At 70.7% G+C, this 56,279-nt stretch carries 51 protein-coding genes and 1 pseudogene (1 of these 52 running past the window's edge); 25 read left to right on the top strand and 27 right to left on the bottom strand.

Annotation, left to right across the window (positions count from 1 at the left end; genetic code table 11):
- From AB0G74_RS18570 to AB0G74_RS18545, 6 genes and pseudogenes are all read right to left on the bottom strand, one after another.
- On the bottom strand, positions 1 to 89 hold the beginning of the coding sequence (locus AB0G74_RS18570; protein WP_361147366.1) for a hypothetical protein. 493 nt of this gene lie to the left of the window's left edge; only the first 89 of its 582 coding nucleotides appear in the window; the start codon lies at positions 87 to 89; its stop codon lies off the left edge, out of view.
- A gap of 242 nt (positions 90 to 331) precedes the next feature.
- Positions 332 to 1,093, bottom strand: a complete 762-nt coding sequence (locus tag AB0G74_RS18565; RefSeq protein WP_361147364.1) for a succinate dehydrogenase iron-sulfur subunit — start codon at positions 1,091 to 1,093, stop codon at positions 332 to 334.
- Positions 1,093 to 2,847: a succinate dehydrogenase flavoprotein subunit gene (gene sdhA / locus AB0G74_RS18560; protein WP_361147362.1), complete on the bottom strand. Its 1,755-nt coding sequence runs from the start codon at positions 2,845 to 2,847 to the stop codon at positions 1,093 to 1,095. The genes AB0G74_RS18565 and sdhA overlap by 1 nt, the downstream gene beginning before the upstream one ends.
- A gap of 21 nt (positions 2,848 to 2,868) precedes the next feature.
- On the bottom strand, positions 2,869 to 3,345 hold the full coding sequence (locus AB0G74_RS18555; RefSeq protein ID WP_358823943.1) for a succinate dehydrogenase hydrophobic membrane anchor subunit: 477 nt from the start codon (positions 3,343 to 3,345) through the stop codon (positions 2,869 to 2,871).
- A 7-nt stretch (positions 3,346 to 3,352) separates the two neighbouring features.
- On the bottom strand, positions 3,353 to 3,733 hold the full coding sequence (sdhC, locus tag AB0G74_RS18550) for a succinate dehydrogenase, cytochrome b556 subunit (RefSeq protein ID WP_078902167.1): 381 nt from the start codon (positions 3,731 to 3,733) through the stop codon (positions 3,353 to 3,355).
- Between the two features lie 501 nt (positions 3,734 to 4,234).
- Positions 4,235 to 4,678: pseudogene (locus AB0G74_RS18545) on the bottom strand (2-oxo-4-hydroxy-4-carboxy-5-ureidoimidazoline decarboxylase); the annotation flags it as partial.
- A gap of 665 nt (positions 4,679 to 5,343) precedes the next feature.
- Between AB0G74_RS18545 and AB0G74_RS18540 the strand changes: the two are divergent.
- The 5 genes from AB0G74_RS18540 (at position 5,344) to AB0G74_RS18520 (ending at position 11,577) form a co-directional block, all read left to right on the top strand.
- The gene (locus tag AB0G74_RS18540) at positions 5,344 to 6,831 is read left to right on the top strand and encodes a glycoside hydrolase family 20 protein (RefSeq protein WP_361147480.1); all 1,488 of its coding nucleotides are present in this window, start codon (positions 5,344 to 5,346) and stop codon (positions 6,829 to 6,831) included.
- Positions 6,832 to 7,184: 353 nt separating this feature from the next.
- Positions 7,185 to 8,087 (top strand): DUF4328 domain-containing protein, encoded by a 903-nt coding sequence (locus AB0G74_RS18535; protein WP_361147358.1) that lies wholly within the window; start codon positions 7,185 to 7,187, stop codon positions 8,085 to 8,087.
- 305 nt (positions 8,088 to 8,392) lie between these two features.
- A complete protein-coding gene (locus tag AB0G74_RS18530; protein ID WP_361147355.1) occupies positions 8,393 to 8,998 on the top strand; it encodes a hypothetical protein in 606 nt (201 codons plus the stop codon).
- A gap of 396 nt (positions 8,999 to 9,394) precedes the next feature.
- Complete coding sequence (locus tag AB0G74_RS18525) at positions 9,395 to 10,144, top strand: RNA polymerase sigma factor (RefSeq protein ID WP_361147352.1); 750 nt, start codon at positions 9,395 to 9,397, stop codon at positions 10,142 to 10,144.
- A complete protein-coding gene (locus AB0G74_RS18520; RefSeq protein WP_361147349.1) occupies positions 10,144 to 11,577 on the top strand; it encodes a hypothetical protein in 1,434 nt (477 codons plus the stop codon). The genes AB0G74_RS18525 and AB0G74_RS18520 overlap by 1 nt, the downstream gene beginning before the upstream one ends.
- 206 nt (positions 11,578 to 11,783) lie before the next feature.
- On the opposite strand, the gene AB0G74_RS18515 is transcribed toward AB0G74_RS18520, so the two are convergent.
- The gene (locus AB0G74_RS18515) at positions 11,784 to 12,689 is read right to left on the bottom strand and encodes a L,D-transpeptidase family protein (protein ID WP_361147346.1); all 906 of its coding nucleotides are present in this window, start codon (positions 12,687 to 12,689) and stop codon (positions 11,784 to 11,786) included.
- 243 nt (positions 12,690 to 12,932) lie between these two features.
- Here AB0G74_RS18515 and AB0G74_RS18510 point away from each other — a divergent pair, with 243 nt between their 5' ends.
- Positions 12,933 to 14,537, top strand: a complete 1,605-nt coding sequence (locus AB0G74_RS18510; protein WP_361147343.1) for a methylmalonyl-CoA mutase family protein — start codon at positions 12,933 to 12,935, stop codon at positions 14,535 to 14,537.
- A 72-nt stretch (positions 14,538 to 14,609) separates the two neighbouring features.
- On the top strand, positions 14,610 to 15,266 hold the full coding sequence (gene leuE / locus AB0G74_RS18505) for a leucine efflux protein LeuE (protein ID WP_361147340.1): 657 nt from the start codon (positions 14,610 to 14,612) through the stop codon (positions 15,264 to 15,266).
- A 628-nt stretch (positions 15,267 to 15,894) separates the two neighbouring features.
- Here leuE and AB0G74_RS18500 read toward each other — a convergent pair.
- The 3 genes from AB0G74_RS18500 to AB0G74_RS18490 all read right to left on the bottom strand — a co-directional run bounded on the left by AB0G74_RS18500 (position 15,895) and on the right by AB0G74_RS18490 (position 18,692).
- On the bottom strand, positions 15,895 to 17,775 hold the full coding sequence (locus AB0G74_RS18500) for an Imm49 family immunity protein (protein WP_361147337.1): 1,881 nt from the start codon (positions 17,773 to 17,775) through the stop codon (positions 15,895 to 15,897).
- Positions 17,776 to 17,976: 201 nt separating this feature from the next.
- On the bottom strand, positions 17,977 to 18,444 hold the full coding sequence (locus AB0G74_RS18495) for a hypothetical protein (protein ID WP_361147335.1): 468 nt from the start codon (positions 18,442 to 18,444) through the stop codon (positions 17,977 to 17,979).
- Positions 18,441 to 18,692 carry a hypothetical protein gene (locus AB0G74_RS18490; RefSeq protein WP_361147332.1) on the bottom strand — a complete coding sequence of 84 codons (252 nt, stop codon included), beginning with the start codon at positions 18,690 to 18,692 and terminating at the stop codon, positions 18,441 to 18,443. The genes AB0G74_RS18495 and AB0G74_RS18490 overlap by 4 nt, the downstream gene beginning before the upstream one ends.
- A 324-nt stretch (positions 18,693 to 19,016) precedes the next feature.
- On the opposite strand from AB0G74_RS18490, the gene AB0G74_RS18485 reads away from it, so the two are divergent.
- The 3 genes from AB0G74_RS18485 to AB0G74_RS18475 all read left to right on the top strand — a co-directional run bounded on the left by AB0G74_RS18485 (position 19,017) and on the right by AB0G74_RS18475 (position 21,056).
- The gene (locus AB0G74_RS18485) at positions 19,017 to 19,817 is read left to right on the top strand and encodes a helix-turn-helix transcriptional regulator (protein WP_361147478.1); all 801 of its coding nucleotides are present in this window, start codon (positions 19,017 to 19,019) and stop codon (positions 19,815 to 19,817) included.
- Positions 19,807 to 20,109, top strand: a complete 303-nt coding sequence (locus AB0G74_RS18480) for a DUF397 domain-containing protein (protein ID WP_361147330.1) — start codon at positions 19,807 to 19,809, stop codon at positions 20,107 to 20,109. The genes AB0G74_RS18485 and AB0G74_RS18480 overlap by 11 nt, the downstream gene beginning before the upstream one ends.
- A gap of 200 nt (positions 20,110 to 20,309) precedes the next feature.
- On the top strand, positions 20,310 to 21,056 hold the full coding sequence (locus tag AB0G74_RS18475; protein ID WP_361147327.1) for a class I SAM-dependent methyltransferase: 747 nt from the start codon (positions 20,310 to 20,312) through the stop codon (positions 21,054 to 21,056).
- Positions 21,057 to 21,231: 175 nt separating this feature from the next.
- On the opposite strand, the gene AB0G74_RS18470 is transcribed toward AB0G74_RS18475, so the two are convergent.
- Entirely contained in the window at positions 21,232 to 22,197 is a 966-nt protein-coding gene (locus tag AB0G74_RS18470; RefSeq protein WP_361147475.1) for a pyridoxal-phosphate dependent enzyme, read from the bottom strand.
- A gap of 223 nt (positions 22,198 to 22,420) precedes the next feature.
- On the opposite strand from AB0G74_RS18470, the gene AB0G74_RS18465 reads away from it, so the two are divergent.
- Entirely contained in the window at positions 22,421 to 23,641 is a 1,221-nt protein-coding gene (locus tag AB0G74_RS18465) for an amidohydrolase (protein WP_361147473.1), read from the top strand.
- Positions 23,642 to 23,728: 87 nt separating this feature from the next.
- Here the strand turns inward: AB0G74_RS18465 and AB0G74_RS18460 are convergent, their stop codons facing one another.
- The 4 genes from AB0G74_RS18460 to AB0G74_RS18445 form a co-directional block, all read right to left on the bottom strand.
- Entirely contained in the window at positions 23,729 to 24,379 is a 651-nt protein-coding gene (locus AB0G74_RS18460) for a hypothetical protein (RefSeq protein ID WP_361147324.1), read from the bottom strand.
- Between the two features lie 24 nt (positions 24,380 to 24,403).
- Positions 24,404 to 24,706 carry a hypothetical protein gene (locus AB0G74_RS18455; protein WP_361147322.1) on the bottom strand — a complete coding sequence of 101 codons (303 nt, stop codon included), beginning with the start codon at positions 24,704 to 24,706 and terminating at the stop codon, positions 24,404 to 24,406.
- A 172-nt stretch (positions 24,707 to 24,878) separates the two neighbouring features.
- Positions 24,879 to 25,490 carry a hypothetical protein gene (locus AB0G74_RS18450; protein ID WP_361147320.1) on the bottom strand — a complete coding sequence of 204 codons (612 nt, stop codon included), beginning with the start codon at positions 25,488 to 25,490 and terminating at the stop codon, positions 24,879 to 24,881.
- 162 nt (positions 25,491 to 25,652) lie between these two features.
- Positions 25,653 to 26,093, bottom strand: a complete 441-nt coding sequence (locus AB0G74_RS18445) for a MarR family winged helix-turn-helix transcriptional regulator (RefSeq protein ID WP_361147317.1) — start codon at positions 26,091 to 26,093, stop codon at positions 25,653 to 25,655.
- Between the two features lie 67 nt (positions 26,094 to 26,160).
- Here AB0G74_RS18445 and AB0G74_RS18440 point away from each other — a divergent pair, with 67 nt between their 5' ends.
- Positions 26,161 to 26,535, top strand: a complete 375-nt coding sequence (locus AB0G74_RS18440; protein WP_361147314.1) for a cupin domain-containing protein — start codon at positions 26,161 to 26,163, stop codon at positions 26,533 to 26,535.
- Positions 26,536 to 26,726: 191 nt separating this feature from the next.
- Here AB0G74_RS18440 and AB0G74_RS18435 read toward each other — a convergent pair whose 3' ends face one another.
- Together AB0G74_RS18435 and AB0G74_RS18430 are read right to left on the bottom strand one after the other, a co-directional pair.
- A complete protein-coding gene (locus AB0G74_RS18435; RefSeq protein ID WP_361147311.1) occupies positions 26,727 to 27,785 on the bottom strand; it encodes a hypothetical protein in 1,059 nt (352 codons plus the stop codon).
- Between the two features lie 158 nt (positions 27,786 to 27,943).
- Positions 27,944 to 29,497 (bottom strand): alpha/beta fold hydrolase, encoded by a 1,554-nt coding sequence (locus AB0G74_RS18430; RefSeq protein ID WP_361147308.1) that lies wholly within the window; start codon positions 29,495 to 29,497, stop codon positions 27,944 to 27,946.
- A 252-nt stretch (positions 29,498 to 29,749) separates the two neighbouring features.
- Between AB0G74_RS18430 and AB0G74_RS18425 the strand changes: the two genes are divergently transcribed.
- Positions 29,750 to 30,409, top strand: coding sequence for a dihydrofolate reductase family protein (locus AB0G74_RS18425; RefSeq protein WP_361147304.1), 660 nt, complete (start codon positions 29,750 to 29,752; stop codon positions 30,407 to 30,409).
- Here the strand turns inward: AB0G74_RS18425 and AB0G74_RS18420 are convergent.
- On the bottom strand, positions 30,378 to 31,775 hold the full coding sequence (locus AB0G74_RS18420) for a HAMP domain-containing sensor histidine kinase (protein ID WP_361147301.1): 1,398 nt from the start codon (positions 31,773 to 31,775) through the stop codon (positions 30,378 to 30,380). The two genes, AB0G74_RS18425 and AB0G74_RS18420, sit on opposite strands and share 32 nt — an antisense overlap.
- A complete protein-coding gene (locus AB0G74_RS18415) occupies positions 31,772 to 32,434 on the bottom strand; it encodes a response regulator transcription factor (protein ID WP_361147298.1) in 663 nt (220 codons plus the stop codon). The genes AB0G74_RS18420 and AB0G74_RS18415 overlap by 4 nt, the downstream gene beginning before the upstream one ends.
- A gap of 211 nt (positions 32,435 to 32,645) precedes the next feature.
- On the opposite strand from AB0G74_RS18415, the gene AB0G74_RS18410 reads away from it, so the two are divergent.
- Together AB0G74_RS18410 and AB0G74_RS18405 are read left to right on the top strand one after the other, a co-directional pair.
- Complete coding sequence (locus AB0G74_RS18410) at positions 32,646 to 34,100, top strand: ABC transporter permease (protein WP_361147295.1); 1,455 nt, start codon at positions 32,646 to 32,648, stop codon at positions 34,098 to 34,100.
- Positions 34,101 to 34,103: 3 nt separating this feature from the next.
- Positions 34,104 to 34,793 carry an ABC transporter ATP-binding protein gene (locus tag AB0G74_RS18405; RefSeq protein ID WP_361147292.1) on the top strand — a complete coding sequence of 230 codons (690 nt, stop codon included), beginning with the start codon at positions 34,104 to 34,106 and terminating at the stop codon, positions 34,791 to 34,793.
- Positions 34,794 to 34,991: 198 nt separating this feature from the next.
- Here AB0G74_RS18405 and AB0G74_RS18400 read toward each other — a convergent pair whose 3' ends face one another.
- Entirely contained in the window at positions 34,992 to 35,327 is a 336-nt protein-coding gene (locus AB0G74_RS18400; RefSeq protein WP_361147289.1) for a hypothetical protein, read from the bottom strand.
- Positions 35,328 to 36,283: 956 nt separating this feature from the next.
- On the opposite strand from AB0G74_RS18400, the gene AB0G74_RS18395 reads away from it, so the two are divergent.
- The 7 genes from AB0G74_RS18395 to AB0G74_RS18365 all read left to right on the top strand — a co-directional run bounded on the left by AB0G74_RS18395 (position 36,284) and on the right by AB0G74_RS18365 (position 44,050).
- On the top strand, positions 36,284 to 37,342 hold the full coding sequence (locus AB0G74_RS18395) for a BMP family ABC transporter substrate-binding protein (RefSeq protein WP_361147286.1): 1,059 nt from the start codon (positions 36,284 to 36,286) through the stop codon (positions 37,340 to 37,342).
- 313 nt (positions 37,343 to 37,655) lie between these two features.
- Positions 37,656 to 39,272, top strand: a complete 1,617-nt coding sequence (locus AB0G74_RS18390; RefSeq protein WP_361147470.1) for an ABC transporter ATP-binding protein — start codon at positions 37,656 to 37,658, stop codon at positions 39,270 to 39,272.
- Entirely contained in the window at positions 39,269 to 40,411 is a 1,143-nt protein-coding gene (locus AB0G74_RS18385; protein ID WP_361147283.1) for an ABC transporter permease, read from the top strand. The genes AB0G74_RS18390 and AB0G74_RS18385 overlap by 4 nt, the downstream gene beginning before the upstream one ends.
- Positions 40,408 to 41,694 (top strand): ABC transporter permease, encoded by a 1,287-nt coding sequence (locus tag AB0G74_RS18380; RefSeq protein WP_361147280.1) that lies wholly within the window; start codon positions 40,408 to 40,410, stop codon positions 41,692 to 41,694. Before AB0G74_RS18385 ends, AB0G74_RS18380 begins: the two co-directional genes overlap by 4 nt.
- Positions 41,691 to 42,140: a cytidine deaminase gene (locus AB0G74_RS18375; RefSeq protein ID WP_361147278.1), complete on the top strand. Its 450-nt coding sequence runs from the start codon at positions 41,691 to 41,693 to the stop codon at positions 42,138 to 42,140. Before AB0G74_RS18380 ends, AB0G74_RS18375 begins: the two co-directional genes overlap by 4 nt.
- A gap of 143 nt (positions 42,141 to 42,283) precedes the next feature.
- Entirely contained in the window at positions 42,284 to 43,561 is a 1,278-nt protein-coding gene (locus AB0G74_RS18370) for a thymidine phosphorylase (protein ID WP_361147276.1), read from the top strand.
- Between the two features lie 153 nt (positions 43,562 to 43,714).
- Positions 43,715 to 44,050 (top strand): STAS domain-containing protein, encoded by a 336-nt coding sequence (locus AB0G74_RS18365; RefSeq protein ID WP_361147273.1) that lies wholly within the window; start codon positions 43,715 to 43,717, stop codon positions 44,048 to 44,050.
- Here AB0G74_RS18365 and AB0G74_RS18360 read toward each other — a convergent pair.
- From AB0G74_RS18360 to AB0G74_RS18350, 3 genes are all read right to left on the bottom strand, one after another.
- Positions 44,047 to 45,081 carry a sigma-70 family RNA polymerase sigma factor gene (locus tag AB0G74_RS18360; protein ID WP_361147270.1) on the bottom strand — a complete coding sequence of 345 codons (1,035 nt, stop codon included), beginning with the start codon at positions 45,079 to 45,081 and terminating at the stop codon, positions 44,047 to 44,049. The two genes, AB0G74_RS18365 and AB0G74_RS18360, sit on opposite strands and share 4 nt — an antisense overlap.
- Before the next feature lie 66 nt (positions 45,082 to 45,147).
- A complete protein-coding gene (locus tag AB0G74_RS18355; RefSeq protein WP_361147267.1) occupies positions 45,148 to 45,846 on the bottom strand; it encodes a L,D-transpeptidase in 699 nt (232 codons plus the stop codon).
- Positions 45,847 to 46,109: 263 nt separating this feature from the next.
- Entirely contained in the window at positions 46,110 to 47,408 is a 1,299-nt protein-coding gene (locus tag AB0G74_RS18350; protein WP_361147264.1) for an MFS transporter, read from the bottom strand.
- Positions 47,409 to 47,470: 62 nt separating this feature from the next.
- Between AB0G74_RS18350 and AB0G74_RS18345 the strand changes: the two genes are divergently transcribed.
- Positions 47,471 to 48,439, top strand: a complete 969-nt coding sequence (locus tag AB0G74_RS18345; RefSeq protein ID WP_361147261.1) for a LysR family transcriptional regulator — start codon at positions 47,471 to 47,473, stop codon at positions 48,437 to 48,439.
- A gap of 25 nt (positions 48,440 to 48,464) precedes the next feature.
- Here the strand turns inward: AB0G74_RS18345 and AB0G74_RS18340 are convergent, their stop codons facing one another.
- On the bottom strand, positions 48,465 to 51,380 hold the full coding sequence (locus tag AB0G74_RS18340; RefSeq protein WP_361147258.1) for an ABC transporter substrate-binding protein: 2,916 nt from the start codon (positions 51,378 to 51,380) through the stop codon (positions 48,465 to 48,467).
- Positions 51,381 to 52,073: 693 nt separating this feature from the next.
- Positions 52,074 to 52,865 (bottom strand): alpha/beta hydrolase, encoded by a 792-nt coding sequence (locus tag AB0G74_RS18335; protein ID WP_361147467.1) that lies wholly within the window; start codon positions 52,863 to 52,865, stop codon positions 52,074 to 52,076.
- Between the two features lie 210 nt (positions 52,866 to 53,075).
- Here AB0G74_RS18335 and AB0G74_RS18330 point away from each other — a divergent pair, with 210 nt between their 5' ends.
- Both AB0G74_RS18330 and AB0G74_RS18325 read left to right on the top strand, forming a co-directional pair.
- Positions 53,076 to 54,230, top strand: coding sequence for an adenosine deaminase (locus AB0G74_RS18330; protein WP_361147256.1), 1,155 nt, complete (start codon positions 53,076 to 53,078; stop codon positions 54,228 to 54,230).
- A 206-nt stretch (positions 54,231 to 54,436) separates the two neighbouring features.
- Positions 54,437 to 54,808, top strand: a complete 372-nt coding sequence (locus tag AB0G74_RS18325) for an ATP-binding protein (protein WP_361147253.1) — start codon at positions 54,437 to 54,439, stop codon at positions 54,806 to 54,808.
- Positions 54,809 to 55,015: 207 nt separating this feature from the next.
- On the opposite strand, the gene AB0G74_RS18320 is transcribed toward AB0G74_RS18325, so the two are convergent.
- Both AB0G74_RS18320 and AB0G74_RS18315 read right to left on the bottom strand, forming a co-directional pair.
- Positions 55,016 to 55,219 (bottom strand): PspC domain-containing protein, encoded by a 204-nt coding sequence (locus AB0G74_RS18320; protein ID WP_361147250.1) that lies wholly within the window; start codon positions 55,217 to 55,219, stop codon positions 55,016 to 55,018.
- 97 nt (positions 55,220 to 55,316) lie between these two features.
- Positions 55,317 to 55,886 (bottom strand): VanZ family protein, encoded by a 570-nt coding sequence (locus AB0G74_RS18315; protein WP_361147247.1) that lies wholly within the window; start codon positions 55,884 to 55,886, stop codon positions 55,317 to 55,319.
- Between the last annotated feature and the right edge of the window lie 393 nt (positions 55,887 to 56,279).

Raw genomic sequence — 56,279 nt, 5'->3', positions numbered from 1 at the left:
GGACCCCACTGGTACTCCGGCTGGCCAGGCGGCTGCCCGGGCGGCCCGGAGGGCTGGGGCGGCTGCTGGAACGGATCGGGCTGGGTCATCGTCGGGCTCCCCGCTTCCCACTGCTTCGACACGGCAAACACCTTGATCCTGCCAGCCGCCGCGCCCCGGGGTGAAGCCCATCCGCCGAACCACCGCCCGAACCCGGCCGGTTACCCGCCTCCGCCCGGAGCCCCCGGAGCCCCCGGACACGCAGAACGGGCCCCGCGCCCACCACAGTGGACGCGGGACCCGTCGTCGAGCCCGTCGTAAGGCCGCCGCCGTCACCGGCGGCGAGGCCGCGTCAGTAGCGGCGGGTGATCAGCGCCCGCTTCACTTCCTGGATCGCCTTGGTGACCTCGATGCCGCGCGGACAGGCGTCCGTGCAGTTGAAGGTCGTCCGGCAGCGCCAGACGCCGTCCTTGTCGTTGAGGATCTCAAGGCGCTGCTCCCCGGCCTCGTCACGCGAGTCGAAGATGAAGCGGTGGGCGTTGACGATCGCCGCCGGGCCGAAGTACTGCCCGTCGTTCCAGAACACCGGGCACGACGAGGTGCACGCCGCGCACAGGATGCACTTGGTGGTGTCGTCGAACCGCTCGCGGTCCTCGGCGGACTGCCGGCGCTCGCGGGTGGGCTCGTTCCCCTTGGTGATCAGGAACGGCATCACGTCGCGGTACGCCTGGAAGAACGGCTCCATGTCCACGACCAGGTCCTTGAGGACCGTCAGGCCCTTGATGGCCTCGACCGTGATGGGCTTCTCCGGGTTGATGTCCTTGATCAGCGTCTTGCAGGCGAGCCTGTTCTTGCCGTTGATCCGCATCGCGTCGGAGCCGCAGATGCCGTGGGCGCACGACCGCCGGAAGGTCAGCGTTCCGTCGAGGTCCCACTTGATCTTGTGGAGGCCGTCGAGGACCCGCTCCTTGGGGTCGATCTCGAACTCGAAGTCCTCCCAGACCGCATGCTCGGACAGCTCCGGGTTGAACCGGCGGATCCGGAACGTGACGGTGATCAGATGGGACGAGGCCGCCGCCTCCGCCTCCACCTTGTCCATGGTCGGGGTAGCCATCAGTACTTACGCTCCATCGGCTGGTAGCGGGTCTGGACGACCGGCTTGTAGTCGAGCCGGACGGTCTCGGAGCCGTCCTCGCCGACCTCGCGGTACGCCATGGTGTGGCGCATGAAGTTGACGTCGTCGCGGTTGGGGTAGTCCTCGCGGTAGTGACCGCCGCGGGACTCCTTGCGGGCCAGTGCGGAGACGGCCATGACCTCGGCCAGCTCCAGCAGGTTGCCCAGCTCGACGGCCTCCAGCAGATCCGTGTTGAAGCGCTTGCCCTTGTCCTGGACGGACACGTTCTTGTAGCGCTCGCGCAGCTCGGCGATCTTCTCGACGGCCGTCTTGATGGTCTGCTCGGTCCGGAACACCATCACATTGGCGTCCATGGTCTCCTGCAGCTCGCGGCGGATCTCCGCCACGCGCTCGTTGCCCGTGGAGTCCCGCAGCCCCTCGATCAGCTGCTCGACCAGGGATCCCGGGTTCTCCGGCAGCTCGACGTAGTCGGCGGTGGCGGAGTACTCGGCGGCGGCGATGCCCGCGCGGCGCCCGAAAACGTTGATGTCCAGCAGCGAGTTGGTGCCCAGCCGGTTGGCGCCGTGCACGGAGACACAGGCGACCTCACCGGCGGCGTAGAGGCCCGGGACGACGGTGGTGTTGTCGGCCAGCACCTCGCCCTCGACGTTGGTCGGGATGCCGCCCATGGCGTAGTGCGCGGTCGGCTGGATCGGGATCGGGTCCGTGTAGGGCTCGATCCCGAGATAGGTCCGGGCGAACTCGGTGATGTCGGGCAGCTTGGCGTCCAGCTGCTCCGGCGGCAGATGCGTCAGGTCGAGGTAGACGTGGTCGCCCTCGGGACCGCAGCCGCGGCCCTCGCGGATCTCCGTGTAGATGGAGCGGGAGACCACGTCGCGCGAGGCGAGGTCCTTCATGACGGGCGCGTACTTCTCCATGAAGCGCTCACCGTCCTTGTTGCGGAGGATGCCGCCCTCGCCGCGGGCGCCCTCGGTGAGCAGGATGCCCATCCGCCAGATGCCCGTCGGGTGGAACTGGAAGAACTCCATGTCCTCCAGCGGCAGACCGCGCCGGTAGCAGGCCGCCTGGCCGTCACCGGTGAGGGTGTGCGCGTTGGAGGTGACCTTGAAGAACTTGCCGTTGCCGCCGGAGGCGTAGATCACGGCCTTCGCCTGGAAGATGTGGATCTCACCGGTGGCCAGCTCGTACGCCACCACACCGGCGGAGTGCTTGACCCCGTCGACCTCGGTGATCAGCTGGTCCAGGACGTAGAACTCGTTGAAGAACTCCACGCCCTCCTTGACGCAGTTCTGGTACAGCGTCTGGAGGATCATATGACCGGTGCGGTCCGCGGCGTAGCAGGACCGGCGGACCGGGGCCTCGCCGTGGTTGCGCGAGTGGCCGCCGAAGCGGCGCTGGTCGATGGTGCCGTCCGGGGTCCGGTTGAACGGCAGACCCATCTTCTCCAGGTCGAGGACGGCGTCGATGGCCTCCTTCGCCAGGATCTCGGCGGCGTCCTGGTCGACCAGGTAGTCACCGCCCTTGACCGTGTCGAAGGTGTGCCACTCCCAGTTGTCCTCTTCCACGTTCGCCAGCGCGGCGGCCATGCCGCCCTGCGCGGCGCCCGTGTGGGAGCGGGTCGGGTAGAGCTTGGTCAGTACCGCCGTACGGCTGCGCTTGGTGGCCTCGATGGCCGCGCGCATGCCCGCGCCACCGGCGCCGACGATGACGGTGTCGTACTTGTGGATCTTCATGAGGTGTCGTCAGCCCCGGCTCTAGCGGATGTTCGGGTCGAAGGTGAAGATCACCAGCGTGCCCAGCAGGATGGTGAACACCGTGGCGGTGTACAGCAGGCCCTTGAGCCACAGCCGCGTGTTCGGGCGCTCGGCGTAGTCGTTGATCACGGTACGCAGGCCGTTGGCGCCGTGCAGCATGGCGAGCCAGAGCATCAGCAGGTCCCAGACCTGCCAGAACGGGGACGCCCAGCGGCCCGCGACGAACGCGAAGCCGATCTTGGAGACGCCGCCGTCCAGCACCAGCTGGATGATCAGGTGGCCGATGACCAGGACGACCAGCACCACACCCGAGAGCCGCATGAACAGCCAGGCGGCCATCTCGAAGTTGCCGCGGGTGGAGCGGGGGGTGCGGCCGGTCCGCTTGCGCGGGGGCTCGATCACCGGCGCCGGGTTGTCGACGTCGTACTGAGGACCGGTCTCGACGGGGCCGATCGCGGAAGAGGTGTCAGCGGACATAGCGGCGTCAGCCTCCGAAGACTTCGCGTGCGGCGTGGCCGAGGACGGGGTACAGGGCACCCGCCATCAGCACGATCCAGATGCCCATCACGGTCCAGAGCATCTGCTTCTGGTAGCGGGGTCCCTTGGACCAGAAGTCCACGGCGATGACCCGCAGGCCGTTCAGCGCGTGGAAGAGTACGGCCGCCACCAGGCCGTACTCGAGCAGGGCGACGATCGGCGTCTTGTAGACGGCCACGACCTTGTCGTAGTCCTCTGGGGAGACGCGGACGAGAGCGGTGTCCAGGACGTGGACGAACAGGAAGAAGAAGATGAGGACGCCGGTGACTCGATGAGCCACCCAGGACCACATTCCTTCCCGGCCGCGGTACAGCGTTCCAGCCGGCACGGAAGAACCCTCCGGGAGCGGGGACTGGGGCCTGCCGGCTTGGGTTGTCGGTCTGGCCCGGCCGGGTACGGTCCACCGGCCCCGGCCATCGTAGCGACGCTTTGTCGGTTCGTTCGCGCGGGGTCCTCCGGTGTGATCAAACCGGCAGTCGAAGAGCCACGGACGGGCTACCGGGGAACCGGGGGAAGGCCCGTCCGCCGGATCCTGCCCGATTCCGGTCCCGCCGGCCGCGAAACGCCGCCCGCCACCTGGGCGCGGCCGGTTCCGCCGGGGTGCGAGGCACGGCTGCGCCGGGGTGAGAATCCGGTTCGGCGGGGGTCAGCGGTCCGGTTCCGCCGGGTTCACAGGTGTCACAGGGGCCACAGGCGCCATCGCGCCCGCGGGTTCCGGCGCGCCCGCCGACCCGCCCGGCGGCGCGCCCGCCGACCCGCCCGGCGGCACGCCCGCCGACCCGCCCGGCGATCCGCCGGGCGGGGGATACGGCTCCGCCCGCCCCGCCGCGAGCTGCCGCAGCCTGCTCCGGGCCACGCCCCGCAGCTGCTCGGCCGCGACCTCCCGTTCGTGGTCGGGCTCATGGGCCAGCCGCAGCCGGATGTCCGACAGGATCTGGTCCAGCTGCTCGTCCGGCCGGTAGCCGTCGAGACAGATCACGAACGTATGACCGAACCGCTCCTCGTACGCGTCCTGGGCCGCCGCCAGCGCCATCAGCACATGCGGGCCGTGCGGTGCCTCCGGATGCGGCCCGGCCGGATACTCGTCGGCCAGCGCCTCCGCGACGTCCCGGGGCGTCAGGTCGTACGCCGCCTCGTCCGCCGCGGCCAGCAGGGCGGCCGTATCCGGGTAGGGGCGGTGCGCCGTCACCCGCTCGGCCCAGCGCGTGCTGCCGCAGCAGGCGAGCAGCGCGGCGACGGCTTCCTCCGGCGGCGCCTCGTTCAGCCGGGTCACACCCGGGGCGGTCCGCCGTACGGCCCCGCCCCGCTCCGGTGGCCGGGAGCCGCCCGCCGCCCCACCCTGGTGCCCGAGGGCGCGTCCGTCGTCCGAGGTCCGGGGACTGGCGGTGGCCTGCGCGGGTAGGACGAACCCGGCGGCGGGCGGACCGCGCAGGGCGTCCGGCAGGCCGGTCCCGGTCTCGGAATCGCTGAACAGCGTGGGCTCCTCGGGGCGGAGGACGTCGGGGACGACCGCGACGGCGGCGGAAAACTGGTGAGGGAGGGGCGAATGGGACACAACGCTATCCAGGTGTACGAGCAGACGTCCGACGGATGCGCGATTTTCACCCGGACGGGAGGGTTTCGGACCATGTGATGGACGGAAGATGGACAGATCTTGACGTTCCTGACCGGACGGGATGGAACGGATGCCCGACATCCGAGCGGACGAACGGCGACGGCTGAGTTTCCGGGCCCCCCGGACGCGACAACCGGGCCGGAGGAGGACGAGTGATATCGACCCGGGTCATACCCAACCCGGCCCCGGCTCCCCGGTCACGCCGCCGCGCCCGGCGCGTCGCGGCTCTCGCCCTGCTCACCGCCGTCACGGCCGCCGCCTGTTCCGGCGGCGGTACGAACTCCGGCACCGACCCCGGTACGGGCTCCCGGTCGGGTACCCCGGTGCCGTCGCCCGCGAAGACCCGGCTCCCCCCGCCGACCAGCGATCCGGACAGCACCCTCCCCCTCTCCACCGCGCCCGCGACCGTCCCCGCCGTCACCCGCCACACCCCCGCCCGGGGCCCCGGCTGGAAACCCGGCCCCGGCTCCCGGGTCGTCGTCGCCCCCGGCCGGGCCCGCCTCGCCGACGAGGCCCGGCTGCTCGCCCGGGAAATCGGCATCCCCTACGCGGGCGAGGACCCCGTCCGGCGCGGCGACATCGAACTCACCGACGGCACGGGCGCGCCCAGCGGACCGGAGTCGTACACCATCCGCACCGGCGGCGACCGGGTCCTGATCACCGGCCGCGACCCGGCGGGCGTCTTCTACGGCACCCGGACCGTGAAGCAGGCCCTCCGCTCCGGCGGCACCGTCCCGGAGGGCGAGATCACCGACGGGCCCGCCCGCCCCCAGCGCGGCCTGATGATCGACATCGCCCGTAAGCCGTTCGCGGCGGCCTGGATCGAGGACCGGCTGCGGGAGATGGCGGACCTCAAGCTGAACCAGCTCGGCCTGCACTTCTCCGACGACCAGGGCTTCCGGATCGAATCCACCCGCCACCCCGAGGTCGTCTCGGCCGACCGGCTGACCAAGGCGGAGGTCCGGCGGATCCTGGCCCTCGCCGAGTCCCTGCACATCACGGTGATCCCCGAGATCGACTCGCCAGGCCATCTCGGCGCGGTCCTGAAGCACCACCCCGAACTGCGGCTGAGGGATTCCGCCGGACGGGTGGTGCCGGGCGCGATCGACATCGGGAACCCGGGGTCGGCCCGGCTCGTCGACGAACTGCTGCGGGAGTACGCCGGACTCTTCCCGGGCCGCTACTGGCATCTGGGCGGCGACGAGTACCAGGCGCTGACCCGGCGTAACCCGGAGGCGTCCTTCCCGTCCCTGGCGGCGAAGGCCCGCGCGGCGTACGGCCCCGGGGGCCGGGTGAGCGACCTCGCGACCCGCTGGGTCAACGACCGGGCGGCGGTCGTCCGGGCCCTGGACCGGGTCCCCAAGGCGTGGAACGACGGCTACTTCCGGGGCGGCGAGGTCTCCGTCGCGAAGGACGTCGAGGTCGAGTACTGGACGGGCAAGGAGATCGGCGCGCGCCCGCCGGAGGAGTATCTGGCGGAGGGCCGCCGGGTGGTGAACCTCAACGACGAGTACCTCTACTACGTACTGGGCGAGCCCAACGACTTCACCTACCCCACCGGCCGCCGCATCTACGAGGAATGGACCCCCCTGACCCTGCGCGGCACGAAACCGGTCCCGAGCCGGTACGACTCCCGGATACTGGGCGCGCGCTTCGCGGTCTGGTGCGACCTGTCGAAGGCCCAGACCCCGGCACAGGTGGCGCAGGGCATCCGCCTCCCCCTGGCGGCCCTCTCCCAAAAGATCTGGAACGCGTCCCCACCGCCGCGGAACTGGCAGTCCTTCGAGTCCCTGGCCCGCCGACTGTCCTGACCCCGGGGCCTTGCCCGGTCCCAGCCCGGGGGGATTCCCGCCGCGACGCCGGGCCACTTTGTCAGGGCCCCGGCGGGGGAAGCATTTCAGGGGCGCTGGGGGTCCCCCCACGCCGCCAGGCGTAGGGGGCGGAACTGCGCGACAGGCCACGACGGGCGCGCGGCCCGAATCGCACGGTCATCGGCAGACGGGACCGGCTTTGGCGCGAGGTATCACCCGCGCACGAGGGGATCCCGTTGGACGGCGGCGCCTCCGGACGCGTACGGTCCGCAGACGCCCGTGGCGGGGACACGGCCGAGCCGCTCCGCACGGCCGTGCTGAATCCTTTTTCTCCGCGCCAGGGGGGCGTATCGATGACACCCTGTTCCATTTGCCGCCGGAACCCCGCGGCCACCGCGCAGGGCCTGTGCCAGCAGTGCGCCGCGAGCGCCACCGCCGTCGGCGCCCCGGGCCCGGTCCCCGGCCCGGGTCCCGTACCGCCGCCCGGCCCCGCGTCGCCGCCCGCACCCGGCTACGGCTACGCCCCGATGCCGCAGTACGCTTCGGCGCCCCGCGCGTACGGGGGCCCCACCCGGCAGGTCAAAGCCCCGGTTGGGCTCTCCTACGCGGTGATCGTGTTGCTCTGTCTGACGATCGTGGCCAAGCTGTTCGCCATCGGCGCGGCGATGAACGTGAGCAATGTCGCGAAGGACATCAAGGACGCGCCGCCGTTCGGGGTCACCCGGGACGAGGCCGACGACGCGGACAGGCTGATCGCCCTGTCCATCTCCTTCGAGATGACAGTGCTCTTGGTAACGGGTGTGCTGTTCATCATCTGGTTCGCCGTAGCCCGGGCCAACGCGTCCGCCTTCGCCCCCGACATCACCCGCTGGGGACGGGGCTGGGCGATCGGCGGCTGGCTCATACCGTTCGTCAATCTGGTGATCCCCAGGCTGGTCGCGGGAACCATCTGGGAGGCCAGTCGCTTCAACCCGTACGGCCCCAAGGACCAGCAGCCGCCGACGCTCCTTACGGCCTGGTGGACGGTGTGGGTCGTGAGCACAGTGGTGGAACTCGGTGCCAACCAGAACTACATCAAGGCGGAGACGCCTGATGAGTTGATCACGGCCGCGAACGCCATGATGTTCGGGAGCGTCACCGCGATCGCTGCCGCCGTGCTGGCGATCCTGGTCGTCCGCAGGGTCACCGTGATGCAGAAGGAGAAGGTGGCGGGGGGCGGCCAGCCGATTCTGCCGTCCTTGCCGGTGATGCGGTAACGCCTCTCGGCGTCCGGCGTTTGCCGACGGTACGGGCCCACCCGGGGGAGTGCGGGCCCGCACCGCGGCCCCGGAGGGCTCGGACGGGCGACCGCAAGGCCCCCGCAAGCCACTCTCCGGTTGGCCCGAATGTAACAGAAGCATGGCGTAAGTGTGTGCGATTCGGACTGAGTTGGTGGAGTAACGGACGACTCCCGCCGTTCCGGACTCCCTGAACCCATGGCGCGATACCCCCGAAGCGAGTAGTTTGCGCCACGAGTTCGCAGGTGGAGCGAGCGGCCCAGGGCCGCGAGGGGAGGCGTCCCGTGACGTCCGGTGGCCTGAGTGACCTGAGGGAATTGATCGAGCGGGCCGACGAGCGCGCGCTCGCGGCCGGTGGTGTGGCCTGTTTGGAACGGTGCCTTCCGCTCCTCGGCGACGACGCCGCCGACCCCGAGGCGCTGCGCCCCCTGTGGGCGGCGCTCGGCAACGGCCCCGCGCACTGGTCGGCGCGGCTCGCGGAGGCGCGGGAGTCCCTGAAGGGCCCGCCGGAGCGTGACCCGGGCGGCGACACCGGCGCGCCCGACGCCGCCGACGGTCTGGGTGCCGACGCCGTACGCGCCATGCTGGAGTCGGCCCCCGCCGAGTGGGCCACGGGCCCGCTGCGGACCTGGGCGGACGAGTGCTCCGCCGTATCGCTGGCCCTGCACCGCCGCTACGGCACCGGCGACGACGCCGCACCCGACGAAGCCGCTCCGGCCGACCCCCTCACGGCCGGTGAGCTGCGACGTCAGATCCGCATCCTGAACCTGCTGGCCGACGGCACCGGCACGGCCGGTCTGCGGCAGGCGCTCAACGCCGCGACGGAGGGCCGCCGGGTCCTGGCCGCGGCCGTCTCCCGTCGTGCCCGTGGCGGTGGACCCCGCACCTGAAGTGCTCGAAATGTGGCGTGCGTCACGCCGCCGCGTCGATGGGTGTGAAATCCGTACCGCCGGTGAGACGAGCGGTGGAGAGAAGACCGGGAGAGGGCCCGGGGAAGGCTCGAAGGAGGACGACCGGGGCCGCCACCCCCCACAGGAGAGGCCCCGGTCGCCGTCCGCAGGGTCCGCTGTACGGCCCCGTAACCCACTCTGCGCCGGGCGGTCGATTTCTGTCACTGTCCGTTCGGACGAGGTCGCTCGCGATTTTGTTGCAAGTTGTACAAGCCGTGGACGGGGCGCTGTACGACGACGTAGCGTGCAGGCTCGTACAAGGGCTGAGAGCAGAGCGGCGCAGCGCTGACCGGCTGCGAAACCGAACAGGCACAGACACGGGTACAGGTAGAGATTGTGCTGGGGGACGACGCGGAGCTGACAGCCGCGGTGCTCGCGGCACAGGGCGGGGACGAGTGCGCGTTCCGTTCTGTGTACCGCGCGGTGCACCCGCGGCTGCTCGGCTATGTGCGGACGCTCGTCGGGGAGCCCGACGCCGAGGACGTGACGTCCGAGGCATGGCTCCAGATAGCCCGCGACCTGGACAGGTTCAGCGGGGACGCGGACCGGTTCCGGGGCTGGGCGGCGCGCATAGCCCGTAATCGCGCGCTGGATCACATCCGGATGCGGGGGCGGCGTCCGGCGGTCGGCGGGGACGATTCGGAGCTGGCCGGGCGGGCCGCCGATTCGGATACCGCGGACGAGGCGATGGAGGCGCTGGCCACCGGGGACACCATGGCCCTGATCGCCCGGCTGCCCCAGGACCAGGCGGAGGCCGTGGTGCTGCGGGTGGTCGTGGGGCTGGACGCCAAGACCGCCGCCGAGACGCTGGGGAAACGGCCGGGGGCCGTGAGGACCGCCGCCCATCGGGGGCTGAAACGGCTGGCCGAACTGCTCGGCGGCGACGATCCGGAGGGCGTCAGTCCCGTCCCGCCGGAATCGGCGGGTGACAACCCCGGGACCGCGGACGATTCAGCCGGGGCCGGGGGGCGGCCGGAGCGGATCCGGGGGCTGGACGGCGTTCCGCCGCAGCGGGGCGGGAAGCGGGGGGAGAGGGAGTCCGCGGGTGTGACGCATTCCCGTTGGCGGACGCAGAAGGACATGTGATGGCCGATGACCGGAACGAGTGGCTCGACCAGGTGACGGCGGAGCTTCTGTTGCGCGGTGAACCGGTCGGGGACCTCGGAGACCTCGGCGAACCCGCGCATACGGAAGCCGTACGGCTGGCCGAGGCGCTGCGCGCCGCCGCCGAACCGGAGGCCGTTTCCGGCCGCGCCGACGAGGAGTTGCCGGGTGAGGACGCGGCCGTCGCGGCGTTCCGGGCGGCCGGCGCGGCCCGGGCCGTAGCGGCGGAACCGGGTACGCGGTCGGCCGTGGCCTTCGACGCCGTCGGGAGTGACGGCGATGGTGACGAAAAACCCGGCCTTGTCACCCTGGGTGCCGTCCGGACCGGGACCGCGAAGGGGTCCGGAACCGGAACCGGGACCCGGACCAGCGGGGACCGGTCGGCCTCCGGCAAGCGGCGCCGGGTGGCGCCGCTCAGGCTCGGATTCGTGGCCGCCGTGGCCGGATTCGCCATCGGCGGGGTCGCCGTCGCCTCCGGCGCGGACTTTCTGCCTTACCCGTTCGACGACACGAGTACGTCCGCGACCGGCAGGACCGTTCCCGGGGAGACCTCGGCGGGTCCGCTGGGCGAGGGGCGGGGCGAGGCGAACCGTACGCCCGGCGGCTCCGACCGCGAGGGCCCTTCGGGTCTGCCGTCCCGGCCGGTCAAGGGCACCGGGATCGGGCAGAGCGAGCGGACCGGGGGCGGGAAGTCGAGCCGGACCGCGAAGGCGTGCCGCGACTACCGTGCGGGTGCCGTGGCACCGGAGGCGCTTCGGATGCTGGCGCGGGAGGCCAAGGGCCGGGCCTGGATCGCCGCGTACTGCGATCGGGTCCTCGGCCGGTCCGACGGTACGCGACCGGGCGCGGGCAGCGGTGACGCCCGGGGCGGCCAGGGCGACGGGCCGAAGGCGGAGCACGGCCACGGCCACGGTCATGACCACGGGCCCGGCAACGGCAATGGCGGCGGCAACAGCGGCAAGGGCAAAGGCAACGGCAACGGCGGCCAGGGCAACGGCAACGGCAACGGCAACGACAACGGGAACGGGAACGGGAACGGGAACGGGAACGGCGGAGCAAACGGGAACGGCGGCGGTGGCGTCGGCGGCAACGGCCAGGGGCCCGGCAACGGCAATGCCAACGGGAACGGCGGCGGCAACGGCCAGGGCAACGGGAACGGCGGTGGCAACGGCTACGGGAACGCCAACGGGAACGCCAACGGCCAAGGCGGCGGCCAGAGCCAAGGCCAGGGCCAGGGCCAGGAGACCCGTCCCGGCCAGGCCGGTCCCCCCGGCCACGACCCCGACAGCGGCCCGCCGACCCGCTATCTCCAGCACGACCCGGACGCCGGGACCGAAACCGGTGCGGCACCGGGCGACGATGCCGCGGCCGACACCGGCCCGGCCGCGCTTCCGCCGTTCCACGTACTCGCCTGACCTGCGGTTTCGACCGTATTCCCAAGCCGGTGTGACATTTTCGCGAACGGTGGCGCTGTAGAGAGTGAGCCGACTGGTCATCGGCGAGCGCCATAGAGCCGGGGTTCCCCCCGTACCTACGGCTTGGCGCACCGGCGCGGGCGGGGCACGTTCCCCCGGTCCCGTCCGCGCCCCTTCTCCCTACCGACCTTCCTCGCGGACCTTCCTCACCAGTGGACGACGACTTTGTCGCCGATCCGTACCTGGTCGAAGATCGCGGCGAGCGCGCCCCGGTCGCGGACGTTCACACAGCCGTGGGACGCGCCGTTGTACCCCTGGGCGGCGAATTCGGCGGAGTAGTGGACGGCCTGGCCGCCGCTGAAGAAGAGACTGAGCGGCATCGGGGTGTCGTACAGATTGGAGACGTGGTCCCGTTCCTTCCGGAACACCGAGAACACGCCTTCCCTGGTCGGGGTCTCCTTGCCACCGAAGCGGACGTCCATCGCCGACCTGACCTTCCCGTCGACCACCCACGACAGGGTGCGGGACGTCTTGCTGACGCAGAGCACCCGGCCGTTGAGGCATTGCGGGTCCAGTGCGGCCTTCGGCTTCGTCTCGGCGGTCCTGCCGTCCAACTCGGCCCGGGTCGGTCGTTTTGTCATACCGCGCAGCCGTTCCCAGGTCACCGTGTCGACGGCGCCGGTGACGGCCAGGCCCCGTTTCTCCTGGAAGCCGCTCACGGCCGATGCCGTCACCCGGCCGTACGTGCCGGTGGGCCGCTCGCGGAACCAGTCGAGCTGGGCGAGCCTGGCCTGTAGCTCCCGGACCCGCTCGCCGCTGTCGCCCCGCTCCATCAGCACGGGACCGGGCGGTGGAGTGGACGGCTCCGGAGCCGACGGCGCCGACGAAGTCGCGGACGGGGACGGGTGCGCCGACGGGGAAGTCTCCGGTGCGGGCGACGGCACGGCCGGCCGAGTGGACTCGGGGCGCGTGACGGGCGAGGCCCCGCCGTCCGACTTCGCATCGACGCTGACGGACGGTTCCTCGGCCGCCCGTGCCGTACAGCTCACGGTGAGAGCGACGACCGCTGCCGCCGCCAGTGCCTTCTGTACGTATCCGATGTTCTCGGCCATCGCCGCGCCCCCTATACGTGTGTACCTGTATCGACCCGGTACCGCCTATGTCTGTGGTGTCCCCCGAGGATGCTCCCCCCGGCCTGCCGGGGCGTCCGTTGTTGAGCATCATGAGGAAGACGAGGAGAAAACGACACCCCGAGATCTCCGGGAAGCCGAAACAGGCCGGATCCGGTCGCCACCTGGCGACATCGATGAATTCCGGTCACCCCACCGACCCGTACGAAGGCGAGGCGAGACGCGATGCCGGACCCCCGCGAATCCGAGTCCGGACTGCCCGTCGAGCCGGTCTACGGGCCGGAGGCGCTGGCGGACTGGGACCCCGTACGAAAGCTGGGCGCCCCGGGGGCGTACCCCTTCACCCGGGGCGTCTACCCGACCATGTACACCGGCCGCCCCTGGACCATCCGGCAGTACGCGGGCTTCGGCACCGCCGCCGAGTCCAACGCCCGCTACCGCCGGCTGATCGCCGACGGCACCACCGGTCTCTCCGTCGCCTTCGACCTGCCCACCCAGATGGGGTACGACTCCGACGCGCCGCTCGCCCACGGCGAGGTCGGCCGGGTCGGGGTCGCCGTCGACTCCCTCGACGACATGCGGGAACTCTTCGCGGGCATCGCCCTCGACCAGGTCTCCACCTCGATGACCATCAACGCCCCGGCGGCCCCGCTGCTCCTGCTCCTCCAGCTCGTCGCCGCGGAGCGGGGTGTTCCGGCGCACCGGCTGAGCGGCACGATCCAGAACGACGTCCTCAAGGAGTACATCGCCCGGGGCACGTACATCTTCCCGCCGGGCCCGTCGCTGCGACTGGTCGCGGACACCTTCCGCTACTGCCGGGCCGAGCTGCCCCGCTGGAACCCGATCTCCGTCTCCGGCTACCACATGGCGGAAGCCGGGGCGTCCCCGGCGCAGGAGGTCGCCTTCACCCTCGCCAACGCCGTCGCCTACGTCCGTACGGCGCTCGCGGCCGGGCTCACCGCCGATGAACTCGGCCCCCGGCTGTCGTTCTTCTTCGTCGCCCGGACGACCCTCCTGGAGGAGATCGCCAAATTCCGGGCGGCGCGGCGGATCTGGGCCCGGGTGATGCGGGACGGATTCGGGGCCCGTGACCCCAAGGCGCAGACCCTGCGGTTCCACACCCAGACCGCCGGGGTGCAGCTCACGGCCCAGCAGCCCGAGGTCAATCTGGTCCGGGTGGCGCTCCAGGCGCTCGGCGCGGTCCTCGGCGGCACCCAGTCCCTGCACACCAACGCCTTCGACGAGGCGATCGCCCTGCCCACCGAGCGCTCGGCCCGGCTGGCGCTCCGGACCCAGCAGGTCATCGCCTACGAGACCGATGTCACCGCCACCGTCGACCCTTTCGCCGGGTCGTACGCCGTGGAGAGCCTGACCGACGCCCTGGAGACGGAGGCGGTCCGGCTGATGGACCGGATCGAGGAGCTGGGCGGGGCGGTCGAGGCGGTGGAGCTGGGCTTCCAGAAGGGGGAGATCGAACGGAACGCGTACCGGATCGCCCGGGAGACCGAGGACGGCGAGCGGGTCGTGGTCGGCGTCAACCGCTTCCGTACGGACCAGGCCGACGAGGCCGGGCGGCCGTACGAGCCGCTGCGCGTCGACCCTTCGATCGAGACCCGCCAGAAGGCGAGGCTGGCGGCGCTGCGGGCGGACCGGGACGGGGCGGCGGTCGGCTCGGCGCTGGCGGCCCTCCGGGCGGCGGCGGGCAGCTCCGCCGGGGAGAACGTGCTGTATCCGATGAAGGAGGCGCTGCGGGCGCGGGCGACGGTGGGGGAGGTCTGCGACACGCTCCGGGAGATCTGGGGTACGCACCGCCCACCTGCGGGTTTCTAAGAGACCCCGGGGTTGTTCACGGTTGTCCACAGGGCTGGACGGCGATCCGTACGGGTGTGCGACACTCGCGGCATGTTGGGTGTCATCGACCTTCCGACCTACTTGGCCGGACTCGTACTGATCATTCTGCTGCCGGGGCCGAACTCGCTCTACGTCCTCTCCGTCGCGGCCCGCCGAGGCGTGCGCTCCGGCTATCGCGCGGCGGCCGGTGTCTTCACCGGGGACGCGGTGCTGATGGTGCTCTCGGCGGCGGGTATCGCGTCGCTGCTCAAGACCAACGACCTGCTCTTCGGGATCGTGAAGTTCGCGGGCGCGGGCTATCTGACGTGGCTGGCGGTGGGCATGCTGCGGGCGGCGTGGGGCATGTGGCGCAGCCGGGGCGACGCGCTGATACCGCAGGCGCCCGATGCCGGGCAGACCGCCGAGACGGAGCGCCCGTTCCGGCGGGCGCTGGTGATCAGCCTGCTCAACCCCAAGGCGATCCTGTTCTTCATCGCCTTCTTCGTCCAGTTCGTGGACCCGGCGTACTCGTACCCGGCGCTGTCCTTCGCGGTCCTCGGCGGCCTGGCGCAGATAGCCAGCGCGCTCTATCTGTCACTGCTGATATTCGCGGGCACGCACCTCGCGGAGGCGTTCCGCCGCCGCAAGCGCCTCTCGGCGGGCGCGACATCGGCGGCGGGAGCGCTCTTCCTGGGCTTCGCGGTCAAACTCTCCCTCAGCAGCACGTAGCCCTGCGGGCGGCCCGCGCCACGAGACCCCCGTCTGCGCTCGGGGGCGGCCACCCGGACGCCACGATCCGGGCTGCGCCCAGCGACCCGAGCTTGTTCGCGGCCTGCGGACCGCATGTGGCTTGTCTCGCAGTTCCCCGAGCCCCTAAATGCCTCCCCGGCACCGCTCCTGGAAAGGTGCCCGTCTCTCTTCGAGGGCGGTCAGGAGGGCAACCCAGGGGCGCTGGGGGTCCCCCCATCGCCGAAGGCATAGGGGGCGGAACTGCGCGACCAGCCACCCACCGGGCCGCAGGCGCGAGTGAGACATCGCCCGGCAGGGCAGACGGCGTGGGCGATGCCCGGGAGGGCATTTAGGGGCGCGGGGAACTGCGCGAACAACCACGACGGTGGCGCGGTCCGCGAACTAACTGAGGGCGCCGGGCGCGGCCCGGATGGTGGGGCGATGCCCGGGAGAGCCAGGGCGCTGGGGGTCCCCCCATTGCCGAAGGCATAGGGGGCGGAACTGCGCGAACAACCACGCACGGGCCGCGCGTGAAACACAACCGTCCGGCCTACGGCGGGAGTCTTCAGGGGCACGGGGACCTGCGAGGACAGGCACAGACGGGCGCGGACAGGCGCAGACGGGTGCCTCAGGGTGCCGAGGGCAGGACGCCCTCGGGGAGGTACGGGGAGGAGACGGGGACATGCCAGCCCATACGACGCACATGGCAGACGAGCGCCAGCACATCCAAGTCCAGCACCGCGTGATGCGTCTCCGACAGCTCCCCGGTCGAATAGTGCTCCCGGTGCCGCTCCAACGTGTCCACCAGCGCCAACGCGAACCCTTCCCGGTCCCCTTCCACCACCTGTGAGAGGAGGACGACCGGCGGCGCGGGCCGGCGCGTGTGCTCGTACGCGGCGGCGACGGCCAGCGCCCGGTCCACCGCCGGTACGGGGTCCACGCCCCGGAGGTAGTCGTGCAGCGCCGCCCCGTACGCGGTGATGTCCGTCGGATGCGCCGCCGCCGCGAAGAACGACGGCTCGACGAGGACGCACGCCGCCAGCGACGCCCGGTCGCCGGTGATCAGCGCCAGGGCAATCGCGTCCTTCCAGAACCCGGGTTCGCCCGCGGGGCCCGGCCCGGCCGGAAGGTTGCGGGCGGTCCCGGCGATGCTCACCGGCAGCAGGGTGCCCTGCGGGGCGCGGGCCAGCCGGAGCGCCCCGGCCCCGGCTTCCGTCGCGGTTCGCAGCAGTTCGGGCAGTCCGGGGTCGCGGCCTTCGGGGTCGCCCGCGACCCGTTGGAGGAAGAGCCAGAGCCGTCCGCGCATCACCTGCTTCAGTCCTCGCGCCACCCGCCCCGGGTCGGTGTCGGGGTCGTTGAAGAGGGCCAGTTCACCGGCCACGTAGTTCGCGAAGGAGGAGATGTCCGCACCGTCGTCGGTGCCGTCGTCGGCAGAGTTCAGGGCGTACGGGTGCGCGGGCCGGTCGACCTCCAGGGGCCCGGCGGCCAGCGCCGCCACCGCGTCGGGCCTCTTGTCGTGCCCGTACGGCCCGACCCGCCCGCGCGGCGGCCGGAAACCGGAGACCGGCCCCCGGGGCAGATACCCGGATTCGATCGGCAGCGGCCATTCGTGCCAGCGGACGGCCATCGCCGCGAGGGCGATGGCGTCCATCGGGAGGAGCCCGCTCAGCGTCGGCCGGGCGTACGAGGACTCGACGGCCCGGTGCCGTTCGACCTGCGCGGCGAGGGCTTTGACGAATCCGTCCCGGTCTCCGGAGGCCAGCGCCCGCAGGCTGACGAGCGCGGCCCGGTACTGGTGGCCGAGGGTGGGGTCGGGGTCGACCCGGTCGCAGATGGCACCGATCAGCTCGGCCCGTACCGCCTCGGAGAGCGGCTCCACATCCGGGCCCATGCCGATACCCGGGTCCAGGTCCGGATCCAGCTCCGGAATCAGCCCGGGAAGCGAACCCAGGCCCGGACCCGGGCTCTGCCCCGGGTGCGGCTTGGGCTCCGGCCGGTTCTCCGCGTGCCCGTATACGTAGATCATCAGCGCGTGGATCAGTGCCACATCCGGCCGGGACTCCTGACCGGCGAGCGGCGGCGCGGTCTCCGCGAAGAGGACCCCGTGTTCGTCGGACGTCCCCGCAACGTACGCCAGCAGAAACGCTTCCAGCCAGATATGCGGCCGGATCGGGGCCGTCGAACCGGGTACGGGCGCGTCGTGTTCCACACCCGTACCCGTGTAGTCGATCCAGACCCGGCAGCTCCGGCCCGCCGCCAGCGCCACCGCGCCGACCGCCGCCGATGCCGCCGACTCGATGGCGATCCTGGCGTCGGCGTCGGTCAGTTCCGGATGCGTCACCGACCTCGCCGCCGCGTACTCCACCAGCGATTCGGCGATCAGCTGCCAGCCGCCCGCCGGGCGCTGGTCGTGGCCCATCATCCGGACGTCACCGGCGATCCGCCCGGCGAATCCCTCCAGCGCTTCCGCGATCGCCGTCCGCTCCACCTGATGACGCTCGATCCGCATGACCCGCCGCCCCTCTGCCCCTGGCCCTCGGCCCACCCGTGGTCACACACCTACGAGTCGATCTTGAACCATCGGGAGAGGAACGGCCACTGACATCGGAACTATCACGCGGAGTGACGACGGACCGTGCGAACGTACGCCGCCCCGGCCGGGGTTCGGCCGGGGTCCGGCCGACGGGCGGCCAGGGCTTCGGGCCGGGCGTCAGTCGGCGGTCGGCCGAAGGCCGGTGGGACCGCCGAACTGCTCGTCCAGCCGCAGATACTCCGGGCTCGTGAGCGTTGCCTCGTACTCCGGATCGGAGAATTCGAAACTGTGCCCGCCCGGATGTCCGGCAAAGAGCGTGCACGCGTCATTCTCCGCGCCGGGTGCTCCATTGTCGGCCGGGCAATCCCGCAGAATCCCCACGGCGGAAGGCGTTATTCCGGTGGTCCACCGAGCCCAAATAGCGCCCTCGTCCGCACTGTCGTGTTCCCGGATCAGATCGTAATGCGGACCCTCTGGATGGGATTCCAGCGCGCAGCGCAGACTTGTCATGATCCGAATCGGATGGACCGGCGGATCGGGTTGCAGCTCCTGGGTGAGAACGATGAGCTGGAGCGGTAGTCGCGCCTGTGCCGCACAGATCGTACGCCCGTCCCCGGCCACCGCCGGTCTTTCCGGCGCGCTCATTTCAGATCCTCCCGGCGGCTGGCCTCATTGGCCTCGGCGACGGCCTTCCGGATTCGATCCATGGGCTTCACCGGGGTCAGATCGGCCACGGCCGCGTCCCACTCCTGACCTCCGCCGACCGGCCTGAGCTGCACGAGTCGGCTGACCCTGTCCATCACCCGGCCCACCTTGTGGGTGGCCGAGTCGAGGACCACGTCCCCGACGGCGGGAATGTACGCGACCGGTGCCGCGTCCCCGTCGGCGGTCACCGGAGTTTCCTTCGGAGCCCGCTCGCGAGGGCTTTGAGGAGTTCCGGCGTGACGGGAGCATAGCCGGTCCTGGGAACCCACTTCGGCGCGAGATGCCAAATGCCCCCGGCTTTCAACAACTGATGCAGATCCGCCGATTCGAACAAATGGGCGGTGGGTGTGAGGTGCTTGGTCATGGCTCGTTGCCGTATCCCTTCGGTCACCGGTGAGTTTCTGTTTTCCGGGACAAGCTTCGAGGCAAGTCGGTAGCCTCCGAAAGGGGGTCAGCTGTGACTCCGGATAACGCACGCAGAGAGCAAGGAAGTTGCAGAGGAGTGTGTGACGATGACGAAGCCTTACGGAGAGTGGCTGCGGGAGCAGCGCATCAAGGCGTCCATGACACAGCAGCAGTTGGCGGACGCCGCGATCATGACGCGTACGCACATCGCCCATATCGAAGGGGGGCGGCGGACACCGTCGGAGGAGGACGCGAAGCGCTTGGACCGGGCGCTCAACACGGGTGATGTGCTGACGAACTTCAGGCCGGGGGCGGATGCGCATCCCGTGGCTGACCACTTCGCGGCGGCGCTTCAGTTCGAGGGCCAGGCTTCGGTCATTCGGGAGTTCGCCCTTACGTATGTCCCGGGCATCCTCCAGACCCCGGAGTACGCCCATGCTGTGATGCGAATCGCCTACCCGCCGGTCAGCATGGAGGAACGTGACAAGCGGGTCGCCACCCGCATAGAGCGTTCGAAGATTCTGGCCGATCCGGTGGACCCGATCATCTGGGTACTGCTCGACGAGAGCGTGCTGAGGCGCCCCATTGGGGGACCGAAGGTGATGGCCCGCCAACTCCACCACATCGCCGACCTGGTGGAGAAGGAGCGGATCCGGCTCCACATCATCCCGTACGGTGCCGGGGCCTACCCCTTGCTGGAAGGCATGGTCACCCTGATGTGGTTCGAGGACCAGCCGCCGATCGCCTACGTTGAAGGTGTCCAGACGGGCAAGGTGCACGACGTTCAGCCAATGGTGGAGATCATCCAGGGCAGCTATGACCACACCCTGGCCGAGGCGCTGCCGCTGACCGAGTCCCTGGCCCTCGTGAGAGCTATTGCGAAGGACTACGAAAGCGATGACAACTGAGCGGATACTCCTCGACGCATCCGTGCTGACGGGCTGGCGCAAGTCCAGCTACAGCGGTTCGTCCAACGGTAGCTGCGTCGAGGTCGCCGACGGCTATACGACAGCCTGGAGCGGCTGGCGCAAGTCCAGCTACAGCGGTTCTGACAACGGTAGCTGCGTCGAGGTCGCCGACGGCTATCCCGTCGTCCCCGTCCGGGACTCGAAGGACCCCTCCGGCCCGGCTCTGGTGTTCCCCGCCACCGCCTGGTCCGCCTTCGTCCACGGCCTGAAGGACGACGGCGTCACCTTGTGACACAACCCCGTCACCGGACGCCCGGCCCTCTCGTGGGCCGGGCGTTCGCGTGCCTATCCTCGGCGGACGCGCCCGTCCGGCCGGACGGGCGCGCGAGCGATGAAGGAGTCGCGGAATGTTGGTGACCGTCCCTGTGACCGGCTTCGGCCGGTCGGACTTCGTGCAGACCTTGATCTTCTCGGATGTAGGGACTTCCACGAATGGACCACCTGCGTTACTTCGTCATCCGTGAGGGCGGTCGCCGTCTTCACAACCCGCTGACCTCCGACCAACTCGCCGCCCTCGGCCGGACGCTCCGGCTGGAGAAAGGGGCGCGGGTACTCGATCTGGCCAGCGGCTCGGGCGAGCTGCTCTGCACCTGGGCGCGGGATCACGGGATCACGGGCACCGGAGTCGACATCTGTCCGGAGTTCACGGACCGGGCCGACGCCCGGGCCCTCGAACTCGGGGTCGACGGCCTGGTGCGGTTCGTCCACGGCGACGCGTCCGACTACGTCGCCGACGAGCCCGTCGACCTCGCGTGCTGTCTGGGCGCCAGTTGGATCGGCGGCGGGGCCGCCGGAACGGCGGAGCTGCTGCGGCGCAGTCTGCGGCCGGGCGGGACGGTGCTGCTGGGAGAGCCGTTCTGGCGGCGGGAGCCGCCCGACCAGCGCGCCGTGGAAGCCTGTCACGCCTACGACGCGGACGGCTTCCCCACCCTGCCCGAACTGCTCGCGTACTTCGGGGAGCTGGACTACGACGTCGTCGGGATGACGATCGCCGACCAGCAGGGCTGGGACCGCTACAAGTCGGCCCAGTGGCTCAGTATGCGGCGCCATGTGACCCGTCACCCCGATGACGGCCTGGCCGGCCTGCTCCGGGCCGAACTGGCCGCGGAACCGGCCGAGTACGCGCGTTATGAACGCGAGTACCTGGGCTGGGGGGTGTTCGCCCTGATGGCCCGCTGAGGTGAGGAGGGGCCCGGCGCGATACCTGGGGACCCAGGGCCGCCGGGCCGCCTCCGGAGCCGTAGACCCGCCTTCCCCGCACCGTACGCCTGCCTGCCCGCCCGTCACACCGTCACACCGCGCCCCGTCACCTCGCCCGGGTCCGGCGGACCGCCACTGAGCTGCGGTTTTACCTCTATCCGGCCACGCCCCAGCGGACCGCGTCCGAGACGGTCGCGTTACCGCCGCAGACGATCAGACCGATCCGGGCGTCCGGGCCGACCCGGTCCAGGACGAGCCGGGCGGCCGGGATCAGACAGCCCGCCGCAGGCTCCGTCCACACCTTCGCGTGCTCGGCCATCTCGGCGACGCCGCGTACCGCCGCCGCGTCTGTGACAACGACGACGTCCTCCACCAGGGCCGTCACATGCTCGAAGGTCATTTGTGACACCGACGGCGCGCTGAGAGTGGTCACCAGGGACGACAGCTCGACCGGTACCGGACCGCCCGCCGCCAGGGCGCGGGACATCGCCTCGGCGCCCACCGTCTCGACGCCCCAGATCCGGACCCCGGGCAGCAGGGCCTTCAGGGCGACCGCGACCCCGCTGATCAGCCCGCCGCCGCCGATGCTGACCAGGACGTCGGTCGGCGCGGCGGCGCCGGTGGCGGGCAGGTCCTCGGCGAATTCGAGACCGACCGTGCCCTGGGCGGCGGCCACCAGGGAGTCGTCGAAGGGGTGGACCAGGGTCAGGCCCTCCCCGCGCAACCGCTCCATCAGCTCGAACGCCTCGGCCATGGTGTCGGTGAGCCGGACGTGGGCGCCCGCCGCCTCCGCCGCCGCGATGGACCGGGCCGGGGCCGTACGGGACATACAGACGGTCGCCTTGATGTCGAGCATCCCGGCGGCGACCGCGACGGCCACGCCGTGATTGCCGCCGCTGACGGCGACCACGCCCGCCGCGCGCCGGGCCGGGTCCAGGGAGAGCAGCTTGGCGAGCGCGCCGCGCGCCTTGAAGGAGCCCGTGCGCTGGAGCAGCTCCAGCTTGGCGGTGACAGGGGCGCCGAGGAGTTCGGACAGGCCGGGGGAGACCACGGTGGGGGTACGGACTACGCGGCCCTCGATCAGCCGGGCTGCCGTGCGTACGTCCTCGATGCCGATCATTCGGTTCATGTCCGTCATTCCGTCATCCTCGCACCGGCGGTGGCGTGCCGGGAGGCGGCGGGGACGGGGGGCCTGTACGGTCGGAAAGGGCGTGAGGATACCCACACGGGTGGAGAGCCATGCACACGCGCCGGTGTTTTCTTCCCCTAACCGATTGAACTTTCTTTGATCAGTGGGCAGTTGACCCCCTGCTGGGCCTACTCTTCAACAGGTGAACCAACTGATGTCCCGCGATTCCGAGTCCGAAACCGAACCGTCCGGGAGCGTCGCACTGCCCGGCACACTGTCCGAAACGCTGTGTGCCGAGCTGATCGCGTTCCGTCGCGACCTCCATATGCATCCGGAGCTGGGCAACCAGGAATTCCGGACCACCACGGCGATCAAGAACCGGCTCGAAGCGGCCGGGCTCGCGCCGCGCGTTCTCGCGGTGGGCACCGGACTCGTCTGTGACATCGGCACCTGGGACGGGGTCGCGCCGATGCTGGCGCTCCGCGCGGACATCGACGCCCTGCCCATCCCGGACACCAAGACATCGGTCCCGTACCGCTCGACCGTGCCGGACCGGGCCCACGCCTGCGGACACGATGTCCACACCACGGCCGTCCTCGGCGCCGGGCTCGTACTCGCCGAGCTGGACCGCGCCGGGCTGCTGCCCGCCCCGGTCAGGCTGGTCTTCCAGCCGGCCGAGGAGGTCCTGCCGGGCGGCGCGCCCGACGCGATCGACTCCGGGGTGCTCGACGGGGTCGGACGGATCATCGCCGTGCACTGCGACCCCAAGGTCGACGCCGGGTCCATCGGACTGCGGCCCGGCGCGATCACCTCCGCCTGCGACCGCCTGGAGATCACCCTCGACGGCCCCGGCGGCCACACCGCCCGCCCCCACCTCACCACGGACCTCGTCACGGCGGCGGCGAAGATCGTCACCGACGTCCCGGCGATGATCGCCCGCCGCGTCGACGCGCGCGCCGGGCTCGCGGTCACCTGGGGACGGATCGAATCCGGCCACGCCTGCAATGTGATCCCGCAGCACGCGGAAATGTCCGGAACCGTACGCTGCCTCGACCTGGAGACCTGGCGCGAGGCGCCGGACCTGGTGCACGCGGCGATCGACGAGATCGCCACGGTCCACCGGGCGAAGTCCCAGATCGACTACATCCGCGGAGTCCCCCCGGTCGTCAACGACCCGGCGGTCACCGAACTCCTCCGCGCCGCCCAAACGGCCCGCCGCGGCGCCCATACGGTCGAGGACACGGAACAGAGCCTCGGCGGCGAGGACTTCTCCTGGTACCTCGAACACGTCCCGGGCGCGATGGCCCGCCTGGGCGTCCGCCGCCCCGGCGACACGGTCCGCAGGGACCTCCACCGGGGCGACTTCGACGTGGACGAGGAGGCGATCCGCGTGGGCGTCGAACTCTTCACAGCGGCGGCGCTGCTGAACGCCTGACGGGGGCGGGGCCACTCACGAAGAATGGCCCCGCCCGCAGCGCCCCAAGGCGACGGGGCGCCTCAGTTCTTGCTGATGGCGCTCTGGCTAATTCTCGCGAACTCGCCAGTCGGCACCGGTCAGCGACTTCAGATTCTCAATGAGCCCATCCGATTTGGCCCCGATGGTCATCGCGGTCCTGCCGGGAGTCACTGGCCCCACGTCTGCCAACATGTCCTCGGCCATATACGACCGCCACCCGGCGGCAGGCCATGCGGACTGTCGGAACGCTACCTCGCGGAACTTCTCATCGAGAATGCTCCTTGCACCCTCCTGCGAAATGTCCGAAGACCAGTAGACGAATGGCGCCGCCTCGATCGTTTCGGTGAATACGTGATGGAAGATGAACTCCTCCCATCCTCCCGGTAGGCGTCGCCACGGCTCATCATCTTTCGCCTCGAAGACCGCCCCTGGCGTCCCGCGATCAAAGGCCCAGGCCCAGCCGCCCTGGTCCCCCAAGAAGATGTACTTGCCTTCCTCTTCGGCCAGCTCCGACAACGGCAGCAGCCGCTTCACCCCCTCCGTGGGGACACCCCAGATGGCGCTTAGCTCGTGGCACTTCCGCAGCCCGTCGGGGACCCAGCTGAACCGAGGGTCATTTCTGTCTGGCGCGGGATTCGGGGGGCCGTGCCAGACGAACAGGAAGTCCGCCAGTTCGACAGATTTCGGGTCGATTGAAATATTGTTCATCAATTCCATCCATCCCGACTCAATGGATCTGGGTCACGGGATCCCGAGAACGCCGGAAACCGCTTCGTGCACTTGAGTCGCAATGTGAGAAAGCTGTTTGAGATCATCTTCGTTCTTGACGGCCCGATCCATTTGCCACTCGATGAACATGGGCGCGAACCAGATGAGTTGCACGAGCCTTGTCTCCACCGTCTCGCCGGCGGCCGGGGGAATGCGAGAAAGCAGTGCTACATAGGCTTCACCGGCAACCGGGTCGAATTCTCCGGAACGAAGTTTGCCGAGGAAACCTGATTCGTCGTCCCACGCTTCGTCCAGAAGTTCCAGTAGCTCGTTCATTATCACCCTCGCCGACACGTGCGACCGGATCAGAACCTATTTAATAACGTTGCCGTCAGTGTTGCCGTCAAACGCCCGAAGGAGCCCCGTCAAAGTTTCCCGGGGCGGGGCTCCTGCTCGCGCAGAAAGAATTCCATCTGCGCACTCGGGGCGCTAGATAGCTTCGACTCGGCTAAATCGGAACGTCAAACCCGAGCGCGGTCGAGTACTTGCTCGCCCAACTCTTGGCCGATTTGAGAATCTCAAGAGATCTCCCATTCGACAGGCGAATCGAATCACCTTGCAACGTGGAGAGGATTTGAGATTCCAGGTCGACTTCGCCGATATCGCGCGCCAAGATCAGCGCTTGCGCAAGCCGAGCCGGGTAATTTGCGATGGGGAGCCATGTGTACAGATCCCCTCGGTGCACGTCCTCCGACGAGCAAAGCAGTGCACACAGGTCAGCTCGGTCGATTACGAACTGGCCTGCTCGTCCCAGCCCTTCCTGGAGAAAGTCGGCCAGCAAGGAATCGGCAGTCATCGGCCATGGAATAGAGTTCTGCGAGCTGCGAACAGGAACAGACAACCCACCATACTCCGACATCAACGCGCCGAACTTGGCGTCGCCGATGTGAAGGTCCCAGGTCAGCGCTCCAGTGGTGTCTTTCCAAACCCAGACACGATAACTGAGATCGCCTGCTTCCCAGCGGGCCTCACCTTTGCGTGACACGGACGCCGCCGCAGGCACAGCACCCACCTCGATCGCCTTACGAAGAACGCCGGGAGCGGTCACATTCCTGGCCATCCGACTGTCACCACCTTGTCCATCTAAGTGATCAGCTCCAGAAGTCCTTCGGGGGTTGCGGGGTCCACGACTTGCTGCGCATCGTCGACATGGGATGCGTAAATCCGTTGCCCTGGCTCCTCCTTGGTGACCCGCGGTAGTCCAGGCCGATGACTTACTGGCTTACCAGGCGGGGCGGATCGGCCCCTGTGGGGTAAGCCGGGTCAGGTCGGCGACAAGTTCACTGAAGCGCGCCTCGCCCAGCGCCTCTCGCCATGGTGCGACGGCAGCCTGGGCCGCCTGGTCGGCGGCGCGCGTGGCGGCCCGGCCGGCCTCGGTCAGGCCCAAGAGCCGGGCGCGGGCGTCGTGGGGGTGTGGATGCCGGGCTACGTACCCCTTGCGGACCAGCTCCTCGACCAGCTGGGCGGCGGCCTGCTTGGTCACCCCCAGGTGCTCGGCCAGGTCGGCCGTAGTGGCGCCGCCCAGGGAGATACGGGCGAAGGCGAAGCCGTGTGCAGGCCGTAGGTCCTCGAATCCCTGCTGGGACACGCGAGCGTGGATCTCCTGCACCAACTGTCCGGAGAGTGCCAGCACAAGTGCGGAGAAGGCTAGAGCGTCATCCATGGCTTGACTATAACTCGTCAAGCTGCTTGTCTTTATGGACAAGTTTCTTGTCTATAGGGGGGCTGGCGTGTCCTTCATCCGCAGTGACGAGGCCGTCGTGCACGAGATCCACGGTGCCCGCTTCGTTTCCTACGTCCGTCCGGGCACGGGCAGCCGGGACCTGGCCGCCTGGCGCGGCGAGATCCCGGCCGGAACAGTGGGTCCGGCCCACGTGATCAGTCACGAGGAAACGTTCTACGTTCTGTCCGGTCGCCTCCGGCTTACCATCGGCGGCGAGAGCGCCGAACTCGGCGTCGGTGACGCAGCCGTGGCTCCGGCAGGCTCCGAGCTGGCGGTTGCCAATACCACCGACCAGCCCGCGCACATGTGGGTCACTACACGGGTCGGGCTCAGCGCCAAGCTGGCCGACGGCAGCACCATCACGCCGCCCTGGACTCGTTAGACCAACAGAGGGCCGGTGGTCACGCTTCCCAGGCCAGCGCCGGGCAGGGTGTTCTCGGGATCCCGGACGAGTGTCTGCGTCTTGGCGTCGGCTCCGGTGCCCGTGGTGAGGGTGACGGTGTTTCCGGCCGCGTCGTAGGTGTGACTCGTGGTGGGCCGGGGTGGGGTCGGCGGGTGTGGTCGAGGTACCCGTCAGGAAAACGTGCGGACGAAGACGTCCGGTTTGCCGTTGGTGTCGCCGGGGACGATGTTGTCCGCCGAGGACTGGAAGACCACATCGCGGCCACCGGCGCCGACCGAGTCGACCTCGGCCGTGGCGGGTTCGGTCGAGACCGTTCTGTCCGTGGCCTTCGGGAGGTCGCGCAGGACGAGGGACGGGCCGCCGGTGGTGTTGGGGGCGTGGAGGAGATAGCGGCCCGTGGGGTCGATGGCCAGGCCCCGGACGTTCGGCACCAGTTGGGCGGTGCCGGAAGCGATGTCGTGGACGTAGGTGTCCGGGCCCGATACGTAGACGACCTTGGTGCCGTTGTCGCTGAGCTGGACCAGTGACGCGCTGGTGGCCGGGCCTTCGAGCGGGCCCGAGGTGGTGCCGGTGGTGCGGTCGTGGAGGTAGACGCCCTCCGTCTGGTAGGAGAGGTCCTGGTAGGCGACATAGCGGCCGTCGCCGCTGATGGACGGTCGGGCGGGCGCTGAGCTGTTGAGGGACGCGATGGTCTGGAAACCGCCGTCGCGGTCCGAGATCACGACGTTCCGGAGCAGCCCGGTTCGCAGGGCGCCGAAGGCGAGATAGCGGCCGTCCGTACTGAGCGACGGCTGGTTGCAGCGACCGCAGATGACGGGGAGCAGGCCCAGGTTGAGCGAATGCTGCCGGATCCGTTGGGAGGACATGCCCTGGGCCGGGGCGTTGGCGGCTACCTGTCTGCCGTCGCCGCTGATCGCCGGGGTCCAGCCCTCGGTCAGGGGCTCCGTCCTGGTTTGGCCTGTCAGGCGGTCGTGGACGTACACCTCGTTGCCGCTCTGCGGCGGGGCGTTCCTGAGCGATGTGAAGACGACGCTGCGGCCGTCGGGGGTGATCGAGGCGGCGCCGTAGCCGTCGTCGGTCGCGACGCTGATCCTCGTAACAGTGGAGGCGGTGGTGGTGGAGGCGGTGGCGGCCGTGGGTGTGACGGCCGCCAGCGCCCAGACCACCACCGCCGTGCTCAGGGCGGCCCGCATACGTCCGGTGGTGCTCAGGTTCGCGTTTACCCTCATCTTCCCCCCAGCAAGGACACGGTTTCTCCTCCAGATCTCCACTGGAGGGCCGTCAAGCATGGAACCGCTGGGGAATTGAGGAGTCAATGCGTCACCCGGCGTAGGCGCGACATCCCGTCACCTTCTCCGGAGGCGCAACGGGTCAGCGGGTCGGCGGGTCAGCGGGGCATCGGGGTCTGCCAGGACGGGGTGAACCGGTCGGTCGTCCGGGAGCCGGGCGAGTTCGGGGCGCAGGTGAGGTCGCGCTCGGGGAGCTTGCCGGTGACCAGGTAGTCGGTGGTCGCCTTGTCCGCGCAGGCGCTGCGGCCCATGCCGTAGACGGCATGGTCCTCGCCGTTCTCGACCAGGAGCATCCGGGAGCCCTTCATATCCGCGCGCAAGCCCTTGGCCTGGGACAGCGGGGTCTGGGCGTCCCACTCGTTCTGGACGATCAGCGCGCCCACGGAGTTCCTCACCTCGGTCGGCGGCTCGACCGGCTCGTCCTTCCAGAAGGAGCAGGGGGTGGTGCCCGAGGCGTAGTCGCCGTAGAGGGGATAACGGGCCTTGGCGCGGCGGGCGTCGGCGCGGTACGTCGCCACACTCTTCGGCCAGCTCGCGTCCGCGCAGGTGATGGCCCAGCTGGCCGACATATCGTCGGTGCCGACCTCCGCGCTCGGGAGGTCGTCGGACGGGAACTCCTCGTAGGGGCGGCCCGCCGCCACCTGGCGCAGATTGTCGACCAGCTTCGTGGCGGTCCGTACGGTGTCGAAGCGGTACCACAGGGCGTTGCGGAGTCCGTCGCCGTCGAGGGTGCCTCCTTCCAGGCGGAGGGGCTTGCGGTCCGCCGCCGCGATCAGCCTCCAGAAGGAGGCGCGGACCTTCGCCGGGGTGTCGCCGAGCCGGTGCAGTTCCGGGTGGCGGGCGGCCCAGCGCGTCCAGCGGTCGAGCTGCCGGTGCGACTCCGAGCCCCACGCCAGCCACTCGCCCCGCCAGGCGTCCTTCGGGTCGACGGCGCTGTCGAGGACGATCCGGCCGGAGCGCTCGGGGAACATCTGCGTATAGACCGCGCCCAGATAAGTCCCGTAGGACCAGCCCAGGTAGTGGGTCTTCCGCTCGCCCAGCGCCGCGCGGACCGCGTCCATGTCCCGGGCGGTGTTACGGGTGGTGAAGTGGCGCAGATCGTCCCCGTACTTCGCCGCGCACTTCTCGGCGAAGCTCCGGTTCAGGGCCACACCCCGGTCGAAGCCGCCCTTCGCGTACGGATAGAGGGTCTGCTGCTCCTCCGGTGTCAGCCCGCAGCTGATCGGGGCGCTGCGGCCCACTCCCCGGGGGTCGATCGCGATCCGGTCGTACCGGTCCTTCAGCGCGCCGGGAAGCATCGCCTCCAGCATGGGCGTCATACCGACCGCCTCGCCGCCGGGGCCGCCCGTGTTGAGCATCAGCGACCCGATCCGTTCGGCCGGGTTCGCGGCCGGTATCCGGGCGATCTCGATGCCGAGCTTCTTTCCGTTCGGCTCGCGGTAGTCCAGCGGCACGGTGACCGTGGCGCAGCGCACATCGGCCGGGGTCGGGTGGTCGGGGTCCGGCGGGATGTCGCACGTCCGCCAGTCGAGGGAGGCCGGGGCCGGTGACTGCTGTCGCGCAGGGGGTTCGGCCGCCGTGGCGGGGGACACGGCGAGCGCGCCCGTGAGGACGCCCAACGCCAAGGCGGGGGTGAGATATTTCGACCTCATAATTCCTGACTCCTGGTGAACAACCGGATAGGGCAGGGGGGTTCGTGATGTGCCCGAGTTCCCGAGCATGTCGCTCCGTACCCTTCCGTCACATCCGTCCCCGGAGGTCGATCCGGGTACCTCTGCGGTCGCACCCCGGCGGTCCCGGTCAGCCCGTGGCACGAGCGCGTCCCGGCCACACCCTGTCCGGAAAAAGGGGCGGGAAAGTTCGGCGCGGGATGTCGAGAACCGGGAACCGGATCCGTCATACCGGTGAGAGCGCCGACCGCGAGCGTCGGCACCACCCGGACGAGAACGAAGGAGAACGGCACCATGGGCAAGGTCGTCACCGGAGCCACGATGTCCCTGGACGGTTTTATCGCCGGACCCGACGACAGCGGCTTCGACCTGCTGTTCCAGTGGTACGGCAACGGGGACGTCGAGATCCCCACGGCCAGCCCCGACGTACCGCCGCTACGGCTCTCGGCGGCCAGCGCCGAGGTGGTCCGGCGGGAGTGGGCGAACACCGGCGCGCTGGTCGTCGGCCGCCACCTCTACGACCTGACGAAGGCATGGGGCGGGCGCCATCCGATGGACGTGACCACGGTTCTGCTCACCCATGAGCGCCCGGCCGACCGTCCCGAGGACGACGAGAACTTCGTGGTCGTCACCGAGGGCATCGAGGCGGCCGTGGCCAGGGCCCGGGAACTGGCGGGGGAGGAGGACGTCGTGGTCAACGGGGGCGAGATGGCCCGGCAGGCGCTGGACGCCGGGCTGCTGGACGAGGTCGGGATCGCGCTCGTCCCGGTCGTCCTCGGCCGGGGCAAGACCCTCTTCGGCGAGCCGGGCGGCGGTCCGGTGAGCTTCGACGGGCCCTTCGAGGTCGTCCAGGGCACCGGCGTCACTCATCTGCGGTACCGGATCGGCAACTGAGGCGTACGGCCCCGGGCCCGGTGGACGACGGGACCGGCGGCAGTACGGCGCGTACCGTCAGTCCGCCGCCGGGATTGGGCCGGGCGGTCACCGTGCCGTGGTGGGCGTCGACGATCGAGCGGACGATGGCCAGCCCCAGCCCGTGGCCCGAGCGGTCGCTGCCGACCCGCGACCGCTGCCGGTAGAACGGCTCGAAGACCCGCCCGGCGACCACCGCGTCGACCATCGGCCCGGTGTTCGCCACCTCGATCACCGTCTCCCCCTCGGCCGCGCCCCGGCGAACCACGAGCCGGACCGTACCGCCGGGCTCGTTGTAGCCGAGGGCGTTGTCGAGCAGATTGAGCAGCAGCTGACGGAGCAGGGTCGCGTTTCCGGGGACCGTACGGCCCGGTTCGGTGTCCACGGTCAGCCGCAGCCCCGCCGAAGCCGCCCGGGCGGCGCGTTCGGCGGCGGCGGACTCGGCGAGGGCCGTGAGATCGACCGGCTCGGGGTCGAACGGGGTGTGGTCGGCCGCCGCCAGATCGAGCAGCGCCTCGACGATGGTGATGTTCCGTTCGTTGGTCTCCACCAGCATCGGCACCAGCTCGGCGAACTCCTCGCCACCGGGGTCGTCCGCCGCGATCTGGAGCACCGCGCGGGTCGTCGCCAGCGGGGTCAGCAACTCGTGCGAGGCATTGGCCGCGAACCGGCGGTGCGCGGCGAAGGACTCCTCCAGCCGGGCCAGCATGGTGTCGAAGGTGTCCGCGAGCGACTTCAGTTCGTCCGGCGGGCCCGCCGCCCTGATCCGGTACTGCAACTGGCCGTCGGCGGCCCGCGCGGCGACCCGGCCGATGGTGCCGAGCGGGGCGAGCAGGCGTTTCGACAGCCGCCAGCCGACGGCCAGACCGATCGCCGTCACCAGCAGCAGACCGGCGACCGACAGCCACAGCAGGGCGCTCCAGACGTCCTCCTTGCTGCGGATCGAGCCGTCCGCGTCCACCGGCGCTCCGGCCCGCACCTCGGGCGGGGCGCTGACCTCGGGGAACGGCGCGCCGGTGTCGGGCGACGACGGCTGGAGGAGGGCGCTGTCCGGGACGACGACCGTGTCCCGGAAGTCGTACGTCGGGACGAACCGCATCCCGGCGTAGATCACGGCCACCATCAGGAGGGCCGAGACGATCAGCGCGCCCGCGAAGCCGAGAAAGAGGCGGACATGGATGCTCCGGGTCCGGATCCGGGCGGCGGGGGCCGTCCGGGTGCCCCGAGCGGGTCCGGCGGTCCGACCCGTCCCGGCGGTCCGAGCGGTCCCGGTCGTCCGGGGCTCCCGGGTGGACCCGGTCGTTCCGTCCGTCCGGGCGGGCTCGCCGCGCCCCGCGCGCCGGATCATTCCGTGCCCAGGTAGTAGCCGGCGCTGATCGCCGTCCGCACCAGTTGGGGTTCCCCGAGCTTACGGCGCAGGGTGTGGACGACCAGCCGGACCGCGTTGGTCATCGGATCGGTCTCCGCGTCCCACGCCTTGTCCAGCAGATACTCGGCGCTCAGCACCCCGCCGTCGGCCCGCATCAGCAGCTCCAGCACCGCCAGTTCCTTCGGCGCGAGCCGGATCTCCAGGCCCGAGCGCAGAACCCGGCGGCGATGGGTGTCGAAGGTCAGATCGGCGAAGCCGAGCACCGGCGGATGGGCCATGGGCGTACGCCGGTACAGCGCCCGCAGCCGGGCCACGAGTTCGGGGAAGTCGAACGGCTTCGCCAGATAGTCGTCCGCGCCCAGGCCCAGGCCCTCCACCTTGTCGCCCAGCCGCCCGGCGGCGGTCAGCATCAGCACCCGGCACGCCAGGTCCATGCCGATGATCCGGCGGCAGACCTCGTCGCCGTGGACCCCGGGCAGATCACGGTCCAGGACGACGGCGTCGTAGTCGTAGACCGCCAGTTTCTCCAGGGCGTCCGCCCCGTCGTGGACGACATCGGCCGCGATCGACTCGCGGCGCAGCCCGATCTGAATCACCCGGGCCATGTACCGCTCGTCCTCGACTACCAGTACGCGCACGATCGCGGCCCTTTCCCGTTTGCCATTCCTGTGAATGTCCGGGGGCCGTACGGCGCGATCGCCCCCGCCTCCCACACCTATCAGAGCTGGTATGTGAACCGTGTATGAGCGACCGTCAGAGCCTGTCATCCGGCAAACACCGTTCACAACGGGGCCCGGCTACGTTCGTCAACGGATTGTGAATTCACCGGGCAGGGAGTTGTCCTCCGTAATGAATCTCTTCAAACGGGCGTGGTGGCGGCTGACCGGCCACCTCGGGAAAACCGCGATACTGGTCGGCCTCTTCACCGTCATCTCCACCCTGGTGCTCTCCGGATTCCTCATCAGATCCGCCGCGGCCCGGGCCGCCGACGACGCCAAGAAGACCGTCGGCGCGGTCGCCACCATGCGGCTGGACATCAACGCCCTCATCAACTCGGGGAAATCACCGGAGCCCCAGGGCGACCGGGCCGGGGGGATCGGGCCCGCCGGTGAACTCCGCCGCGGTCTGGTCGACAAGATCTGCGCGTCGCCGGTACTCAAGGGCTGCAACTACACGATGGAGTCCGTGGCCCTGCCCGGCGGCGGCGCGAAAATGTACATCCCGGTACCGCCGCCGAACGGAAAGCAGAGCGAGGGCCCCGACTTCCTCAGCGTCGACGGCGTACGCGACCAGCGGCTGGTGGCCGCGTTCCGGAACGGCGACGCGAAAATGGTGGCCGGGCGGGGAATCGGCCCGAAGAGCGGGAGCGACGAAGTCGTGGTCGAGCGGCGGCTCGCCCAGGAGAACCGGTGGAAGGTCGGCGACCGGATCGAACTGAAAGTCGGAATGACCCAGCCCGGCCGGAAGAAGAACGAGAAGGAGTACGGGTTCAGGGTCGTCGGCATCTACACCAGCGGCACCGTCGACACCGGACGTCACATACCGGCCATGCTGGACCCGGCGAACCGGATCTACGCCAGCCCCGACGGCGCCACCGTCCTCTTCGACAAGGAACTCGGCGCCGGGGGCGGTGAGGTCATGCAGGCCACCTTCACCCTGGCCGACCCGGCGGACATGGGCCGGCTGAAGAAGGACGCGAAGGCGGCCGGTGCCGATCTCGGCATCTTCCCGATCACCGTCAACGACAAGCAGTACCGGCAGCTCGTCGGGCCCATCGACAACACCGCCGACTTCGCCACCGTCACCGTCTGGCTCGTCGCCCTCGCCGGGACCGTGATCCTCGCCCTGATCGTCGCCTCGTCGCTCCGGGAACGCCGCAAGGAGCTGGGCATCCTGCTCGCCATCGGCGAGCGGAAACCCCGGCTGCTCGGCCAGCATCTGACGGAGGTCGCCGCCTGCGCCGTACTCGCGATCGGTATCGCGGCGGCGGGCAGCCAGTTCCTCTCCCGGACCGCCGGTGACCGGCTCCTGGCCGGAGAGGTGTCGTCGGCGAGGGAATCCGCCGGGAAAGCGGACCCCGCCGCCGACCCGAGCAACACCCTCGTGGGTCCGGGCGGCCCGGTGACCGTCGCCGACGACGAGCCGGAGACGGAGCCGGTCGACACCCTCGACGTCCGGCTCGGCACCGCCGACATCGCCAAGGTCGGCGCCACCGGACTCGGTATCGCCGCCCTGGCCGTAGTCGTCCCCGGCTTCCGCGTACTGCGGCTCCGGCCGCGCGACATCCTGACGAAGGGCGACTGACCGATGACCCCCACCCGAACCGGCACCCCGGTACTCGAACTCGTCGGCGTGACCCGCTCCTTCCGCAGCGGCCACCGCGAACGGACCGTACTCAAAGGCGTCACCCACGCCTTCGAACCCGGCCGGATGTACGCCGTCGTCGGCCCCTCCGGCAGCGGCAAGACGACCCTGCTCTCCCTGGCGGGCGGGCTCGACTCACCGACCTCGGGCACGGTCCGCTTCCAGGGCCGCGACATCACGGAGGTCGGCCTCGGCCACTACCGCAACCGCCATGTCGCCACCGTCTTCCAGTCGCTGAACCTGCTCACCTATATGACGGCGATCCAGAACATCACCGCCGCGATGGAGATCACCGGGGTACGGCGGGGCGCCCGGCGGCGGCGCGCGGCCGAACTCCTCGAACTGCTCGGGGTGGAGCCCGCCGAACACCACCGCAGGACCCTGCGGCTCTCCGGCGGACAGCAGCAGCGGGTCGCGATCGCCCGCGCCCTCGCCTGCGAGGTCGACATCCTCTGCGCCGACGAACCCACCGGCAGCCTCGATCACGAGACGGCGGGCGGGATCATCGAGGTGTTCCGGCAGCTGGCGCACGACGAGGGCAAGTGCGTGGTCGTGGTGACCCACTCCCGGGAGGTCGCGGACGCCTCGGACGAGGTACTCCACCTGAAGCGGGGCAAGCTGGGCACCCGGTAGCGGCGGGGGCGCGGGCCGCCGCGGGGTGCCGTACGGGGTCGCGTACGGCTCCGGAGACGTACGGGCCCGGCGCCGTACGCCTCGGATGCCGTACGGCCCGGCACGCGCGGGCCCTCGTACCACCCCCGTACGCGCCGGAGGGCGCCCGCACGCCACGCGGGCGCCCTCCGGCAACAACCGTCCCGGGTCCCGGCCGGGTCAGCGGAAGTCGGTGGTGACCCGGGACGGCACCTCAAGGCTGGGACAGTAGGCCACGGACCGCTTGCTGTTGTGGACCCAGGCGCCGTAGAACACCCGGCCCGCCGCGTCGCACCAGATCTCCACCCGCACACGCTGGGTCGGGCCGAGGCCCGTGCACTCCGTCCAGCCGTACTTCTCCGAGCCGCCCCCGATACCCCGGGAGCAGTCGACGGCGGCGGGCGAGACCGAACCCGAGTCCACGGGAGCGGTCGCGGCCGAGGCCGTGGGGCCGAACGCGACAACACTGGCGGCGGCCGTCAGGCCGACGAAGGTCTGCTTCACGATATTGCGCACAACGCCTCCGAAAGGTAGGGGCGGAGCCGCACCGCTTTCGGTATCCGATGGGATCCCGGAAGCGGTGAACGGCTCCAGGTGTTCCGCGGTGGCCAGGTTTTATCAACGGCCCGGACCCGGTCACAAGGAGACGCCGGGCTATTACCCCGTGTTCGTCCCGGATATCACCGGCCCCGGCGGGCGCCGTTATCTCCGAAGCCGCTCCGGCCAGCGGTTTCCCGGCGTTCCGGCAAACCTTCCGCACGGAATCTCCGCAGGTGATCCCGGGGTGATCGGCCCCGGCGGCGGGGCGTGATCGGCCACCCGGGGCCACTCGGGGGCCACCCGGATTTCCCGGAGACCGCCCGCCGGAACGATCCCGCCGACTTGCCGGGGTTCGACCCGCCCGGAATCCCGGAGCGGCAGCCGGGGAACCCCGTCGCCCCGCGCCCCTCGACCGCCACGGAATATCGCACCGGTGATGCGGCCGGTGATAACGCCGGAGACGGCAATAGCAGACGGCTCTTACCGCGGCATTCGCGACAGTGGGGCGCGGGCGGGGCGCGGGCCCCGCCGGGCGAATGATTCCGGCCAGATTCGCCGCCGCCCCGGAGGCCCCGGAAGCCGCCGGACACCCCCGCTGGGCGGCCCCGGACCCCGCCCGGGGCCCGTCCGGCCCTCGTCCGGAGCCCGCGGCGCCCCCCTCCGTACCCCCGCCCCGCCCACCCCGGCCGACCCGCCGATCCCTTCCGTCCCCGGCGCCCCGAAACCCCTCCCGTGCCTCGTCAGTCCTGGTCCCGGGCCCCTTCCCGGGGCCCCGCTGCGTCACCGGGCGGTCACCGGTCCCGGGCGGTAAACGCGACGATCCGATAACGACTCATGAACAGGTCTTTAACTGACATCTACGCGCGTTACGATCGCGGCGAAACCAGCGCCGGAAGAGGCGCTTTCGGTCAGTCTCGAAGGGACCCCTCCTCTTGCGCCGGGTATCCAAGATCACCGCCGCGGGCTTCACCGCCGCGGCCCTCGCCCTCACGGCCACCGCGTGCGGCGAGTCCTCCACCGACTCCAACTCCTCCAGCTCCTCCAGCGCCGGTACCGCCGGGAAGCTGAAGGTCGGCGCGGCGTACGACGTCGGCGGCCGGGGGGACAACTCCTTCAACGACTCCGCCGCGCGCGGGCTGGACAAGGCCAAGGCCGAGCTGGGCGCCGAGGTCAAGGAGCTGACCGCCAAGCACGGCGAGACGCCCGCCGACCGCGAGGCCCGCCTCGCGTCGCTGGCCGAGGGCGGCTACAACCCCGTCGTCGCCGTCGGCTTCGCCTACAAGGACGCCATCGACAAGATCGCGCCCAAGTTCCCGAAGACCACCTTCGGCCTGGTCGACTCGGTCTCCGAGGCGAAGAACGTCGACAACATCGTCTTCACCGAGGAGCAGGGCTCCTACCTCGCGGGTGTCGCCGCGGCCCTGAAGTCCAAGGACGGCAAGGTCGGCTTCATCGGTGGTGTGGACCTCCCGCTGATCAAGAAGTTCGCGGCCGGTTTCCAGCAGGGCGTCAAGGAGACCAACCCGAAGGCGACCGTCCAGATCCAGTACCTGTCCACCGGTACGGACCTGTCCGGCTTCGGCAGCCCCGACAAGGGCAAGGCCGCCGCCCAGGGCATGCTCGACAAGGGCATCGACGTGGTCTACGCGGCCGCGGGCGGCTCCGGCGCCGGCGCCATCGAGGCCGTCGCGGCCAAGAAGGGCGCCTGGGCCATCGGTGTCGACTCCGACCAGGCCAAGGACCCGGCCCTGTCGAAGTACGCCGCCTCCATCCTGACCTCGGTCGTCAAGAACGTCGACACCGGCGTCTTCGAGCTGGCCAAGTCCGTCAAGGACGGCAAGCCGCTGACCGGCACGCACACCTACTCGCTCGCCGAGGACGGCGTGAGCCTGGTGCAGACCGGCGGTCACCTGAAGGACATCCAGGCGAAGCTGGACGAGGCGAAGAAGAAGATCGTCGACGGCACCATCAAGGTCAAGACCACCATCTGACCCGAGCCGTCTGATCAGGGCCCGGACGAGCGGCCGAGCCGCTCCTCCGGGCCCTGATCCACGAGGCAGCCCGCCGCCCGGATCCGTGACCCCGGGCGGACCCCGTTCCGCAACCCGGCCGGGGCCCCTGTTCCGTACGAGGGAAGGGCCCCGTTCCGTACCCCGGAACGGGGCCGGGCCGCCTCTTGAGCGACTTGGCGGCGCTACGCGCGTAGCGTCTGCCGTGGACCGCGAATCACGGTAGTTTTCGCCACCACACCCCCGCTCGTCCGCCCCCGCCCCCGCTCCGCCTCCTGCCCAGGGAGAGTGCGCCATCAACGCGTCCAGCAGCCCCCATGCCGTAGAGCTCCGCGGCATCACCAAACGATTCCCCGGAGTCGTGGCCAACCACGACATCGACATCACCGTCCGCCGGGGCACCGTCCACGCCCTGATCGGCGAGAACGGCGCCGGGAAGTCCACCCTGATGAAGATCCTCTACGGCATGCAGAAGCCGGACGAGGGCACCATCACGGTCGACGGCGAAGAGGTCTCCTTCTCCAGCCCCGGCGACGCCATCGCCCGCGGCATCGGCATGGTGCACCAGCACTTCATGCTCGCCGACTATCTGACCGTCCTGGAGAACGTGGTCCTCGGCTCCGAGAAGCTGTACGGCATCGGAGACCGCGCCCGCGCCAAGATCAAGGAGATCTCGGACGCGTACGGACTGGGGATCAGGCCCGATGCCCATGTCGAGGACCTCGGTGTCGCCGACCGCCAGCGGGTGGAGATCCTCAAGGTCCTCTACCGGGGCGCCCGGACCCTGATCTTCGACGAGCCGACCGCCGTCCTGGTGCCCCAGGAGGTCGACGCCCTCTTCGACAACCTGCGCGAGCTCAAGGCCGAGGGCCTGACCGTCATCTTCATCTCGCACAAGCTGGGCGAGGTGCTCTCCGTCGCCGACGACATCACCGTCATCCGGCGCGGCACCACCGTCGGCACCGCCGACCCGGCGAACACCACGGTCAAGCAGCTCGCCGAGCTGATGGTCGGCAGTGAGCTGCCGTCGCCCGAGACCCGTGAGTCGACCGTCACCGACGTCCCGATGCTCACGGTCGAGAAGCTGCGGCTGACCGCCACCGACCCCGACGGCGTGGTCCGCGCGGTCCTCGGCGGGATCGACTTCACCATCCACAAGGGTGAGGTCCTGGGCATCGCCGGAGTCGAGGGCAACGGCCAGTCGGAACTGGTCGAGGCCATCATGGGCATGCGGAACCCGGACGCCGGGACCGTCACCCTCGACGGCGCCGACATCACCCACACCCCCACCCGGAAGCGGCGCGAGGACGGCCTCGGGGTGATCCCCGAGGACCGGCACCGGCACGGGCTGCTGCTGGAAGCCCCGCTGTGGGAGAACCGGATCCTCGGCCATGTCACCGAGAAGCCCAACAGCAGGGGCGCGTTCCTCGACATCAAGGGCGCCCGGGCCGACACCGAGCGGATCGTCCGCGAGTACGACGTCCGTACCCCCGGGATCGACGTCACCGCGGCCTCCCTCTCCGGCGGCAACCAGCAGAAGCTGATCGTCGGCCGGGAGATGAGCCACCGGCCGAAGCTGCTGATCGCCGCCCACCCCACCCGTGGTGTGGACGTCGGCGCGCAGGCCCAGATCTGGGACCAGATCCGGGAGGCCCGCCGTGAGGGCCTGGCCGTACTGCTGATCTCGGCCGACCTCGACGAGCTGATCGGGCTCTCCGACAGCCTCCGGGTGATGTACCGGGGCCGGCTGGTCGCGGACGCCGACCCCGCCACCATCACCCCGGAGGAGCTGGGCTCGGCCATGACCGGCGCGGCCAGCGGCCATCTGGAGCACACCGACGACGGCGGGCCGTCGGCCGCCGGCGAGACCCCCGCCGCCGGGCGCGACACCGACGGGGGAGAGGACCGATGAAGAAGTTCGACAAGGAGCGGGTGCTCCTGGGGCTCGCCGCCCCCCTGCTGGCGATCGTCGTCGCCTTCCTGGTCACGGCGCTGGTACTGGCCGCGACCGGCAAGGAGCCGTTCAACGCCTTCAGCATCATGTTCGACTACGGCACCAAGTCGGACAGCCAGGTCTACATCATCAACAAGGCCACGACGTACTACCTGGCCGGTATCGCGGTCGCCGTCGGCTTCCGGATGAACCTGTTCAATATCGGTGTCGACGGCCAGTACCGGCTCGCGGCCTTCTTCGCCGCCGCCCTCGGCGGCGCCCTCACCCTGCCCGGCCCGGTGCAGGTCCCGCTGATCATGCTCTGCGCCATGCTGGTCGGCGCCATGTGGGCCGGTATCGCCGGTGTCCTCAAGGTCACCCGCGGGGTGAGCGAGGTCGTCTCGACGATCATGCTCAACGCGATCGCCACCGCGATCATCGGCTATCTGCTCCAGCAGGGCAGGCTCGGCCACCTCGACCAGGCCGGGACCAAGATCTCCACCAAGCCGATCCCGGAGTCCTCGCACTTCTTCGAGTTCCCGACCAAGCCCGACCCGATCTGGGGCTTCGTCGTGATCGCGGTGATCGTCGGGGTCGCCTACTGGTTCACCCTCGCCCGTACCCGGTTCGGCTTCGATCTGCGGACCGTCGGCCAGTCCGGCTCCGCCGCCCAGGCCAGCGGTGTGAACGTGAAGAAGATGGTCGTCACGTCCATGCTGATCTCCGGCGCCGCCGCCGGACTCGTCGGCATGCCGACCCTGCTCAACGACAGCTACGAGTACAGCGGCGACTTCCCGGTCGGCATCGGCTTCACCGGTATCGCCATCGCCCTGCTCGGCCGCAACCACCCGGTCGGTATCGCGCTCGGCGCCCTGCTCTGGGCCTTCCTGGAGCGCGGCAGCGGCCAGCTGGAGTTCCAGGGGTACGACAAGGAGATCGTCGGCGTCATCCAGGGCGTCATCGTGCTCTGTGTCGTCATCGCGTACGAAGTGGTCCGCCGGTACGGCCTCAAGCGCCAGCAGCGGCAGGTCGGAGCCCGGCTCGCCGCCCAGGCGCGGGCCGCGGGCGACGGCAACAACGGCAACGGCAACACCGACAAGAAGGAGGTGTCGGCGTGACCGCCACGGCGACCACGACTCCGCCGCCCGCCGCGCCCAAGGTCGGCGGCAAGAGCGGACGCACCCGGCTCTCCTTCCCGATGGTCCTGCTGATCATCTCGGGCGCCCTGATCGCCCTCTCGGCGGTCCGGGTGATCTCCGGCGCCCAGGACATCACCTCGTCCGGCCAGATCAGCGCCGCGCTCTCGCTCGCCGTCCCGATCGGCCTGGCCGGTCTCGGCGGTCTGTGGGCCGAACGCGCGGGCGTCGTCAATATCGGCCTCGAAGGCATGATGATCCTCGGCACCTTCTTCGGTGCCTGGGCCGGCTGGCAGACCGATCCGTGGATCGGTGTCCTCGCGGGCGTCCTCGGCGGCATGTTCGGCGGACTCCTGCACGCCATCGCCACCGTCACCTTCGGTGTCGACCACATCATCTCCGGTATCGCGATCAACATCCTCGCGCTCGGGATCACCAGCTACTTCGCCAAGCTCTGGTTCAACAGCGGCGAGGCGTCCGCGAAGGGCGGCAGCCCCAAGCAGTCACCACCGTCCGACGACATCGGCACGGTCACCCTGCCCGGACTCTCCGATCTCTTCCGCACCATCGAGAAGAAGGAGTGGTTCTTCGTCTCGGACCTGGCGGGCATCCTCGGTGGCCTGGTCACCAATGTGTCGCTGCTGACGATCGTGGCGATCCTGCTCTTCGTCGGTACGTTCCTGGTGCTCTGGAAGACCGGTTTCGGCCTCCGCCTGCGGTCCTGCGGCGAGAACCCGATCGCCTCCGAGTCCCTCGGCGTCAACGTCTACAAGTACAAGTACATCGCGGTGATCATCTCCGGCGGTATGGCGGGCCTCGGCGGCGCCTTCCTCTCCCTGGTCACCTCGCACATCTACAACGAGGGCCAGACCGGCGGCCGGGGTTATATCGGCCTCGCCGCGATGATCTTCGGCAACTGGCGGCCCGGCGGACTCGCCATGGGCGCGGGCCTCTTCGGCTACTCCGACGCCCTCCAGCTCCGCAACGGCGGCCAGTCCGTACACGCCCTGCTGCTGGCCCTGGTCATCGGCCTGGTGGCGCTGGCGATCTGGAAGTACTACCGCAAGTCGCTCGTCCAGGCCGGTGCCAGTGCCGTGATCGCGGCCCTCGTCCTGGTCTGGTACCTCGGTACGGACACCGTGCCCACCGAGTTCGTCACCGCGACCCCGTACATCGTCACCCTGCTGGTGCTGTCGCTCTCCGCGCAACGCCTGCGAATGCCCAAGGCCGACGGTATGCGCTACCGAAAGGGCCAGGGCAAATGACGGCCCCGGCTCCCGGCGGCCCGGCGGGCGACCACCCGCCGGGCCCCGGGGGCACCCCGGACGCCTTCGACTGGGAGACCCTGCGGGGCCGGGCCCGCGAGGCCATGACCCACGCGTACGTCCCCTACTCCGGCTTCCCGGTCGGGGCCGCCGCCCGGACCACCGACGGCCGTACCGTCACCGGCTGCAATGTGGAGAACGCCTCCTACGGCCTCTCCCTCTGCGCCGAATGCGGCATGATCTCCCAGCTCCAGCTCACCGGCGGCGGGCGGCTGACCCACTTCAGCTGTGTCGACGGCGCGGGCGGCAGCCTGGTGCCGTGCGGCCGGTGCCGTCAGCTGCTCCACGAGTTCGGCGGCCCCGAACTGCTCCTGGACACCCCCGGGGGCATCGTGACCCTGGCCGAACTGCTGCCGCAGCCCTTCGGCCCGGCCCACCTCGCCTGAACAAGCGACGGCCTCTCCACCGGAACCCGGCGGAGGGGCCGCCTCGTTTCCCGGCCGGGGACCGGCCGCCGTACACCACGGGACCCGGCGGCCACCCGCCGTGCTCCCCTCGCACCACAACCGCACCACAGGAGGAACACCCCATGGACGCCATCTCCGTCATCCGCACCAAGCGGGACCGAGGCGAACTCTCCGGCGAGCAGATCGACTGGATCATCGACGCCTACACCCGGGGCGCCGTCGCCGACGAACAGATGTCGTCCCTGGCCATGGCCATCCTGCTGAACGGGATGAACCGGACCGAGATCGCCCGCTGGACCGCCGCGATGATCGCCTCCGGCGAGCGGATGAGCTTCGACACCCTCAGCCGCCCCACCGCCGACAAGCACTCCACCGGCGGCGTCGGCGACAAGATCACCCTCCCGCTGGCCCCGCTGGTCGCCGCCTGCGGCGCGGCCGTACCCCAGCTCTCCGGCCGGGGCCTCGGCCACACCGGCGGCACCCTCGACAAGCTGGAGTCCATCCCCGGCTGGCGGGCCCTGCTCTCCAACGAGGAGATGCTGCACGTCCTCGACACCACCGGCGCCGTGATCTGCGCCGCCGGGGACGGCCTCGCCCCCGCCGACAAGAAGCTCTACGCCCTGCGGGACGTCACCGGCACCGTCGAGGCCATCCCCCTGATCGCCTCCTCCATCATGTCCAAGAAGATCGCCGAGGGCACCGGCTCCCTCGTCCTCGACGTCAAGGTCGGCTCCGGCGCCTTCATGAAGAACCTCGACGACGCCCGCGAACTGGCGTCCACCATGGTCGCCCTCGGCACCGACAGCGGAGTCCGCACCGTCGCCCTCCTCACCGATATGGCCACCCCCCTCGGCCTGACGGCGGGCAACGCGCTGGAGGTCCGCGAATCCGTCGAGGTCCTCGCGGGCGGCGGCCCCGCCGATGTCGTCGAACTGACCCTCGCCCTCGCCCGGGAGATGCTCACCGCCGCCGGACTGCCCGACGCCGACCCGGCGAAGGCCCTCGCCGACGGCTCCGCGATGGACGTCTGGCGCCGCATGATCAGCGCCCAGGGCGGCGACCCCGACGCCGAACTGCCCACCGCCCGGGAGCGGCATGTCGTCACCGCCCCCGCCACCGGCGTCCTCACCCGCCTCGACGCCTACGACATCGGCCTCGCCGCCTGGCGGCTCGGCGCCGGCCGCGCCCGCAAGGAGGACCCGGTACAGGCCGGGGCCGGAGTCGAACTCCACGCCAAGCCCGGCGACACCGTCACCGCCGGTCAGCCCCTGCTGACCCTGCACACGGACACCCCGGAGAAGTTCGACTACGCGCTGGAGCCGCTGACCGCCGCGTACGACATCGCCCCCGAGGGCACCGCCTTCACCCCGGCCCCGATCGTCCTCGACCGCATCGCCTGACCGCGGCCGTCCCCGCCGCCGCACCCACCCGGTGTGGCGCCCGTCATGGCACACCGAAGGGCCCGGCCGATGAGAATCGGCCGGGCCCCCGGTCCATACAGCGACAGGCACCACCCGACAGCGCCGGACCGACGGAACGGGGAACCGCGATCCATGTGCCCCAGCACGCCCATAACCACCAGCACCGCCGAACCCGTGGTCGTCAGGATCACCGGACGGGTCAGGCCCGACGACGTGCCCCGGCTCTGCGCCGAGCTGACCGCCAAACTCGGCGCCCGCCGCGACGACGGCGACCCCACCGAGGCGGTCTGTGACGTACGCGAACTGACCAGGGCCGATCTGACCGCCGTCGACGCGGTCGCCCGGCTCCATCTCACCGCCCGCCGCCTCGGCTGCGAACTCCGGCTGCGCGACGCCCCGGCCGAACTCGGTGCCCTGCTGCACCTCGTCGGCCTGGGCGCCCTCGCCCGCCCGTCCCGCCCGGACTAAACGGTGTCGTTCCCGGGCTTCGCGTCCACCGGCTCCAGCCGCTCCGGCAGCCCGAACAACGGGAACCAGCGGGCCGTGTCCAGGAAGGAGTTGATCCCCGCGATCTTGCCGTCGCGGATGTCCATCACCATCAGCGCCCACGGCACATGACCGTTGCCGTCCTCCGCCTCGTGATAGTGCGCGAAGGCGGGCATCCCATTGGCCACCGTCGGAACCAGCCGCGAACCGCGGCAGACCGAACCGACACCCAGCATCCAGCCCACGATGTTCTCGTGCCCCTGGAGCCAGAGGTCGTACGGCGGCATGGAGAGCGTCGCGTCGTCGTGCAGGACGGCCGTCAGCGCCTCCATGTCGTACCCCTCGAAGGCGGCGACATAGCGCTCCAGCAGCTCGCGCTGCTCCTCGTCCAGCGGATCGGCCGCGTCACCGGCCGCCGGCGGGGACTCCGCGAGCGTCGCCCGGGCCCGCTGGAGCGCGCTGTTCACCGAGGCGACCGAGGTCCCCAGCAGTTCGGCGACTTCGGCCGCCTTCCACGACAGCACCTCCCGCAGGATCAGCACCGCGCGCTGCTTCGGCGGCAGATGCTGGAGCGCGGCCACGAACGCCAGCCGGATCGTCTCCCGCTGGACCGCCGTGTCCGCCGGGTCCCCGGCCTGCGGCAGCACCCGCCCGTCCGGTACCGGCTCCAGCCAGGTCGCCTCCGGGCGGGCGGTCAGCTGCGCCTGCGCCACCGGCGTCGGACCCGAGAGATCCATCGGCCTGGCCCGGCGGTTCCCCGCGTTCAGAGCGTCGAGGCAGACGTTCGTCGCGATCCGGTAGAGCCAGGACCGCAGCGACGAACGCCCCTCGAACTTCTCCACACTCCGCCAGGCCCGGACCATGGTGTCCTGCACGGCGTCCTCGGCCTCGAAGGAGGACCCGAGCATCCGGTAGCAGTAGCCGGTCAGCTCCCGGCGATACCGCTCCAGCTCCGCCTCCAGCGCCTTGGCGTCGGTGCGGTCCTCACCGTCCGTTGTTGCCAGATCACTCATCGGGTCCACCCCTGTACCCATCGGCTCCAGTACTGCGGAACCTACAGGAGGGGACTGACAACGGACTCAGGTTCCGGGCTTCCGGCCCCAGACGAAGACATCGTCACCGTTCCTGAGCAGCTTCCAGTAGTTCTTCGCCGCGTTGGGCGTCATGTTGACGCACCCCATCGAGCCCGGCGGGCTCCACACCGACTTGGTGACCGAGTGGAACGCCTGACCGCCGTCGAAGAACTGCGCGTACGGCATCGGCACCTTGTACAGGCTGGAGAAGTGGTCGATGTTCCGGAAGTAGACCTTCTTCAGACCGGTTCTGGTCTCCGCCCCGTCCCGCCCGGTGCGCACCGCGACCGGCCCGAAGACCAGCTTCTTGCCGTCCTGGATCCAGCTCAGCTGCCGGGTCAGGTCGACACAGGCGATCCGGCCCTTGTTCGTCGGACAGGTCCCCGCCTTGTTCGGGTTCGTCCCGGCGGCCCGCTGCTGGAGCATCGTGTTCATGGTCCGCCAGGTCACCGTGCCCGCGTACCCCTGCGCCGGGCTGATCTCGTGCCGCTGCTGGAAGGCGCGGATCGCCTTGCAGTCAGCGGTGGACTGCTTGCCGTCCACCTTCAGACCCAGGAACTTCTCCGCCTGCTTCTGGTGCGGCCCCGCCTTCGCCGTGCACGCGGGGGCGGCCTGCGCGCTCCCCGCGCCCAGCGCCGTCGTCAGCGGTACGAGCATCCCCGCCAGTCCGAGTACGATCCCCGCGCGCCCGCGTGCCTTGGCCATCGTCGGCCCCCCCTTTTGTTCTCTTCGTCCACCCGGCCCCCTTGGCCGGTTCAGTAAAGGAGACGGGGGGAACGGTGCGGAAGTTGTAGGGGGAATGTCTCGGTTCTGGTACGGAGTCAGGTGATCAACCGGGTTGTGGCGTCGTGTCCTGAGAACGAAGGGCCCGGCGCGAGCCGGACGAGGCGTCGGGCGGGCCGCCCGTACACGCGTCGGACCCGGGCCTTCCGGCCCGGGTCCGAGTGCTCGTACCGCCTGCTCGCGCGTCAGCGGGCCGGGGCGCCCGCCACCACCAGGGTGCGCTGCTCGACCCGCGCCGCCCAGCTCCCGTACGCGGTGATCGAGACGACACCCGCGACCGCCAGCAGCCCCAGGACGACCGTGCCCGCCCAGCCGCCGGAGTGGAACGCGATCGCGCCCAGCGTGCCGCCGACGCTGCTGCCGATGTAGTACGCCGACTGGTACAGCGCCGACGCCTGCGCCCGGCCCGTCTTCGCCGCCCGGCTCACCGCCGACGACGCGACCGCGTGCCCGGCGAAGAACCCGGCCGTGATCAGCACCAGCCCCAGCAGCATCGCCACCAGCGACGCCAGCAGGGTCAGCAGCAGACCCGCCGCCGTGGTGACCACCGCCAGATACAGCGCCCCGCGCCGCCCGAGCCGGGCCACCAGCCGACCGGACGTGGCCGACGACACCGTACCGACGAGATAGACCAGGAAGACCGAGCCCACCACACCCGGCGGCAGCCCGAACGGCTCCTCCGTCAGCCGGTAGCCGACCATCGTGTAGACCGCGCCGAAGACCGTCATGAAGAGCGCGCCGATCGCGTACAGCCGGATCAGCAGCGGGTTCGCCAGATGACCGCGTACCGTCGAACCGATCGCCCGCGGGCTCAGCGGCGCCGGGGCGAACCGGCGCGGCCGGGGCAGCAGCAGCCGGAAGGCCACCGCGGCGAGCAGCGCCAGGACGCCGACCGCGGCCAGCCCCAGCCGCCAGCCGCCGAACTGCGCGGCCCAGCCGGTGACGATCCGGCCGCTCATCCCGCCGACGCTGTTGCCCGCGACGAAGAGTCCGATCGCGGCGACCAGCGCCCGGGGCCGTACCTCCTCCGCGAGATACGCCATCGCCGAGGCGGGGACACCCGCCAGGGCCGCGCCCTGGAGGGCCCGCAGCGCGATCAGGGTCTCCAGGTTCGGCGCCAGCGGCACCAGCAGACCGATGGCGACGGCGACCGTCAGCGAGACGGTCATCAGGGTGCGGCGGCCGAAGCGCTCCGAGAGGGCGCTCAGCGGCAGTACGAAGAGGGCGAGCGCGCCGGTCGAGGCCGAGACCGTCCAGCTCGCGGCCGACGCCGTCACACCGAAGTCGGCGGAGACGGCGGGCAGCAGTGCCTGCGTGGAGTAGAGGAGGGCGAAGGCCGCGACACCGGCGGCGAAGAGCGCGAAGCTCATCCGGCGGTAGCCGGGCTGCCCGGGGGCGAGCTGCTCGGGAACAGGAGTCGGGGACGGTTCTGGTGCGAGGGCGCCCGCTGCGGGAGCGGACGCCTCGGTACTGGCGGCAGGCATGACTCGAACCTACGGCCGGCTTTTTCATGCGTCCAATGCATAGAACGCGGATAATCGTTCCTATGGTGCATGAACACAGTTCAGAGCGTCGGCTGTCACATGTCAGTGACACAGAAGACATCTCGGCGCTGCTGATGCGGCTCGTCCCGAGGCTGGCGTACTTCGCGGAAGTCGCCCGGCACGAGCATGTGACCCGGGCCGCACAGGAGACCGGCGTCCCCCAGTCGACGCTCTCCCGGGCGATGGTCCGGCTGGAGCGCGACCTCGGCGTCACCCTCTTCGACCGGCGCGGTCGTACGGTCTCCCTCACCCCCGCGGGCCGTACGTTCCTCGACTCCGTCGAACGCGCCCTCGCCGAGGTCGAACGGGCCGCCGAGGCCGTACGGGCCGATGCCGACCCCCACGCGGGCCGGGTCGCCTTCGGCTTCCTCCACACCATGGGCTCCGAGACCGTCCCCGGACTCCTGCGGGCCTTCCGCGCCGACCATCCCAAGGTGCGGTTCACCCTCGTCCAGAACTACGGCGAGGCCATGCTCGGCGGACTGCGTACCGGCGAACTCGACCTCTGCCTCACCTCACCGGTGCCCGACGCCCCCGACCTCGTCTCCCGGCGCCTCGACGAACAGCGCCTGCGGCTCGTCGTCCCCGACGACCACCGGCTCGCCGGACGCCGCCGGATCCGCCTCGCCGAAGCCGCCGACGACGTCTTCGTCACCCTCGAACCCGGCTACGGGCTCCGCCGGATCACCGACGACCTGTGTACCCAGGCGGGCTTCACCCCCAAGATCGCCTTCGAGGGCGAGGAGGCGGAGACCCTGCGCGGCCTGGTGGCGGCGGGCCTCGGCGTGGCCCTGCTGCCGCCGCCCGCGGTGCCCCGCCCCGGAGTCGTCGAACTCACGGTCACGGCACCGAGGGCGGTCCGGGAGATCGGCCTCGCCTGGCGCGACGGCCATGTGGACACGCCCCCGGTCGCGGCGTTCAAGAAGTTCCTGCTGTCGCGCCGGGGGCAGCTGATTCCGCGCGAGCCGTGACCGTGCGAGCCGTGACCGTGCGGGGCTACGGCGCGGGGATGGCGCACTCCCCGACGGTCAGGGGGGTGGTGTTCCCGGCGGGCCGGGCGCACAACTCGTGGATCTCGGGCTTGCCGTCCTCCCCGCGCCGTACCTGGTTCAGCACGATGCTGTGGCCCCTCCGCTCCGACTTGGGCGGCGCCGTCGTGAAGTCGATCTCGCCCGTCGCCATCTTCGGGATCTTCTGCGCCCGCAGATTCACCCAGGTCGCCGCCCGGCTCTGGACGACTCCGGAGTCACTGGCCGCCCGGTACAGGGTCCAGGTGGCGTCATGGGACAAAGCGGTCTGCCCGTTCGCCAGCGCGTCCGCTTTCGGTCCGGCCCAGGCGTTCTTGTCTCCCGAAACCGGAAGATAGTCCTTGCCGTTCTCGTAGAAGTCCGTATCCCCCTTCTCCGCCAGCTGGGCCAGCGTCGAGTGGTAGAGCGTGACGTTCGACGGCATACTCCCGTCCCCGTCCGGGGTGAAGTCCTCTTTGGAGACGTCGTCGCCGGTGAGGACGGAGATGTTCTTGTCGGCGCAGCCCTGCTCGTCGCGGAGGGCGGACGTCAGCGCGCTCGCGTCCTCGGCCCGGCCCGCGAAGTAGATCACCGAAGGAACCTTGTCGCCCCGGCAGAACTTCTGGCTGGGCTCCCGCAGATTGGCACCACCAGGACCGACTTTGTAGGTCTCGCTCTTCAGCGGTGTGAACTTCTCCCGAACCAGCATCTCGCCCCCGAACCGGGCCTGCTGCTTGGTGTACTCGTCCGGAGTGTTCTCGGTGTCGCGGGCGAGCACGAGCGCGTACTCCGTCTTCTTCGCCGGGTCACGGAGCTGGCGGGCGATCAGTCCGAGCTGTGCGGCCTGCCACTCGTCAGGTGCGGCCAGACTGAACCAGTTGGCGTGCGTCGTGGGCAGCTGGGTCGAGGAATTGGTACCGGAGATCACCGGAAGTTCGGCCTTCTTGAGAATGGCCGCGACATCCTTGCTGGTGGTGAGATTGCGCCCGATACCGACGACGCCGACGAGGGTCGGGTCACGACGGGCGTAGCGGGCGATCGACTCCGCCATGTCTATCTGGTGGCGCATATCCGGGCCGCCATTGGCGATCAGCACCCGGAGCCGGGTCAGACCCTTCTCCTCGTTGATCGCCCGCTGGGCGACGTAGACGCCCGCCAACTCCTCGATGCCCTTCACCGGGGAGGCGTTCTCCGGGGAGGCGGAGCTGAGGGGGCCCGCGTAGACGATGGTGACGTAGTTGCCCGAGTGGTTTTCGAGCACCTTCTTGTTCTCCTCCCGGATCAGCTTCTCCAGCGTCGCCAGGGTCCAGGAGGGCGACGCCGCCGACTCGGCCGGTTCATTGCCCCGCTTCAGCCAGTTGGAGAAGCGGACGTCGCCGGTGGCGATGCCTATGCACTCGGCACCCCGCACACCCTTCGTCTCCACCCGCTCGGTATCCCGGTTGGCGGAGAGCGGCGAACTGTCGCAGAACTCGTCGGCCAGTTCGTGGGCGCGGAAGGCGACCGCGCCCGCGAGGAGTGCGGTGACGAGGATGAGGGCGTGGACGGACCAGAGGATTCGGGCGGCGGTGGGGCGGGCGGTGGCGCGGACGCAGTCGTGGCGTCCGTCGTCGCGGGTGGTGAGCCGGTCGGGGCGGATGGGGACTTTGATGACCCAGGGGAGTTCGGCGAGGGCGCGGCTGGGGGACTGTCCGGCCCGCAGGTTGCGGCCCCATTCCTGGTACCAGGTCCAGGCGGAGGTGTCGGCGTCCTGGACGACGCTGCGTTGCAGCCGGGCTACGTCGGTGGGTTGTACGGCGGCGACGATCAGGAGGGGGTCGAGTTCGCTGCGGCGGCTGCGGACGTCGCTGACGGCTTTGATGAGTTCGATACCGCCGTTCTCGGCGGTCGCCTTCGGGATGAACAGGACGGGCGGGCGGGGGCGTTTGAAGCCGCGCAGGTCCCAGCTCCAGCGGCGGTGGTTGTCCCGCAGGTCCTCGCAGAGCGCCAGCACGTACAGCTGGAGCTGGAAGTCGTCGCCCGTCTTCAGCGCCTCCGCGACCTCGTGCGCCCGGGCCGCGATGGCCTTCCAGGACCGGACCGGCCTGACCAGGGAGAAGTCCGTGGGCTGGCCGGGTGAGGCGGCGCGGAGGAAGGTCGTGGTCAGGAACCAGCGGCTCTCCCGGCGTAACCACAGGAACAACGGCGCCCGCCCGGGCAGCACATTGTCCAGCAGAACCAGAAACAGCAGAAACCCCACGCCCGAGGCGAGTGCGATCAGCCAGTCCGCGCGGGCGATCAGCGCGCCGACCACCGCGACCAGGCTCATCGGCAGGATGTGCGCCATGTCGAAGAGCCGCAGCCGGTCGCTCCACCGGGACGAGCCCCCGGGCCGCCAGCGCTGCCGGGCGAGCTGGTCGAGCAGGCTCTGCGCGGCATAGGGGTAGTTGTACGGTGCCGGGTCCGGCTGGTCCTCGGCCAGCGCGTTGACGGCGTTCTCGATGGCGTGCACCAGCCGGACCCGGGGGAAGGAATAGCGGCGGTACTGGGCGCGCCGCCCGTCCCACCGCCGGGGATTCCCGAGATCCCGGACCAGCCCGGCGGCCCGCCGGACCTCGGTCGGCTCCGCCCGCGCGTCGGCGGCGACGGCACAGCGCGAGCCGTGCACGTCATGACTCGTATGCAACTCCCTCACCAGCTGAACGACCTGCTCCGCCGGATCCGGAGGCGCGTCGGCGCCGCCGACGGCGGCGGCGGCCGTCCGGGCCGGGGCGTCCTCGGCGTGCAGGACGACCACCGGCATCGGCGGATGGCTGCTGCGGAAATCCCGTACCAGCATCTCCAGCCGCCGCTGTACATCGGCTCCCGCTCCGGTGGACATGCTGTGGCGGGTGTCCCGGCACGATTGCAGTTCCTCGTTCGGCATACGTCTCCCCGTTCTCGTGAGGCTGGCATACGTCGCCGGGCCGAACTCGCGCAAGGGCGGCTCCGGGTACGTTCCGGAATCTCCCGCGCGGCCTACGGAGGATGTACGAGCCCGAGTTCTACGCCTGTACGAACCGGCTCGCGACGGGCCGCGGCGGCCGGGTTGGTGCCTTGTCGCACGGTTCCGCCCCCTGTGCCTCGGCCCTCCGGGGCGCCGCCCGCGCGGTCTGCCCTGCCGGGCCGGTGCATCGCCCGCGCCTGCGGCCCGGTGGGTGCCTTGTCGCACGGTTCCGCCCCCTATGCCTTCGGCGCTGGGGGGACCCCCAGGGCCTTGGCTCTCCGGGGCATCGCCCACGCCGTCTGCCCTGCCGGGCCGGTGTATCCGTCGCGCCCGCGGCCCGGTGGCTGGCTTGTCGCGCAGTTCCCCGCGCCCCTGGGTTGCCTTCCCGACCGCCCTCGCAGAGAGTCGGGCCCCTTTTTCCAGGGGCGAGGCCGGGGAGAGCATTTAGGGGCGCGGGGAACTGCGCGAACAGCCAGCCACGGGCCGCGGACCGCGAACAACACCAGGCTGCCGGGCGAGCCCGGGTAGTGGGCGGTGCCCCGGAGAGTCAAGGCGACAAGACCAGACGGGCCGCGCGCGGGACTCCCGGGCAAGGATCACGGCGAGGCCGGGAACCCCCGAGCGAGCCGCAGGCTAATGGCGGAGGGACTTGCCGAAGCCCGCCGCCAGCGGCATCCGCAACCCCAGCGGCGGCGGCGCCGCCAACGCGTCCGCGACCGGGCGCGAGAACGGCTGCGGGAAGAGCGACCCGATCACGAAGTCCACCGCCAGCGCCATCACCTCCGCATGGTGCTGCCGCAGCGCGTGCCCGTCCGTATGCACTTCGAACCGGCATATGTCGCGGTTCGTTTTCTTCGCCCGCTCCGCGAGCCGGTACGACCGGTCCGGGCACGACCGTTCGTCGTTCGTACCGTGGACGATCATCACCTGCCGCCCCACCAACTGCTTCACCGGCTCCGGTGCACCGCACCCGTCCCTCTCCCCGACCCCACCGCCCCCGCCGTCGACACCTTCGCCGCCCGCCGGTCCCTCCGTCTCCGCCGGGAGCCACGGCGCCATCGCCAGTACCGAGGCGACCGCCGAGTGCCCCGCCGCCCTCAGCGCCGCGCGCCCCCCGAGCCCGAGCCCGGCGAGACATACGGGCACATCGCCGTACCGCCGTACCACCTCGTCCGCCGCCCACGCCGTGTCCACGGCGAGTTGCGCCCGCGTACCGTTCCAGCCCCGGCCCGAGTAGTGCACCGGGAGTACCAGAAGACCCTCCGCGCGCCCCGCCCGCGCCAGCGCCCGGCCCAGTGGCAGCGCCGCCAGGTGCGCCCATGGGGAGCGTCCCCGGTTCGACTCGGGAGCGCCGTCCGGCAGGACCAGCACCACCCCGCCGATCCCGGCCCCGACCCCGCCGCTGGCCGCTCCGGACGCCCGCAGGCCCCCGTACGCCCGGCCCAGCCTGGCCGTCCGCCTCGCCGCGGTCGCCGTGCGACCGTCCGTACGCCCCCTCCGCAGGGGCTGCGCTTGGTGTGTCACGGCAGAACAGTCTCAGAAGTGGGGGTGTACGCCACCCGTCCGCGCGATCACTGTTACATATCCGCCCGCCGACTTCTACGCGCGTAGGGCCCAAGGCCGTACAGTGCGGAGATGACGAGCCAGACTCTCATCACGCCCACCGCGGACCAGATCCGCCGCGCTCCGAAGGTGCTCCTCCACGACCACCTCGACGGCGGACTGCGTCCCGGCACGATCGTCGACATCGCCCACGCGACGGGCTACACCGGACTCCCCGAGACCGAGCCCGACAAACTCGGCACCTGGTTCCGGGAAGCCGCCGACTCCGGCTCCCTCGAACGCTATCTGGAGACCTTCGCCCACACCTGCGCCGTGATGCAGACCCGGGACGCCCTGGTCCGGGTCGCCGCCGAGTGCGCCGAGGACCTGGCCGCCGACGGCGTCGTCTACGCGGAGGTCCGCTACGCCCCCGAACAGCACCTGGAAGCCGGACTCACCCTCGAAGAGGTCGTCGAAGCCGTCAACGAGGGCTTCCGGCAGGGCGAGCGGACCGCCCGCGAGGCCGGACACCGGATCCGGGTCGGTGCCCTGCTCACCGCCATGCGGCACGCCGCCCGCGCCCTGGAGATCGCCGAACTCGCCAACCGCTACCGCGACCAGGGCGTCGTCGGCTTCGACATCGCGGGCGCCGAGGCCGGCTACCCGCCCACCCGCCACCTCGACGCCTTCGAGTACCTCAAGCGGGAGAACAACCACTTCACCATCCACGCGGGCGAGGGCTTCGGGCTGCCGTCCATCTGGCAGGCCCTCCAGTGGTGCGGCGCCGACCGGCTCGGCCACGGCGTACGCATCATCGACGACATCAAGGTCGCCGACGACGGCACCGTCCAGCTCGGCAGACTCGCCGCGTACGTCCGCGACAAGCGGATCCCGCTCGAACTCTGCCCCACCTCCAACCTCCAGACCGGCGCCGCCGCCTCCTACGCCGAACACCCCATCGGACTGCTCCGCAAGCTCCACTTCCGGGCCACCGTCAACACCGACAACCGGCTGATGTCCGGCACCAGCATGAGCCGGGAGTTCGAGCTGCTGACCGACACCTTCGGATACACGCTCGACGATCTGCAGTGGTTCACCGTCAACGCGATGAAGTCCGCGTTCATCCCTTTCGATGAACGACTCGCGATGATCAACGACGTGATCAAGCCCGGCTACGCCGAGCTGAAATCCGAATGGCTGTTCCGTCAGACCGCCACGACCAGCGATTCCACCGCCGGGAACAGCTGATCGTACGAGTCCCGCGACGGCCCGGAACGGCGGACACCCGGCCGCCCCGGGGTGTTTGCCTCGCACCGCGCGGCATGGCTAGCTTGCGGAGCCGCCCGCCGTGCCCGGTCACTCCGGCGCGGCACGGCCCGGCCCCCGGCCCGGTACGAACGGCCGGGTGCCGGACCCGCAACACCCCCGTTCCCCATCGCGAGGACACACCCCTGATGAAGCAGTCCGCCGTCAAGTCCCTCGGTGTCGCCGCCCTCGGCGTCGCCTTCGCCGCGGCAGCCGCGGGCTCCGCCTCCGCGGAGGCCGTCGTCTCCGACTCGGCGACCTCCCTCGACTCCGTCTCCAGCGTCCTGCCCGTCCAGGAGGCCCTCACCCAGCTCCCCACGGGCGCCCCCGAATCCCTCGGCGGCGCGCAGAACGCCCTCACGGAGAGCGCCAGCACCCTGCCCGGCACCCTCCAGGGCGCCGGCCAGCGCGTCCTCACCGGGGACCTGCTCGGCGGCGGCGACCCGATCGGCGGGCTCCTCGGCGGGCTGCCGATCGGCGGCGCGCTGCCCGGCGGCGGACTGCCCGGCGGCCTCGTCTGACGGGTCTCCCCATGACCCCTTGACCGCCCGGCCCTCCGGTCGGGCCGGTTCCCCTCGCCGTCTCTTCCCCCTCGGGCGGCACACAGCAGCGGGGCGCGCCCCCGTCACGCCTCGCGGCGATGACGGCGGCGCGCCCCGTTGTGATCACCAGGAGCGGTCACCGGGCCCGGTCACCGGGAGTGGTCACCAGGACCGGTCCCGAAACGGTCACCAGGACACCGAAGGCGACGTCTTCTCCTTCGGCAGGAAGATCCACAGCGCCGCGTAGACCAGGAACTGCGGCCCCGGCAGCAGACACGACGCCACGAAGACCACCCGCATGGTGGTGGCGGAGGTACCGAAGCGCCGGGCCAGCGCCGCGCACACCCCACCGATCATGCGGCCTTCACGCGGGCGGACCAGAGCGGACATGAGGGGCTCCTTCGCAGAGTGACGATGCGGTGTCCCGGGACCGTCTGCCCCGAGAACACCTCCATAGTCGCCCCCGCAGAGGGGACAAAACATCGCTCTACGGTGCGATCCCGACCCTGGGAATCGTCGGGGTCGCCCCCTGCGGGCCCTCCTCCGCGGGGAGGGCGGCGTCTACGACCACAGGGCGGGAGGCCCCGTGCGGGGACCCGGCCCCCGCGACCGGGCGTACCGGCTCGCCCCGGCCGCGCCGCAGACGGGCCCGGCAGGCCGGGACCACCAGCAGATGCGCGAGCGCCACCCCCGCCGTGTTCAGCACCAGGGAATCCACATCCATCACCCGGCCCGCGACGCCCGTCTGCAACAGCTCGATCCCGAGCGAGATCAGCGCACCCGCCGCGACCGTCCGCACCAGCGAACCCAGAGTCGACGCGCCCACACTGCCACCCGCCATCGGAAGCAGCACACCCAGCGGCGCGAGCAGCAGCAGCCCGCCGCCGAGCTGCCGCGTCGCCTCCGCCGGACCCAGGGCGAGATCGGCCCGGATCCCCGCGAAGACCTCCAGATTCGCGGCGGCCACCCAGGGCACGTCCAGCGGCCGGAGGGTCAGCCAGCCGACGATCAGCAGATGCGTACAGAGGAGCACTCCTCCCGCGATTCGCACCCGCACCCCGGCGTTACCTTGACACTCCACACCAACCAGGACGCGCGCTTTTGCTGAATCGGTTCCGACGGGCGCCTCCCGCTGTGGGGTGCGCCGCGTCGGGGCGCCTGGTGCTGGGGTTGCCTGTGCCAGGCGGGTTGCTTGCGCCTCGCGCGCCCCGGGTGCCTGGTGCGGGGGTTCCTCGCGGCGTGCGGGGCCGTTCGCGCCTCGCGCCTCGCGCCTCGCGCGCCGGGCGCCTGGTGTGGGGGTTGCCTGTGGCCAGGCGGGGTGTTCGCGCCTCAGGCGCCGGCGGGGCTGTTGAAGTTGTGACCGTTGCTCCGGCGGTATGCGGGCGGTCTTGTGTGGCGTCGGGAGGGTCGGTGGCCTCCGGGCTCACCTCCTCACGGACGGCGGAAGTGG

This window comes from Streptomyces sp. NPDC020875 (assembly GCF_040641415.1).
GTDB lineage: Bacteria > Actinomycetota > Actinomycetes > Streptomycetales > Streptomycetaceae > Streptomyces.
The sequence above is the reverse complement of the archived record's forward strand: the minus strand, read 5'-3'. Positions and strand labels throughout refer to the sequence as shown.

Bases quoted from the DNA above. Each gene is read 5' to 3' on its own strand.
- AB0G74_RS18370 (WP_361147276.1), top strand. From the start codon at position 42,284: ATGGACGCCATCTCCGTCATCCGCACCAAGCGGGACCGAGGCGAACTC.
- AB0G74_RS18460 (WP_361147324.1), bottom strand. From the start codon at position 24,379: ATGGAATTGATGAACAATATTTCAATCGACCCGAAATCTGTCGAACTG.
- AB0G74_RS18555 (WP_358823943.1), bottom strand. From the start codon at position 3,345: ATGTCCGCTGACACCTCTTCCGCGATCGGCCCCGTCGAGACCGGTCCT.
- leuE (WP_361147340.1), top strand. From the start codon at position 14,610: ATGTTGGGTGTCATCGACCTTCCGACCTACTTGGCCGGACTCGTACTG.
- AB0G74_RS18375 (WP_361147278.1), top strand. From the start codon at position 41,691: ATGACGGCCCCGGCTCCCGGCGGCCCGGCGGGCGACCACCCGCCGGGC.
- AB0G74_RS18500 (WP_361147337.1), bottom strand. From the start codon at position 17,775: ATGCGGATCGAGCGTCATCAGGTGGAGCGGACGGCGATCGCGGAAGCG.
- sdhA (WP_361147362.1), bottom strand. From the start codon at position 2,847: ATGAAGATCCACAAGTACGACACCGTCATCGTCGGCGCCGGTGGCGCG.
- AB0G74_RS18385 (WP_361147283.1), top strand. From the start codon at position 39,269: ATGAAGAAGTTCGACAAGGAGCGGGTGCTCCTGGGGCTCGCCGCCCCC.
- AB0G74_RS18515 (WP_361147346.1), bottom strand. From the start codon at position 12,689: ATGGCCGAGAACATCGGATACGTACAGAAGGCACTGGCGGCGGCAGCG.
- AB0G74_RS18430 (WP_361147308.1), bottom strand. From the start codon at position 29,497: ATGAGGTCGAAATATCTCACCCCCGCCTTGGCGTTGGGCGTCCTCACG.
- AB0G74_RS18435 (WP_361147311.1), bottom strand. From the start codon at position 27,785: ATGAGGGTAAACGCGAACCTGAGCACCACCGGACGTATGCGGGCCGCC.
- AB0G74_RS18360 (WP_361147270.1), bottom strand. From the start codon at position 45,081: ATGAGTGATCTGGCAACAACGGACGGTGAGGACCGCACCGACGCCAAG.
- AB0G74_RS18475 (WP_361147327.1), top strand. From the start codon at position 20,310: ATGGACCACCTGCGTTACTTCGTCATCCGTGAGGGCGGTCGCCGTCTT.
- AB0G74_RS18365 (WP_361147273.1), top strand. From the start codon at position 43,715: ATGTGCCCCAGCACGCCCATAACCACCAGCACCGCCGAACCCGTGGTC.
- AB0G74_RS18480 (WP_361147330.1), top strand. From the start codon at position 19,807: ATGACAACTGAGCGGATACTCCTCGACGCATCCGTGCTGACGGGCTGG.
- AB0G74_RS18520 (WP_361147349.1), top strand. From the start codon at position 10,144: ATGGCCGATGACCGGAACGAGTGGCTCGACCAGGTGACGGCGGAGCTT.
- AB0G74_RS18465 (WP_361147473.1), top strand. From the start codon at position 22,421: ATGTCCCGCGATTCCGAGTCCGAAACCGAACCGTCCGGGAGCGTCGCA.
- AB0G74_RS18535 (WP_361147358.1), top strand. From the start codon at position 7,185: ATGACACCCTGTTCCATTTGCCGCCGGAACCCCGCGGCCACCGCGCAG.
- AB0G74_RS18325 (WP_361147253.1), top strand. From the start codon at position 54,437: ATGAAGCAGTCCGCCGTCAAGTCCCTCGGTGTCGCCGCCCTCGGCGTC.
- AB0G74_RS18320 (WP_361147250.1), bottom strand. From the start codon at position 55,219: ATGTCCGCTCTGGTCCGCCCGCGTGAAGGCCGCATGATCGGTGGGGTG.
- AB0G74_RS18420 (WP_361147301.1), bottom strand. From the start codon at position 31,775: ATGATCCGGCGCGCGGGGCGCGGCGAGCCCGCCCGGACGGACGGAACG.
- AB0G74_RS18445 (WP_361147317.1), bottom strand. From the start codon at position 26,093: ATGGATGACGCTCTAGCCTTCTCCGCACTTGTGCTGGCACTCTCCGGA.
- AB0G74_RS18470 (WP_361147475.1), bottom strand. From the start codon at position 22,197: ATGATCGGCATCGAGGACGTACGCACGGCAGCCCGGCTGATCGAGGGC.
- AB0G74_RS18485 (WP_361147478.1), top strand. From the start codon at position 19,017: ATGACGAAGCCTTACGGAGAGTGGCTGCGGGAGCAGCGCATCAAGGCG.
- AB0G74_RS18350 (WP_361147264.1), bottom strand. From the start codon at position 47,408: ATGCCTGCCGCCAGTACCGAGGCGTCCGCTCCCGCAGCGGGCGCCCTC.
- AB0G74_RS18450 (WP_361147320.1), bottom strand. From the start codon at position 25,490: ATGGCCAGGAATGTGACCGCTCCCGGCGTTCTTCGTAAGGCGATCGAG.
- AB0G74_RS18405 (WP_361147292.1), top strand. From the start codon at position 34,104: ATGACCCCCACCCGAACCGGCACCCCGGTACTCGAACTCGTCGGCGTG.
- AB0G74_RS18410 (WP_361147295.1), top strand. From the start codon at position 32,646: ATGAATCTCTTCAAACGGGCGTGGTGGCGGCTGACCGGCCACCTCGGG.
- AB0G74_RS18565 (WP_361147364.1), bottom strand. From the start codon at position 1,093: ATGGCTACCCCGACCATGGACAAGGTGGAGGCGGAGGCGGCGGCCTCG.
- AB0G74_RS18345 (WP_361147261.1), top strand. From the start codon at position 47,471: ATGGTGCATGAACACAGTTCAGAGCGTCGGCTGTCACATGTCAGTGAC.
- AB0G74_RS18355 (WP_361147267.1), bottom strand. From the start codon at position 45,846: ATGGCCAAGGCACGCGGGCGCGCGGGGATCGTACTCGGACTGGCGGGG.
- AB0G74_RS18340 (WP_361147258.1), bottom strand. From the start codon at position 51,380: ATGCCGAACGAGGAACTGCAATCGTGCCGGGACACCCGCCACAGCATG.
- AB0G74_RS18495 (WP_361147335.1), bottom strand. From the start codon at position 18,444: ATGAGCGCGCCGGAAAGACCGGCGGTGGCCGGGGACGGGCGTACGATC.
- AB0G74_RS18330 (WP_361147256.1), top strand. From the start codon at position 53,076: ATGACGAGCCAGACTCTCATCACGCCCACCGCGGACCAGATCCGCCGC.
- AB0G74_RS18455 (WP_361147322.1), bottom strand. From the start codon at position 24,706: ATGAACGAGCTACTGGAACTTCTGGACGAAGCGTGGGACGACGAATCA.
- AB0G74_RS18510 (WP_361147343.1), top strand. From the start codon at position 12,933: ATGCCGGACCCCCGCGAATCCGAGTCCGGACTGCCCGTCGAGCCGGTC.